This window comes from Fodinibius sp. GM21, from assembly GCF_058386955.1.
Genome location: NZ_JBYEIQ010000006.1, coordinates 115,343 through 156,468, shown reverse-complemented (window position 1 = coordinate 156,468; position 41,126 = coordinate 115,343). Strand labels below are relative to the sequence as shown.

General features: G+C 42.6%; 38 protein-coding genes (1 of these 38 cut by a window edge). 14 read left to right on the top strand and 24 right to left on the bottom strand.

Annotation, left to right across the window (positions count from 1 at the left end):
• Positions 1 to 76: 76 nt before the first annotated feature.
• The gene (locus ACT3IB_RS14540) at positions 77 to 937 is read right to left on the bottom strand and encodes a DUF2806 domain-containing protein (RefSeq protein WP_491539754.1); all 861 of its coding nucleotides are present in this window, start codon (positions 935 to 937) and stop codon (positions 77 to 79) included.
• Positions 938 to 1,438: 501 nt separating this feature from the next.
• A complete protein-coding gene (locus tag ACT3IB_RS14535) occupies positions 1,439 to 1,828 on the bottom strand; it encodes a hypothetical protein (protein ID WP_491539753.1) in 390 nt (129 codons plus the stop codon).
• Between the two features lie 336 nt (positions 1,829 to 2,164).
• On the opposite strand from ACT3IB_RS14535, the gene ACT3IB_RS14530 reads away from it, so the two are divergent.
• Both ACT3IB_RS14530 and ACT3IB_RS14525 read left to right on the top strand, forming a co-directional pair.
• Complete coding sequence (locus ACT3IB_RS14530) at positions 2,165 to 2,860, top strand: alpha/beta hydrolase (protein ID WP_491539752.1); 696 nt, start codon at positions 2,165 to 2,167, stop codon at positions 2,858 to 2,860.
• 101 nt (positions 2,861 to 2,961) lie between these two features.
• Positions 2,962 to 3,639 (top strand): response regulator transcription factor, encoded by a 678-nt coding sequence (locus tag ACT3IB_RS14525; RefSeq protein WP_491539751.1) that lies wholly within the window; start codon positions 2,962 to 2,964, stop codon positions 3,637 to 3,639.
• An 88-nt stretch (positions 3,640 to 3,727) separates the two neighbouring features.
• On the opposite strand, the gene ACT3IB_RS14520 is transcribed toward ACT3IB_RS14525, so the two are convergent.
• Entirely contained in the window at positions 3,728 to 4,171 is a 444-nt protein-coding gene (locus ACT3IB_RS14520; RefSeq protein ID WP_491539750.1) for a CBS domain-containing protein, read from the bottom strand.
• Between the two features lie 103 nt (positions 4,172 to 4,274).
• Here ACT3IB_RS14520 and ACT3IB_RS14515 point away from each other — a divergent pair, with 103 nt between their 5' ends.
• A complete protein-coding gene (locus tag ACT3IB_RS14515; RefSeq protein ID WP_491539749.1) occupies positions 4,275 to 4,952 on the top strand; it encodes a TrmH family RNA methyltransferase in 678 nt (225 codons plus the stop codon).
• Positions 4,953 to 5,037: 85 nt separating this feature from the next.
• On the opposite strand, the gene ACT3IB_RS14510 is transcribed toward ACT3IB_RS14515, so the two are convergent.
• From ACT3IB_RS14510 to ACT3IB_RS14490, 5 genes are all read right to left on the bottom strand, one after another.
• Positions 5,038 to 6,012, bottom strand: a complete 975-nt coding sequence (locus tag ACT3IB_RS14510; RefSeq protein ID WP_491539748.1) for a peptidoglycan DD-metalloendopeptidase family protein — start codon at positions 6,010 to 6,012, stop codon at positions 5,038 to 5,040.
• 115 nt (positions 6,013 to 6,127) lie between these two features.
• The gene (gene hprK, locus ACT3IB_RS14505) at positions 6,128 to 7,156 is read right to left on the bottom strand and encodes an HPr(Ser) kinase/phosphatase (protein WP_491539747.1); all 1,029 of its coding nucleotides are present in this window, start codon (positions 7,154 to 7,156) and stop codon (positions 6,128 to 6,130) included.
• A 5-nt stretch (positions 7,157 to 7,161) separates the two neighbouring features.
• A complete protein-coding gene (gene hpf / locus ACT3IB_RS14500) occupies positions 7,162 to 7,461 on the bottom strand; it encodes a ribosome hibernation-promoting factor, HPF/YfiA family (RefSeq protein ID WP_491539746.1) in 300 nt (99 codons plus the stop codon).
• A gap of 23 nt (positions 7,462 to 7,484) precedes the next feature.
• The gene (gene xerC / locus ACT3IB_RS14495) at positions 7,485 to 8,402 is read right to left on the bottom strand and encodes a tyrosine recombinase XerC (protein ID WP_491539745.1); all 918 of its coding nucleotides are present in this window, start codon (positions 8,400 to 8,402) and stop codon (positions 7,485 to 7,487) included.
• A 74-nt stretch (positions 8,403 to 8,476) separates the two neighbouring features.
• Positions 8,477 to 9,643, bottom strand: coding sequence for a glycosyltransferase family 2 protein (locus tag ACT3IB_RS14490; RefSeq protein WP_491539744.1), 1,167 nt, complete (start codon positions 9,641 to 9,643; stop codon positions 8,477 to 8,479).
• A 76-nt stretch (positions 9,644 to 9,719) separates the two neighbouring features.
• On the opposite strand from ACT3IB_RS14490, the gene ACT3IB_RS14485 reads away from it, so the two are divergent.
• A complete protein-coding gene (locus ACT3IB_RS14485) occupies positions 9,720 to 10,799 on the top strand; it encodes a hypothetical protein (RefSeq protein ID WP_491539743.1) in 1,080 nt (359 codons plus the stop codon).
• Between the two features lie 124 nt (positions 10,800 to 10,923).
• On the opposite strand, the gene ACT3IB_RS14480 is transcribed toward ACT3IB_RS14485, so the two are convergent.
• A complete protein-coding gene (locus tag ACT3IB_RS14480; protein WP_491539742.1) occupies positions 10,924 to 11,586 on the bottom strand; it encodes a lysophospholipid acyltransferase family protein in 663 nt (220 codons plus the stop codon).
• A gap of 82 nt (positions 11,587 to 11,668) precedes the next feature.
• Here ACT3IB_RS14480 and ACT3IB_RS14475 point away from each other — a divergent pair, with 82 nt between their 5' ends.
• Positions 11,669 to 12,295, top strand: a complete 627-nt coding sequence (locus ACT3IB_RS14475) for an O-methyltransferase (RefSeq protein WP_491539741.1) — start codon at positions 11,669 to 11,671, stop codon at positions 12,293 to 12,295.
• 56 nt (positions 12,296 to 12,351) lie between these two features.
• Here ACT3IB_RS14475 and ACT3IB_RS14470 read toward each other — a convergent pair whose 3' ends face one another.
• The gene (locus ACT3IB_RS14470) at positions 12,352 to 12,789 is read right to left on the bottom strand and encodes an FKBP-type peptidyl-prolyl cis-trans isomerase (protein ID WP_491539740.1); all 438 of its coding nucleotides are present in this window, start codon (positions 12,787 to 12,789) and stop codon (positions 12,352 to 12,354) included.
• A 77-nt stretch (positions 12,790 to 12,866) separates the two neighbouring features.
• Positions 12,867 to 13,046 carry a DUF2914 domain-containing protein gene (locus ACT3IB_RS14465; RefSeq protein ID WP_491539739.1) on the bottom strand — a complete coding sequence of 60 codons (180 nt, stop codon included), beginning with the start codon at positions 13,044 to 13,046 and terminating at the stop codon, positions 12,867 to 12,869.
• A 606-nt stretch (positions 13,047 to 13,652) separates the two neighbouring features.
• Between ACT3IB_RS14465 and ACT3IB_RS14460 the strand changes: the two genes are divergently transcribed.
• On the top strand, positions 13,653 to 14,060 hold the full coding sequence (locus ACT3IB_RS14460) for a CoA-binding protein (protein ID WP_491539738.1): 408 nt from the start codon (positions 13,653 to 13,655) through the stop codon (positions 14,058 to 14,060).
• Here ACT3IB_RS14460 and ACT3IB_RS14455 read toward each other — a convergent pair.
• The gene (locus tag ACT3IB_RS14455; protein WP_491539737.1) at positions 14,057 to 14,770 is read right to left on the bottom strand and encodes a DUF5673 domain-containing protein; all 714 of its coding nucleotides are present in this window, start codon (positions 14,768 to 14,770) and stop codon (positions 14,057 to 14,059) included. The two genes, ACT3IB_RS14460 and ACT3IB_RS14455, sit on opposite strands and share 4 nt — an antisense overlap.
• Positions 14,771 to 14,852: 82 nt before the next feature.
• On the opposite strand from ACT3IB_RS14455, the gene ACT3IB_RS14450 reads away from it, so the two are divergent.
• Complete coding sequence (locus ACT3IB_RS14450) at positions 14,853 to 15,194, top strand: gamma-butyrobetaine hydroxylase-like domain-containing protein (protein ID WP_491539736.1); 342 nt, start codon at positions 14,853 to 14,855, stop codon at positions 15,192 to 15,194.
• Positions 15,195 to 15,216: 22 nt separating this feature from the next.
• On the opposite strand, the gene ACT3IB_RS14445 is transcribed toward ACT3IB_RS14450, so the two are convergent.
• From ACT3IB_RS14445 to ACT3IB_RS14430, 4 genes are all read right to left on the bottom strand, one after another.
• Positions 15,217 to 17,535, bottom strand: a complete 2,319-nt coding sequence (locus tag ACT3IB_RS14445; RefSeq protein WP_491539735.1) for a M20/M25/M40 family metallo-hydrolase — start codon at positions 17,533 to 17,535, stop codon at positions 15,217 to 15,219.
• Positions 17,532 to 18,638, bottom strand: coding sequence for an aromatic ring-hydroxylating oxygenase subunit alpha (locus ACT3IB_RS14440; RefSeq protein ID WP_491539734.1), 1,107 nt, complete (start codon positions 18,636 to 18,638; stop codon positions 17,532 to 17,534). Before ACT3IB_RS14440 ends, ACT3IB_RS14445 begins: the two co-directional genes overlap by 4 nt.
• 2 nt (positions 18,639 to 18,640) lie before the next feature.
• Positions 18,641 to 19,345, bottom strand: coding sequence for an SDR family oxidoreductase (locus ACT3IB_RS14435; RefSeq protein WP_491539733.1), 705 nt, complete (start codon positions 19,343 to 19,345; stop codon positions 18,641 to 18,643).
• A 112-nt stretch (positions 19,346 to 19,457) separates the two neighbouring features.
• Positions 19,458 to 20,879 carry a pyridoxal phosphate-dependent decarboxylase family protein gene (locus tag ACT3IB_RS14430; protein WP_491539732.1) on the bottom strand — a complete coding sequence of 474 codons (1,422 nt, stop codon included), beginning with the start codon at positions 20,877 to 20,879 and terminating at the stop codon, positions 19,458 to 19,460.
• Positions 20,880 to 20,953: 74 nt separating this feature from the next.
• Here ACT3IB_RS14430 and nfi point away from each other — a divergent pair, with 74 nt between their 5' ends.
• Positions 20,954 to 21,655, top strand: coding sequence for a deoxyribonuclease V (gene nfi, locus ACT3IB_RS14425; protein WP_491539731.1), 702 nt, complete (start codon positions 20,954 to 20,956; stop codon positions 21,653 to 21,655).
• A gap of 10 nt (positions 21,656 to 21,665) precedes the next feature.
• Here nfi and ACT3IB_RS14420 read toward each other — a convergent pair whose 3' ends face one another.
• The gene (locus ACT3IB_RS14420) at positions 21,666 to 23,084 is read right to left on the bottom strand and encodes a phytoene desaturase family protein (protein WP_491539730.1); all 1,419 of its coding nucleotides are present in this window, start codon (positions 23,082 to 23,084) and stop codon (positions 21,666 to 21,668) included.
• Positions 23,085 to 23,339: 255 nt separating this feature from the next.
• On the opposite strand from ACT3IB_RS14420, the gene mgtE reads away from it, so the two are divergent.
• Genes mgtE through ACT3IB_RS14405 form a run of 3 tightly spaced genes read left to right on the top strand, consistent with a single transcriptional unit; the run spans position 23,340 to position 26,059 of the window.
• Positions 23,340 to 24,722 (top strand): magnesium transporter, encoded by a 1,383-nt coding sequence (mgtE, locus tag ACT3IB_RS14415; protein ID WP_491539729.1) that lies wholly within the window; start codon positions 23,340 to 23,342, stop codon positions 24,720 to 24,722.
• 18 nt (positions 24,723 to 24,740) lie between these two features.
• Complete coding sequence (locus ACT3IB_RS14410; RefSeq protein WP_491539728.1) at positions 24,741 to 25,589, top strand: thymidylate synthase; 849 nt, start codon at positions 24,741 to 24,743, stop codon at positions 25,587 to 25,589.
• The gene (locus ACT3IB_RS14405; RefSeq protein WP_491539727.1) at positions 25,586 to 26,059 is read left to right on the top strand and encodes a dihydrofolate reductase; all 474 of its coding nucleotides are present in this window, start codon (positions 25,586 to 25,588) and stop codon (positions 26,057 to 26,059) included. Before ACT3IB_RS14410 ends, ACT3IB_RS14405 begins: the two co-directional genes overlap by 4 nt.
• Before the next feature lie 86 nt (positions 26,060 to 26,145).
• Here ACT3IB_RS14405 and ACT3IB_RS14400 read toward each other — a convergent pair whose 3' ends face one another.
• Together ACT3IB_RS14400 and ACT3IB_RS14395 are read right to left on the bottom strand one after the other, a co-directional pair.
• Entirely contained in the window at positions 26,146 to 27,402 is a 1,257-nt protein-coding gene (locus ACT3IB_RS14400; RefSeq protein WP_491539726.1) for an HD domain-containing protein, read from the bottom strand.
• Positions 27,403 to 27,453: 51 nt separating this feature from the next.
• Positions 27,454 to 27,900 carry an acyl-CoA thioesterase gene (locus ACT3IB_RS14395; protein WP_491539725.1) on the bottom strand — a complete coding sequence of 149 codons (447 nt, stop codon included), beginning with the start codon at positions 27,898 to 27,900 and terminating at the stop codon, positions 27,454 to 27,456.
• Positions 27,901 to 28,164: 264 nt separating this feature from the next.
• Here ACT3IB_RS14395 and ACT3IB_RS14390 point away from each other — a divergent pair, with 264 nt between their 5' ends.
• Complete coding sequence (locus ACT3IB_RS14390) at positions 28,165 to 29,247, top strand: M42 family metallopeptidase (protein ID WP_491539724.1); 1,083 nt, start codon at positions 28,165 to 28,167, stop codon at positions 29,245 to 29,247.
• 98 nt (positions 29,248 to 29,345) lie between these two features.
• Entirely contained in the window at positions 29,346 to 31,319 is a 1,974-nt protein-coding gene (locus ACT3IB_RS14385) for a M1 family metallopeptidase (protein ID WP_491539723.1), read from the top strand.
• 66 nt (positions 31,320 to 31,385) lie between these two features.
• On the opposite strand, the gene ACT3IB_RS14380 is transcribed toward ACT3IB_RS14385, so the two are convergent.
• From ACT3IB_RS14380 to ACT3IB_RS14360, 5 genes are all read right to left on the bottom strand, one after another.
• Positions 31,386 to 33,329 carry a redoxin domain-containing protein gene (locus ACT3IB_RS14380; protein WP_491539722.1) on the bottom strand — a complete coding sequence of 648 codons (1,944 nt, stop codon included), beginning with the start codon at positions 33,327 to 33,329 and terminating at the stop codon, positions 31,386 to 31,388.
• 278 nt (positions 33,330 to 33,607) lie between these two features.
• A complete protein-coding gene (locus ACT3IB_RS14375) occupies positions 33,608 to 34,540 on the bottom strand; it encodes an L-threonylcarbamoyladenylate synthase (RefSeq protein ID WP_491539721.1) in 933 nt (310 codons plus the stop codon).
• Positions 34,533 to 37,886, bottom strand: coding sequence for a transcription-repair coupling factor (mfd, locus tag ACT3IB_RS14370; RefSeq protein WP_491539720.1), 3,354 nt, complete (start codon positions 37,884 to 37,886; stop codon positions 34,533 to 34,535). The genes ACT3IB_RS14375 and mfd overlap by 8 nt, the downstream gene beginning before the upstream one ends.
• Before the next feature lie 127 nt (positions 37,887 to 38,013).
• Positions 38,014 to 39,006 (bottom strand): vWA domain-containing protein, encoded by a 993-nt coding sequence (locus tag ACT3IB_RS14365; protein WP_491539719.1) that lies wholly within the window; start codon positions 39,004 to 39,006, stop codon positions 38,014 to 38,016.
• Positions 39,003 to 40,025, bottom strand: coding sequence for a DUF2062 domain-containing protein (locus ACT3IB_RS14360; protein WP_491539718.1), 1,023 nt, complete (start codon positions 40,023 to 40,025; stop codon positions 39,003 to 39,005). Before ACT3IB_RS14360 ends, ACT3IB_RS14365 begins: the two co-directional genes overlap by 4 nt.
• Before the next feature lie 169 nt (positions 40,026 to 40,194).
• Here ACT3IB_RS14360 and ACT3IB_RS14355 point away from each other — a divergent pair, with 169 nt between their 5' ends.
• Positions 40,195 to 41,126, top strand: partial view of a M23 family metallopeptidase gene (locus tag ACT3IB_RS14355; protein ID WP_491539717.1) — the 5' portion only. 382 nt of this gene lie beyond the right edge of the window; 932 of the gene's 1,314 nt are visible here — the first part of the coding sequence; the start codon lies at positions 40,195 to 40,197; its stop codon lies off the right edge, out of view.

Sequence of the window (41,126 nt, the reverse complement as noted above, 5' to 3'; positions counted from 1 at the left end):
GGCGGGGATCCAGTGGCGGATATACCGCCAATGTACGTCATTTTTGGGTAGGAGTAATCTAAAGGCGGGTTAGGCGTTAAAAGTCTGCAGCTTTTGAAGAAATATTTAAACCATCTTTTTTCCATTCTTCAAAAACATATTCAAGAAACCCTTCTACCGGATTTGGTTTACAAATTGGAGCAAGTTCTTCGCCTACTTTAGTAAGTAGAACCTTACCTAAACTCAGCTTATTCTCAGATTCATCAGGAAATTCTATATATACTGGATTATCATAATATTTAATCATTATTCTTTTATCGTACCCAGATCTGAAATATCCCATTGATTCGAAAGAAACTAACCCAATATCATTCAAATGTAGAAGATTGCTGAAAGTAATACCTTTATTTTTATAAATCTCGTCTTGTTCATTTAAAATTATGGGAGTTAGGCCACCTATATTCCAGTTAAAACAACATAACTTTTCGAAAAGTAATGCATCTTGCTTGTCGAGAGACGATAAAAAGTTTACTGTTCGTTTTGAATAGTTGTTCGGATTATTAGCTTCACCGGCTAGTACTTTAGCCCATAATTCCTGCATTTCATCATCTGAAATCAATCTACACTTATCGAAAAAGTTTACTATCCAATCATTTTCAATTTTAGATGGATCTGAGTCTTCATCCAAATTTGGTATCGCCTTAGAAGATATATTCTCAATATTTGCTTGTTTTTGGGCTTCTTCAGCTATAAATCTTTGAACAGCTCTTTGTTCTAATTCTGATATCTCTAAATCTGCTTTTGCTTTTATTTTCTTAGCTTCGGCTTCAGCCTCGGCAACTCTTTTAATTTGATGGGGGCGAAAATATCCACCAACAGCTTCAGATATTTTCTCTATCAAAACAGTTGCTGGTTTTGAAATATCGCCCAAATCAATAAGTGAATTTCCATCTCCCATAATGTTGAATTGTTTTTAACGCCTAACGATTGGCGCATAACCTGCGCCGAGATTATTGACGATTTATAAATGACAAAATTTGAACCGTAAAAGCAAAACCGGAAACAATGGGCGAGCGGCGTCCGCGTTAATGCGCGGGTTAGTTTGGGGCGAAAAGTGTGGAGCCAGCAATAGGTTTGATAAAAAAGAAGGAAGAAACACAGCGGACGCAAAATGATTTAGCCCCGACCGGCCAGGACAGAATGTGAAACGGGATTTTCGGAAAGGGAAACCACGATGAGGCAGATTGAATTGTGGAAAAGGCAACCAAGAAGCGGCTGAAAAATGGCTATTTTTACAGCCGAAACAGTCTTTTGACAAACCGTGAAGGCCGGCGGGCAAACTAACGACATGGCGCATAAGCGGCGCACGGATTTTCGTTGAAATAGCAACTAACGAAAGAAGAGACATAAAACCAAGAGGGGCAACCAATAGGCGAGGTGCGTCCCCTTAATGCGCGGGTTAGGTGGCTGGCTCGAAATAAGTTTTAACTTCTTCATTTCTGAAATAAAACCATACTGAAGGATATAACATGAGTCGTACTGCAATACTGAGTATGCTAATAAGACTGAGTGATTTATTTGTTTCTTCTAAGAAAAAAGTGCTTGTAATATCTGCGAGAGCTCCCGCGAATAAAAGTATTGAAACAACAATTACTGTTTCCTTAACTCTTGGCCATTGTTTTATCACTCCAATTCCTGTATAGATAAAAAGAGGAATTGCGACTATCCCAATAACCAGATAAGAAGGAACAGTAATAGTGTAATACAAAATCCCAATTGCAGACAGGATGAAAAAAGCGCTTAAAAAATAAACTCCTAAGGGAGTACCATTTTGATCAGTAAAATTCATAGCATTGATTATTTGTTAAAGCCACCTAACCTAAGCTTATACATATGAATTTATCAATATAGCGGGTACACATAATATTGCAAATGCTCCAATAAAGAATTCCAAGGTGGTTATTCAACGTATTATGTGTATACGTTTTTCCCATCCCCATACACATAACATGTACACATAATATATTTTATCTGTAAAGTATTGTGTGCGATTCGTTTGTGTTATATTGAATTTCAGGTGTCGATATGAGGATAGGAGTTGTCCACATGTTGATTGGGTAGATAAGCTGTGATCAAATTTGTACACTTCCCAATTGTTAATCACTTACAGAATTCACTACAGAAAATGAGCAATATTCTAAAAATAGGACAAACTACGTTTAATATTCAGGTTCCGTACAAGCTGATCGAAACTGGGGAACCGTCCCAAGAAAAGCCGTTGATTGTTTATCTGCATGGATTCAATCAGAATATGGAGCAGTTCGAAAAGCTGGTTAAGCCGATGCTTGGTTTGAAGGCTTATCACTTATTTGTGCAGGGGCCGTATCCCATTTATGATCGAAGCCGAAAAAAGAAAGTTAAGGACTGGGGACGTTCCTGGTATCTGTACGACGGGGAACAGGAGCAATTTATAAAATCGCTGAAATCGGCTTCTGATTTTTTGGAACAGTTGATTGACGACATATCACAGCATGTGTCAACAAGTCGAATGGCTGTGTTGGGATATTCGATGGGCGGATACCTGGCGGGATATTTTGCGCTGTCACGACCAAAGCTTGTGGATGAGTTGATAGTGATTGGGGCACGTATTAAAACTGAGGTGTTTAAAGAACGAGAGAGCAGTTATGAAGGTATGAATGTACTGGCAGTGCATGGGTCGGCGGATCAAAGTGTGAAAAGTGAGCCCCAGCAGAAAAGTTGTAAACAGTTATCCGAATGGGGGGCAGATGTGACTTTCAAAGAGATAGACTGTTCACATAAATTGGATAATTTCTATCTGCAAGAAACCCAAAAATGGCTTAAATCCTTAGACTATAAATAAATATAGAATTTGAGATATAAACTTAGCATGTTTACAATCAGTTGGTTATAATCCATCAAGATTAACGTGTTTGAAATAGGGAAACGGAGATATTTACTATCATGAATGTACTTGTCATTGAAGATGATCCTTCGGTACGTACGCTGGTAAAGGCGGTATTAGAAAAAAATGAATATAACGTTGATATTGCCGAAACAGCGGAAAGTGGCGAAGAACATGCCGTCGAGAACTCGTACGATATTATTATTCTTGATCTTGGACTCCCTGACGGCGATGGCTTTGACTTAGCCAAGGATGTGCGGGATCAGGAGATCACAACACCTATTTTAGTGCTTTCTGCCGAGCAGGAAACAGATGTTAAAATTAAATGTCTGCGTGCCGGCGTTGATGATTATTTGACCAAGCCGTTTAACACCGAAGAGCTGCTGGCTCGAATTGAGGCGATAAGCCGGCGCAGTGGAGAAGTAAATGGTGATCGAACGCTCGAATGCGGAGAGCTTAAGGTGGATATGCTGGAGCGCGAGTTTTGGGTGAACGATACCAAGGTGGATTTGACCAATAATGAGTATAATCTTCTGGTATATTTGCTAAAGCGGAAAAACAATATTGTTACGCAGGAAGAGATTGCCGAAAATGTCTGGGATATCCATTTCGATACACAGACCAACTATATCAATGTGTACATCAGTTATCTGCGGAAGAAAATTCGCAACCACTCCGATGAGGAGTATATCGATACGGTTCGTAAGAAAGGATTTATTATCCGCTGCGAAGATTAACAGCTTTTAGATATTCAATTACCTAAAAACCCTTGCAAGAACATATTCCTTGCAAGGGTTTTTTATGTAAGAGCTAATTTCACGGATGTTATCCCGGGTATCTCGCTTCACCCTGTATGTATTGACGCATATTTTTGATTTCAAACTTTTGCTTTGAGATGATAGACTTAACCAAATCCCCAATGGAAACGACCCCCGTAACGGTATCATCACTCATCACAGGCAGGTGGCGTATTTTTTTGTCCGTCATGATCGACATGCAGGCCTCCACGGATTCTTCGGGTGTTACGCAGAAAACATCCTCCGTCATAATTTCGTGAACGTTCGTACTTTTTGAAGAACGTCCCTTTAAAATGACTTTGCTTCGGTAATCGCGCTCGCTTATAATCCCTTTCAACTGTTGATCTTCCAATACGATAAGCGCTCCAATATCGTGCTTATCCATCTTGCTAATAGCCTGATAAACAGTTTCATTGGGAGCGATAGAATAGACTTTGGTTCCCTTGTTTTTTAAGATATCCCGCACAAGCATAAGACCTCCATTTTTTATGTAAGAAAAAAGAACAACTCAAAAGTATTATAACATTTCTGAGGATTAAAAACAGACCCCCCTTATTTTATTTATGGATAACACTTTGAAATCAAAATTAATAAAGTATTTACGGCAATTTGCAACCGAGGATCGCTGGCAGCGCATTAATGAGGTTCTTGACAAACGTACTCGCTATATATCGGTTATTCTTGAGGACATTTATCAGCCGCATAATGCCAGTGCGGTACTGCGCAGCTGCGATTGTTTTGGGATTCAGGATGTGCATATTATTGAAAACAAAAATGAGTTTGACCCCAACCAGGGAGTCACCATAGGAGCTGATCAATGGATCTCGTTGCAGTCCTATAATCAGCCGGGTAAAAATAATACGGAGCATTGTTACCGGCAGTTAAAAGAGAGCGGGTACCAGATCATTGCCACTACACCGCACGAAAATGATGTCACCATTGATGAAGTTTCGCTTGATCAAAAAACCGCGCTGGTTTTTGGGGCTGAGCTTACCGGTCTGTCGGATTATGCTCTGGACCATGCCGACGGCTATGCCAAAATACCTATGGTCGGGTTTAGTGAAAGCTTTAACATTTCGGTTAGTGCGGCACTCTGCCTGTATGAGCTGAGTACCCGGTTGAGAAAAAGCAGGGACGATTGGGCTTTGGCAAAATCCGAAAAACTGGAGTTACAGTTTGATTGGCTTAAAAAATCTGTAAGAGCTCCCGAAAAATTGATTCAGCGATACATGGAAGAACAGAAACAGTCATAGGTTTAGTTGCAAATGCATCCAAATCAAAAAGGCTGCCTTATAAGCAGCCTTTTGTAACTAATATCTTCTTTGCTTGATGTTATTCTTAATCCATAGACCGGTGATTATTCTCAACAATCTCCTTATACATCATATATTCTTCGGGAGTAGTATCGGCGAATAAGAAGTTAAGCGGATCAACGGGATTGCTGCTTCGTCGTACTTCGTAATGCAGGTGGGGACCTTCAACCATGCCCGATTGACCGGTAAAGCCGATCAGATCACCGCGTTTAACCTTGGTGCCGGGCTTTATACCCTTGGCAAAAGAGGAGAGGTGAGCGTAATAACTTTCATAGCCGTACTCATGGTCGATGATTAGCAGTCGACCGTAAGTGCCTTTTAGGCCCGCATACTTAACTACTCCATCGCCCGTGGCAAAAATTTCGCTGCCTACATTCGCTCTGAAATCAAGCCCCTCATGCTGACGTTCATAACCCAACACCGGGTGATAGCGCATTCCGAATCCACTGAGGATAATACCTTCAGTTGGTTTGATAGCGGGAATATGTTTCATTTTTTCCCGGTTACTGTTGTAGTAACTTTTAATTTCGTTAAAGCTTACCTGCTGAATATTGATGCTTCGTTCAAGGCTTTCAAGATTTTCAGCGGTCCATTTCAGAATTTCGGCAGTCTCTTGGCTGTAAACATCAAATTCGGAATACACATCAGCACCACCGGCACCGGCCTGACGCTCATCATAAGGTATTTTGTCCATTCCCAATACCGATCGATACATTTCATTATCAGCTTTGGCCAGCTGATCTACCTCTTGGTCCAAATCTTTAATTTTGGTCTTTGTTTGCTCAAGCTGATCGATAAGCTCCTGGTTTTCAGCTTTCAGGGCAATTTCTGCCGGAGTGCCAACAGAAAATGAGAGGATAGAAATACCAATGCCCGAAAGTACAACACCGCACAATATCCAGATACAAGCCGTATAGACAATACGTTCTAAACTGTTGTATTCGACGGGCACGAACTCGCAGCTCTGCTCGTCGTAGTAGTAATAGTTTTTTAAAGCCATAGATGAAATGTTATATCATACTGATCTATAAGCAAGAGAGACTAAAAAGCCGTTTGTTACAAACGATCTAAAAGTAGTGATACCTGATAAAATATCAAAAGGGGAATACACGCCGTTACTCGATATCCCCCTCAAAATATTCGATGGCTCTGCGTGGCATGGCATCGGGGTCTGTCTTGTTGGCAATATGTGATTTTACCTTGTCCTGAAATGCTTCTGCAGCATCATAGCCATAATGACGCAGAAGGTAATTCATGGCGATTACTTCGGCAATAACCGTGATATTTTTACCGGGGGTGATAGGCAGGTTAATAAGTGGGATATCAACTCCGAGGATGGAGGTGGTGTCGCGATTTAAACCTGTGCGTTCAATGTCTTTGGATTCATCCCAGAGCGACAGTTCGAGCACTACCTCAAGTCGTTTTTGATAACGAATAGCTCGAACTCCGAACATGGACATGATATCGATGATACCCAGACCGCGTATCTCCATAAAATGCTTGTTCATTTCGGTGGCCGAGGTCATCAATACATTGTTCTTCTTGGTAAGAATCACCACATCATCGGCGACCAGGCGATGACCTCGTTCAACCAGATCAAGGGCGACCTCGCTTTTACCGATGCCTGATTTTCCGGCAATCAGTATCCCAATGCCGTAAACATCAACCATAGAACCGTGAACCATGGTTTGCAGGGCAAATTGGTCTTCCAGGAAATCACGGGTCAAATGCATAAAGTGCGTGGTTTCCAGGGAAGTGCCATATACAGGAATGTCAGCCTCTTCGGCAATCTCAAACAGGTAGTCGGGCAAAACATTGTCATGAGTCAAGATTAGAACAGGAATATCAAACTGAGTAAGATTTTTAAAGGCTTCAACCTGTTCTTCCTTGGACAAATTTTTTAAATAGTTTGTCTCGGTATTACCGATAATTTGTATTCGCTGATGGGTGAAAAGTTTCACAAATCCGGCCAACGCCAGCCCGGGACGGTGTAAATCCGCCTCGGTAACATGGCGCTGATCGGCCTTACTTTCGGCAACAAAGTTTTGCAGATCTATTTGAACGCGTTCCTGGAGGCGTTCAATAAGATAAGATACAGCGATCTTTTCTTTTTTAGGTATGGATTCGTGGTCACCGAAAGGCATAGTAATTACCGCTTGTGTAGGGTTTTCTGTTTATACTTTTTGAGCTGACGAGTTACGTTTTCGATAACCATATTGATGGCCTGTTCATACGAGGAGGCCTGCTCTTTTGCATTAATTAATTTTTGGGGAACCTTGACATTCAGTTCAGCCTGTTGCGGATTTTCATCATCGGGGACAGGCTGCAGAACGATATCACAGGTTAAAATTCGATCATAAAACTGGTCTAATTTCTGTACCGCATCTTCGGCATAGTCATGGAGTTCTGTGCTTGCATCAAAATGTCTTGCGGTGAACGTAGTTTTCATAAAAATTACCTCCTAAATTAGCTTTAGTTTTTTGCTCGTGGATGAGCGGTTTCATAAACGTTTTTCAGTCGTTCAACTGAAGTATGTGTATAAACTTGTGTTGCGGCCAAATTAGCGTGGCCTAATAATTCCTTTATAACTCTGATATCGGCACCCTGATCAAGCAGGTGCGTGGCAAAACTGTGTCGCAATACGTGCGGACTTTTTTGTGTCACTTCGCTGGCACGCTGCAGATAGTCTTTTACAATGCGCTGTACCGCACGAGGGTATAGGCGTTGACCGCTCGCTGCGATAAACACAGCCTCCCGGGCATCCGCATCGGTTCGTTCTCCGTAGAGCTGTGACTTTGTTTCAAGATGTTTTTTTAATGCGTTACCGGCTTGTTTGCCAAAGGGTACAATACGTTGCTTGGCGCCCTTACCCAATACTTTAATTTGGTTGAGACTAAAATTAACGTCTTCTTCGTTGAGGTTTACCAACTCACTCAAGCGAATCCCCGTTCCATATAGTAATTCTAAAATGGCTCTGTTCTGCGATGATGTCGGGGTGTTCCCTTCGGCCAAATCCATCATTCTGTTTAAATCTTCAGCGTTGGCCGTCTTAGGCAACGGTTTATCTTTTTTGGGTACAATAAGCAAATGCGCCGGATTTTGTTCAACAATGCCTCGCTTAAAGCAGTACTTGTAAAAAGAACGAACGGCAGCCACTTTTCTTGCAATGGTACTTTTGGCCAGACCGCGCTCAGAGAGGTGTCCTAACCATAAACGAATCGTAAGTCGTTCGATTTTAGTAATGTCGACACTGTCTTCGGGTACATCAAAGTAGGTGGCGCAATATTCAAGAAATTGGGACAGGTCATTTTTATATGAAGTGATGGTGTGCTCCGAGGCATTTCGCTCGACCTTCAAATAGCGTAGATATTTGTCAATGGATTTCTTCATCTACTCGCAATATGGATACTTTGGAGGTAAAAATAAACAGCTATTACCTGAGATTGAAGAGTCTGATCAGAGAATCAGATATTACGATCTTTCCACTGTGCCGACTCTCCATTGAAGTAATCGGAGAGCACTTGAATTCCAAGCATCTGATACCAGCCAACTCCCAGTGGATGCAGTAAGCCGTATCGGAATTTCCATCCAAACCATCTGTCAACCGTAAAGCGTTGCAGATACATTAGAAAAATAGCAGCAAGAGCCAGGATAATAAGCTTTGTCGATCCCCATAAAAGTAAGAATGGCAAGCTTAGAATAGGAATAACAAAAGTGATAATATGCAGTAGCCCCATCCCTACAAACAAAATGGAATTATGATCAAAGCCGGCAAAAAAGTTTTTACGGAATCCCTGCCACAGTTCTTCTTTCGAATCATACATGCGACAACTTATGGCATTCTTCCCGTGATACATCTTCATGCGAAATCCGCGCCGCTTAATGTTTTTTGCCAATTCCACATCCTCGACAACTTCCATTTTTACGGATTGGTGACCGCCGATAGCCTCATACGCTTTCTTCTTAAAGGCCATAAATTGTCCGTTCGCTGCTGCAAAAAGCGGTCCCATTTTGTGTCTGAAAAACCCGGGAAGCCATTTTGGTGGTTGATAGACATAGCGGGTGGGCAGTAGGGTGAGCAAAGCAAAGTAGACGAGCGGTATTACGGTCTTCTCCCAAAATGTGCCGAACTTTTGCTGTGGCCACAAGGAAATAAAATCGACGACGTCACTGCCCATTGTGCGAACAACTTTGGACGTTGCCTCGGCCTCCAGCCAGGTATCGGCATCAATAAAAATGAGGATATCGCCAAGTGCCTGCTCCGAAAGTTGGTGACAGGCCCACGATTTGCCCAGCCAGTCGTCCGGCTTTGGCCGGCCGCTTATTACCGTTAACAATTCAGGATATTGCTGAGTTAGCGAACCTAAAATTTCAGAAGTTCCGTCGGTAGATCCATCATCAAGAACCAGGACATGGTGATTGGGAAATTGCTGGTCGATGGCGGAACGAACGCACCGCTCAATAGAGTTTGCCTCATTGCGGGCGGGAATACAGATGGTTACCCTCGGGGCCTGCTCGTCGAAATAGTTGCGTGGGGTCGGAGGTAAAGGCGAAAAATCCTGTTTGTTAAGAAACAAAATACCGCCCGTAATTAGCAGGTATCCCAACGCTATGTAGAGTAAAATCATCATCACTAAAAGGTAGCAGTGTCAGCCCTAAGATCAAACAGCTTGCAGCTGAGCATTTAAACTATTTAATTGGCAGTTCATGAAAATATTATCTGATTTTTCGAAAGACATACGTCAGCCCCGACACACATCCGGTGGCTACCAATGGTGGTATTTCGATGGGATTTCTTCGGATGATCGATTTAGTTTTGTAGTAATTCTTTATGAGGGCAATCCTTTTTCCACTCGCTATAATGGGGCCCTTTTGAAGCGTAAAAACCCTTCTCCCGTCGAATACCCGGCAATCAGCATCTCCATATACGATCAAGAAAACCCAATCTACTATAGTTTTACAGAATTTGACAAAGAGGAGTGCTACTTCGACGAAGAAAAGCCACACGTTAAAATCGGTGACCATAAAATGAAGGGGGAGTTTAAGGATGGGCAGTTGCAGTATGAGTTACAGCTTGACGAAGAACTCCCCAATGGAGATCAACTGAACGGGAGCATAACGTTCAAGAGTGAGGTCAATAGTCAACTTTTTACTGACCCTGATAAAACCTCCATGGGACACACCTGGAACTTGGTGCAGCCGGGGGCAGATATTTCTGCAGAATTGTATCTCGACATTAAAGGGAAGGAGAGGTCGGTCAAATTTAAGGGACAGGGGTATCATGATCAGAATACTGGAAATGAGCCCATGAGAAATGAGTTTGACGACTGGTACTGGGGGCGTTTCCATTTTGATTATGCTACACTGGTATACTATGTGATGAATAGAAAGAATGAGCAACAGCACCGGGCTTGGTTGATCAACAATCAGAATACAGAAGTATTGAAAACCTTTGAAGAGGTTCAGCTAGCTGACGAGGGACTCACGTTATTTGGATTAAAAACGGCTCGAAAATTAGGATTTCGTTCCGGTGACGTCGAAATCCGCGTGCAGCAGTCGCAGTTGCTCGACAACGGACCGTTTTATCAGCGCTATATAAGTGACGCTTTTTTGAGGATTCCTGACCAGCAGGTAGTTGAGTCAACAAAAGGGATTACCGAGTTTATTCGTCCCGATCGCATTTACAGTAAACTATTTTGGCCGTTTGTCAATATGCGTATTTGGTTTAAGCCGGAGGGATCGCACTGGGTCCAGCGTTCAAAGCGACTTTATCGGTGGACGTGGTGATTAGTTTATTCCAGATCCCCGGAGTCTTCAAAAACACTTGGGGACTAAGTAAAAGCACTGTTAAAAAAGATAATGAGTCATGCTGAACTTGTTTCAGTATCTAAACTCGTAGAGCTATTTATAACTACAAAAAATGCTCAAACTCACTATCGTCAAAGCCTGCTGTTTGACGTAATTCATTAAGCATTTGATCAAGCACTTCTTCAAAGTGAGTTGTTTTCTCATCTTTTGTCAAATTATAATCCAAACGAACCGGATCTCCTACATACAGATGCAGCTCCGGCTTGCTACGGCGAATCGTATGCATATAAATCCCGATGGGGACAAAATCGACATTATCCAGCTTGTCGTGCAGCCAGGCCAGTCCGCGCTCAAAGTCCATGGAGCTGCCGGCTGGCGTAATGGTACCTTCAGGATAAATGAAGAGGCTGGCATGGGGACGATTAAATGATTCTACGGCATAACGTAGTGAAGTAACAGCGCTTCGCGGATCATCTCTGTTAATAGAAAAAGCACCTATTTTTCGGAAAAGGGAATAGGTTCTCATCTGTTTATCTTCCATAATGGCGCGGGCCTGCTGACGAAATCGGTATTCGTTGAGCATCAGCGGAATTAACCCATCCCACCAAGAGTGATGGTTAAGGAAATAGACGGTTTTACACTCTGAACAGGGCTCGTATTCTTGTTTAAGCCATACCGTTTTGAATCTCCATTTGAATAGGAGTTTGGTATAGAGCCGAAACATTTTGATAAAAACCGGTGATTCCTTTGCGGGAATAAAATCCACAGCGAAAATATTTGTTGAGTGTTAATGACCTGAATATCTTTAGCCTGCTATAGAGTTTCCAGTATTAAAAAAAGTATTTGCTATGGACCAACAGGCGATTGAAAGATATGCTGAAAATCACACCACGGACCATTCAGAACTGATAAAAGAATTGATACGTGTTTCGGATAAGAATCTTGAGCATATTGATATGCTTAGCGGGAGGCTAGTTGGGCGATTGCTGAGTTTACTAATAAAAATATCCGGTGCCAAGCGGGTCCTTGAGGTCGGGACCTTTGCAGGATATTCAGCGTTGACTATGGCCGAAGCATTACCTGAAGATGGAGAACTGTTTACCTGTGAATACAACCGGCGCTATGAGAATATCGCCCGCAGTTTTTTTGAAAAGAGTGAAGTGGGATCCCAAGTGACGCTACTGATGGGCAAAGCTCTGGAAACCATTCCAACTATTTCCGGCAGCTTTGATTTTGTGTTTCTGGATGCAGATAAGCTAAACTATCCCAGGTATTATGAATTGATTTTACCACGACTTGAACAGGGAGGGATCATGGTGGTCGACAATGTATTCTGGAGTGGAGAGGTATTAGATTCCGAATCTGAAAAAGGTCGTGCTATTGACGAGCTGAATACTATGATCCGGGACGATGATTCCGTGGAACAGGTGATGCTTCCGGTGCGCGATGGAGTTACCGTTTTGCGTAAAAAATAAAAGCCCGAATCCGAATAAACGGATTCAGGCTCTAAATTTAGCAGAGCTTTCTAAAATCAGTCAACGATTTCAATAAGCTCAATGTCAAATGTTAAGTCTTTACCAGCCAGTGGATGGTTGGCATCGAGCTTAACTAAATCGTCTTCAACAGCGGTAATCTGAACGGGAATAGCCTGTCCATTTTCTTGCTGTTGCATCTGCAGCTGCATACCAACCTCCGGTTCGATATTGTCGGGGAGATCAGATTTTGCTACTTCCAGCTCCAGGTCTTCTCGTCGCTGACCATAAGCGTCACCGGATTCAATTTCTACGGTGGTTTCGTCGCCTTCTTTCATGCCGACGACCGCTTTTTCAAAACCGGGAATCAACTTTCCTTCTCCCAGTGTAAACTCCAAAGGTTCGCGATCTTCAGAACTGTCAAATACAGTTCCTTCTTCTGTTAATGTTCCTGTGTAGTGCACTTTTACGGTGTCACCGTCTTTAACTTTAGACAAAATACTTTCGGTTTGTTTCTAATTGTCGTGAATGTCTTTGAATATAAGGGTTTTTAGCGAGAATTGAGACCCTATTATTATCGAAACCTTAGGGTTGTTAACCGCGATTTATCAAAGCTGGAATCGGGTATAATGGTAAAATCTAACTTACCCAAAACCAGTCCTTCTTTTGTTGTTACATTTACTCCCCACTTTCCGGGCCGGTACATTTTCTTTAAATGTATATCCCTGAATCTGCCTCTGTGGCCTCCTATCACCTCTTAGCTGATATTGTCCGAAGTGCGCCATTCTTCCAGGGATCGAATATAATGTTGCCATTGATGTTGGACTGACTTCGATAAATCGGTTGGGGGAAAATGGAAGGATAAACAAAAACGGTATCACCGGGAGCATAGTCAAAGGTTTTGTCATAGGTCTCCCAAACGTTAAAAAGGGCAGATTGTTCGTAGGATACCGTAAAATATTATCCTGCTTCTCTACATTGTGTGCCTTAATCTAGTTTTGCAGAAATAGGGGAACAGGCCGAATTAAGTTGAAATAATAGAAGACATTAATAGTCGCATAAATATCTACAATAATTAACATGATTTTTAAAGTGAGATATCGCTGCGTGTTGAGGGACTTTAAATGTAAATGAATTTGATAAAAGTCAGTAACAGCAGAAGACTGATTAATCCTGATAGAGTTAACAGCAAGGTATTCATGACACCAAAAATATTTGGCTGCAGAAATCACTGACTGCAACTGATTTTTTATGAAAATTGAGGACAAAATATGGTATAATGATTTTATGAGGCATGAGCTGAAAATTGAATATAGCGTACTATTTGACATAACCATTACGAACGAAAGGAGATAACGCGATGAAGGATCTACTTGAGAGTTTGAAATCTGTGGCAATAATAGGCTGTTCAGCAAACAAGTACCGAACCAGTTATCATATTGCTAATTATTTGAAGGAAAATGGAATCCGTATCTTCCCGATCAATCCCAATTATGATGAAGTATTGGGGGTTAAATGTCTTGCTAGCCTTGATGAAATTCCCGAAAACATAACTATTGATGTGGTGGATATTTTCAGGGATTCCGAATATACGGCCGATATGGTTCGTCAGATTATTGAGTGGGCACAAAAAACAGGACAAAAGCCGGTAATATGGACTCAACTGAACGTTTCTTCTGATGAAGCGAAGGCTTTGGCTGAAGATGCCGGATTTACGTACATAGAAAATGAATGCATGATGGTACAGCACGAAAGAGTTACGGCTTAGAATTCCTCTTCGGCTTGCTCCATCATTTCCTTTCGATCCTGATGATACTTCTTCAGTTTTTTTGCAAGCAGTCGTTCAATTTGAAGTTCATCTTCCGGGGGAATATAGGTGGTAAAATCGGTAAGCTTATTGTCAGTAGTATAGTACTCGATGAGCAATACACTTTCTGATTCCCACCGGTAGGCAACAACTTGTTTCCAGCTCACGCACTGATCTAAAATGAGGATACCCTTGTCTCTGAATTCCGGGACTATTTTAACAGTGAGTCCCCAGAAGCCGAATCCCAGAAGCGACAATCCCGAGGTGATCCCAATGCCGGAATAGGGTCCCAGCTGCAACAAACCGGTGCGGTAGATGCCGAAAATGATGATCAGTATCGCGATAATATTGGGAGCAGCGTCGGTCCAAAAAGATCGATACACATATTCGGTTTTACTAACTGCTTGTTTCAGGGAAATCATTTTAAAGCCAAAGCCGGAAAAGAAACCGCCGGCCAGACAGTATAAAAACATGGTAAAATGAGCGGCAAGATCTTGGGATATAAGGTCGAACCATTGACCTGCGGAGATGAGGGTAAGAAGTATCATTGCGGCGACAAAGCCATTTAAGACTCTGCGCTGATTTAGATGCTGCAGGCGAAGTATGCGGCGATATCCCATCCAAAACGAAAGCAAAAATGCTACTGCCAACAAGCTGACTATGAGATACATGGAGCGTTTATTATCAATTAAAACTGTTGGAATCCATGGCGCGAACGCCTTACCTTTCGATCTAATATAATAAAAGATGACTATGCAAAGCGATATTTTACCTACTGGAATTGAAGTTTCTAACAGCGATCAGATTTTGGAAATTGATTGGTCCGATGGCCATCATTCGGAGTATTCCTTGTTTGGTCTTCGTAAAAACTGTCCCTGTGTAATGTGCCGCGGCGGACATGGAAATATGAATACCTTTGACCGATCGCTTTTTTTTGTTGAGCCGACACAGCGTTTTGAGATCGAGGATATCAAGCAAATTGGCAATCATGCCATAAAGATATTCTGGAACGATGGCCATAACAATGGCATGTATCAGTGGGAGACCCTGCGGGATATGTGTCCCTGTAAAAAATGTTATCCCGAACAGGAGTAAATAGCGATTATCTGGCTATTACTCACTTCTTCGGAAGCAGGTCTTCAAGATTTAGCTTCGTTTGCCAAATGGTGGCATCAGAGCTTAATACCGAGTAGGGGACCGGAATCATATGGTCCGGGCGGGCTTGAAAATTCTCGATCAACTTGGTGGGCAGACCAGGATCAACAAATGTGAAGTCCAATGAAGGAGCACGCTCTGAATCGTGATAGCTTACATTTATTTCAAAGGCATTGGAAAAATCGTTGAAATAATATAAGTACCGACCCATATCTTGATTATCAAAAATTGGTTTACCTTCAATACCCACTTCAGTGACTGTTGACGATGGGTTCCAGTTCATCTTCATGACAATTCCTCTCCCCGCATTCATTTTCAAGGTAATATGCCGTTGAGAATCAGAACTGCTGTCACTCAAAATCTCAAACTTTGGTCGAGGGATTCCCTGCGAACTTGCTTTTTGATATAACATATTACTCCGAAATGGTAGCGAAATATCGGTTGGTGTACCTTTGCTGTAATCATCCGATAAAAACTGCCCTGTCCAGGAATCAGGAGCTGGATCACGGCTGACCCAATAAGCTGTATTGGAATCTATATTCTGAACAAAGTTAATACTGTTTTGCTTTTTGTGATTTTGGTCGAAATCGGAAGTTATAGAAGCAGCAAGCAAGCAGATCAGAGATAAAGCCAGCATTCCGCCACTCCATTTGTATTGATTTTTATTAATTATAGACCATACCAGGGGCCAGCTTAATCCAGAAAGTAATTGGAGTACAACCATGCTTACCGCCAGCATTTCGGTAGTAAGCATGATTTGTACCAGCCTGATATACGGCGAAATGATAAAAAGTCCCCAAAAGAACGCTATAGCCAAAACAGCAGTGTATTTCCAGGAATATGTAGTACGATCAAGTTCGTCTCCTAAGGTTATCCATCCTGCTAGGCCCATCAGTGCCGGCCAGGTAAAGATATAGGCGGCTGTGGGCAGATACCAGGCCGTTACGAGCGAAAGGATGATCCATATGGTAAATGGACCACTGATTAATTGTTGGAGGGATAATTTGTTTTGGAACCAGCTGTATATACCGATAAAAAGTCCAACATTTAACAGCGTAAAGCCCCAAAAGTACGAGGCATGGTTGTACACTTCGTCCTGAATAATCCACTGATATTGTGGGTGAAGCGCCTTGAGGCCTTGCCAGCCAAAATAAGTGATTAGTGCTCCAATAGAAATAGTTATCACGAATAGTAATAGGCTGCCAAGATATCTTCCGATGGTAATCTGCTTCGTACGGAATAGATAAATCAGCAATGCAATAAATAGCAGGGCGGTAACGAAGGCTAAAGGAAATGACCAGCCCGACGGATAGTATAGCAGTCCGCCGGTAACATTATTAAAATAAACAAATTCGGTCTCGCTTTGTTGATCGAAACTTATATTCCCAAAATGCCTGACATTGCCCAGAAGGTTGCTACCGTGATGCTGTACCGAGGACAGCGATAGGTTCTCAGGGGTATCCAGCATGGTATGGTAATGCAGAAAATCTTCAGTAAAGGCGAAGTTGAGCCCGTTAAGTCCCGCCCGTTTTGTTACTGACATATCGGTATCGTTTGGCAACAGTTTATACACGGTGTACATCAGCGAATTAGCTACAGGGTAGGGAGTAGCACGGGCAAAATGGGGAATAAGGTGGCCGTTATTTTCGCTGGTTTCAAACATTAGGGAGGGACCGCTGGATCCACGTGATTCAAAATTGAGTACAAGGTCGATTTCTCCCAACTCTTCAAATTCCTCCACAAAAAGTTCAGCACCTAACAGGCCGCGCTCCTCACCGTCTGTAAAAAGAACCCACACGTTGTTTTGCAAGGGTTTTTCTTGTGATTTGATAGCTCGGAGTGATTCCAGAATAGTTGCTACCCCTGAGGCATCATCACCGGCACCAAGGGTGTTGGGTTTTGAATCATAATGGGCCATCAGCAGAATAGTGCGCTGAGGATTAGTGCCTTCCATTTTAGCAATAATATTATTTGTGTTGCCCACCAGTCCACGATCAAAACTGGAGCCAATGCCGATACCTGATTGCACTGTTGGTTCTAATCCCAGTTTCCGAAGCTCATCCATAATATAGCTTCGGGCACTGTCATTGGCGAAGGTACCGAGCGGACGAGGAGTCTGCGCCAGAGCTTCTATGTGCTCAAAAGCGCGTTCAGCAGAAAACTCGGTTGAAGGAGTAGATTCAGGTTGGGGCGCGGGCGGCTGAATAATATAAGAGCTGAGCCATACTGCAAAAATGGTAACAGTGAATAACGTTACCTGATGAAATTTAGTTGATTTCATGTTTGGTCACTATAGTTATCTAAGTAGTTGGCAAATTCTCTTTTAAGGATCGTCTGGAAGTGATAAACGCCTTTTTCCCGCTCTACTGAAAATCGCCCCTTGTCATAAGCATCCGATTGCAAGCCCTTTTGGACCAGCTCACAAATTTCAATGTCTTCATCCTGAATCTTATCACTATATTCGATATCGTCACGAATCATATTTTCGTCATCGGGATTTGCATAGTAATATTTAAAAATGACTTCGGTTCGAGTAGGAGATACCGGGCGAATAATATTTGTCTGCAAGCGGCCCGGTAAGATATTCAGCATGATATTTGGGAAAATGAAGTAGTAATAGGCCTTTCCATCACTGGCTTTATAAATATTATCCCCGTTTTGAAATGGACTGTGTTGCAGGGAATACCATTCATTGGTATCCGTCTTATACTCTCCATAGTCGAGCAGTTTTGCCAATTCGGGATGCACGATAGGGATATGATATCCCTCTAAATAATTATCAACATAGACTTTCCAATTGCAGTCTATTTGGTAAGACTGCTTTTCTACAAATTGAAACTCTGACAGATCAATGGGGGCAATAGTCTCGGATATTCCCTCAAGAACTTCGGAAAGGGCAGGGCCTTCATCGTTGAGCGAAACAAACCGAAAACCCTCCCAGCAACCGTGATTTACCGGTTCAAGCCCAAAGTCTTTTTTGTTGAAGAGTTCCACTTTTTTAAAGTGAGGGACACCCCGTAACGACCCATCAAGCAGGTAAGTCCATCCATGGTACTGGCACTGTAAAACAGAAGTAGTGCCTTTTTTTACGGCTACCGGTCCGCCGCGATGTTTGCATACATTGTAAAAAGCGTTGATGGTTTGCTCATCCGCACGAACCAGCATGAGCGGATTTCCCGCCACTTCCAGCATGTAGCTGTCACCTGTTTCAGGTAGTTCATTTTTGTGACAGGCCAGCTGCCAGAATTTGGAAAACAGAACCTCTTTTTCAAATGCAAAGATGGCATCCGAATAATACCAGTCCGAAGGAATGGTTTCGGCCTTTGCAATTGGATGCTGTTTTAGATCCGCTGAATGAATGTCTGGAAAGTGACGGAATTCCATGTTTATTGGGGATTGGTAGCCCAGACGCTGGTCTCGGTAATAAAACCGCGATCATGGAGTGACAACATATTACAGATCGCTTTGGCAATGTCACCGGCAACAAGTTTGGTGGGATTGAAATCGCGTCCCCCGCGTCCTGCCTTGTCAAAGAATTCGGTCTGTACCTCACTTGGATTGATCTGCATTACGCGAATATTATGGGGACGCAGTTCTGCTCTCCAACATTCAGTCATGCCACTTAAGGCAAATTTGCTGGCGCAGTAAGCCGTACCACCTTCAAAACCGCGTTTGCCGGCCGACGAAGAAACGTTAATGATATTTCCGTAATCCTGATCAATAAAATGCTTGGCACATTCTCGACCCACCATCATGGCACCTACCGTATTTACCTGCAAAACGCTTTTTAGCGCTTTTTCAGAAAGGTCCCTGAGCTTGGAAAACTGTCCGTATCCCGCGTTATTGACCAACACATTAAAACCGTCAAGTTCCTCAATTGTTTGTTCTACCAGCCCAATAACCTGATCCTCTTCTCGCACATCACACTGCACGGGAATAGCCCCAATTTCCTCTGCCGTGGCTTCGAGTTTATCCTTGCCCCGGGCGGCAATAACAGCTTTACCACCGACTTCAATGATTGCCTTTGCGGTTGCTTTGCCAATACCTGAGCTTCCGCCCGTTACCAATGCTTTGATATCAGATAATTCCATTTTGCACTTATTTTTTGGATTAAAACCTTAATTATGTAGGTATAATATTTACAGCAAATGATCGATATACAAATCTTACTTGCATGAGCTGTTTTATAGAATGTAAAATTTCTTAAGATATTAAGCTGTTGGCTGTTTTTTTGATAAGCTTCCAAGCCGCATCTACATGACGTTGTTTAAGATTGGTATTCCCCAGTACGATGCGGATCGTATATTTTCCATCCAGCTTGGTGTGAGTTAAAAATATTTTACCGCTTTCCTGTATTTGATTCAGAAGCTGCTCGTTAAGTTCATTGAGCTTTTTCTCGTCATCAATATAGTTAGGATGAAATCGAAAGCAGATGGTATTCAGTGGTACGGGAGCAAGTAACTCAAAATGATCATGTGTTTCTATCTCTTGTTTCAGCTGTTGACCGAACTGTATATGCTCGTGAATTTTTTCTTGTAGTCCTTCGATACCATAACTGCGCATTACAAACCACAGTTTGAGCGCTCGGAATCGTCGTCCCAGCGGAATGCCCCAGTCCCGATAGTTTTTGACCCGCTCATCTTCAGGCGTTTTTAGATACTCCGGCATGATTTCAAATGTACGCACCAGCAGTGCCTCATCCTGAACATAAAAAGCTGAGCAGTCAAAGTTTGTAAACATCCACTTGTGAGGGTTGAAAACAAACGAATCGGCATGCTCAATACCTTCATTCATCCACCGAAGTTCAGGTAATAACAGGGCGGTGCCGGCGTAGGCGGCATCTACATGCAGAAAGATTTCATACTTAGAGCAGATTTGACCAATCTCTTTAAGCGGGTCAATAGCAGTAGAACCGGTGGTGCCTATGGTCGCCATCACGGCCGCAGGCTTACATCCTTTTTCAAGATCTTTTCGTATGGCTTCTTCAAGTGCTTCCGGATCCATGGCATATGCTTCATCAACCGGTATCTTCCGAATATTTTGTCGCCCGAATCCGGCAATTTTCACATCTTTTTCAATTGATGAATGCGTCTCTGATGAGCAATAGATGGTATATGTTTCATTGCTTGGAAATCCCGACTCGTTGACCTCGAAGCCGGTAATTTGTTCGCGGGCCATCAGTAGGGCGCAAAGGGTGGAAGTAGAAGCTGTGCTTTGGATGACTCCCGTAAACGGTTCGGGCAATCCAATAGCTTTGCGCAGCCATTCCATCACTTGTTCTTCAAGTTCAGTAGCTGCGGGAGAGGTCAGCCAGCTCATGCATTGGGCGCCAAGAGTGGCGGTTAGCATTTCTGCCAGCACAGAGGGATAGCTCTTGTTGGCCGGAAAGTATCCCATAAAGTTGGGACTTTCCCAGTGTGTAATCCCGGGGATAATGGTATGTTTAAAATCATCGAACATAGCTTCGAATGATTCTCCCTGAGTAGGTGCTTCATCCGGAAGCTGTTTTAAAATATCACCGGGCTGTATATCTGGCTTTACAGGATAGTCTTCGACCTCTTCAAAATAATCGGCCATCCAGTCGACGAGCTGGTGGGCGTGCTCACGGAATTTCTTATTGTCCATTGTATTGATTAGTTGATCTGCCAATATTTACTTTTGTGATAGATAACAAATTATTTCGAAAAGTTTGATTCCCGATGAATCCAAATAAACTGGATTACTATAAATCGATAGATCCTCAAAGAGCGAAAGAACTCCAACTGGAGTTGCGGAATAAGATATCGTTGCAACCGCTGTCTGAATCCCCAACATATATTGCCGGTGCGGATATTTCTTTTGATCGAGGATCGGATCTGCTGCATGCAGCAATAATTGTATTAGAGTTGGATACGTTAATGCCAGTAGGACGATCATTGACTTCGGAAAAGACCTCATTCCCGTATATCCCCGGGTTGTTGGCATTTCGGGAAATGCCCGTACTTATGAAAGCATGGAACCAGTTAAATCAAAAACCGAATATACTTCTGTTAGATGGACACGGAATTGCGCATCCCCGACGAATGGGCATCGCTACTCATTTTGGAATTGAGGTTGATTATCCGACGATCGGTTGCGCCAAAAATATCTTAACCGGGACGCATGGTGAATTGGGAATCCAAAAAGGGAACAAAACTGATATTGTAGATGGTAGTGAAAAAATTGGAATTGCCTTGCGGAGCCGAAAAAACGTGAATCCGGTTTACGTATCGCCGGGACATAAGTGTTCTTTTGGCGATGCTTATGAAATCCTGATGCAATCACTGACGAAATATAAATTACCAAAGACTAGTCGGTTGGCACATCAGTGGGCAAATAAGCTGCGGAAAGGAGAGGTTGAAACGGGATATAGAGAAGTCTAAGAGAGTCCAGCTAAAAAGAATTTCGAAGTACCGATTCCGCCGCATGATAGCCACACATGCCATGTACGCCGCCTCCGGGTGGAGTGGAAGATGAAGCGATATACATATGGGTTTTTGGGATATGATAGGGATCAAAAAGGCCCGTTGGACGCGTAAAAAGCTGTGTGATGTCTGCACGTCCGCCATTGATGTCGCCGCCAATATAATTCGGATTATACGCCTGCATATTCTGCGCATGCATGGTATGGGTCTCCATAATGCAATCCCGAAATCCGGGGGCAAAGCGCTCAATCTGACGAATAATGGGCTCAGTCATATCTTTTGTTGATCCATTGGGAACGTGGCAATATGCCCAGCCGGTGTGCTTATTTCCGGGGGCTCGACTGTTATCACCCAAGCTTTGTTGTGCGACTAATACATAGGGTTTTTCAGGATGTTGTCCATTCGCTGATTGTTTTTCAGATGTCGCAATTTCTTCAAATGTGCCGCCGACGTGAACGGTTCCTGCCTTTTGGCATAGCTCGTCTTTCCACGGTATGGGATCACTGAGCGCTAAATCAATTTTAAAAACCCCTTGTCCATACTCATAGCGCTGCAGTTTTTTGGCGTATGATGATGGAATCTTTTCACCGCCGATATCGATAATTTGCCGAGGGGTATTGTTAAATAATATTGTTTGTGATGGGGGAAGGTCACCAATAGAAGTTATTTCTGTGCCTGTTTCAATTGTACCGCCCAATGATTTAAAATGTGATGCCATCGCTTTCGTGATGGCATGGGATCCGCCTTTGGGGTAGGGCCACCCAACGGTATGAGCGGCTATGCCCAGCACCAAACCAATAGCTGCAGTGGCGGTTGCATCGAAAGGCATAATACCGTGTGCTGCCAGACCGGCAAAGAGGGCACGCGTTTGGGCGGACTTGTATCTATTGGTAAAACTCTTTGCTGATTGAAGGGCTTGTATTCCAAATCGGGCCATCAAAAAGGGATGATTGGGCAGCAGCGAAAACGGGGCCAGGATATCTGTTAAAAGGTCATCCCATTTTTCAAGAAAAGGTGAAACACTGTGAGCGTAATTGCTCTTATCTTCTTCGTTTATATATGATACTGTTTTATCAAATGACCGAAACAAGGCTCCGGCGGGTTGGTCATCCAACGGATGGGCTACGGGCACTTCAGGCTGTATCCATTCGAGACCATACTTTTCGAGCGGCAGGTTTTTTAAAAAAGGAGAGGCTTTGGCCAATGGATGGATGGCCGAACAGATATCATGATGAAAGCCGGGTTTTGTTAACGCCAGCGTTCGGGTTCCACCGCCGATAGTGTCTTCCTTTTCAAATATTTTAACCGATAGCCCTTCCTGGGCTAAGCGGATACCTGCGGCTAAGCCGTTGGGACCGGATCCAATAATAATTGCGTCGTATTTCATGTATGTTGAATACTATTGATCAATAAAAGCAGAAAAATTATAGAATCTTATGATAAACTGAATATTGATGGATAGAAAAACTAATAAATATGAATGTAAGATATCTAAAACCAATTTTGTGATATTCTGTAAGCAATTCTTACATTCTGAACGGAATCAATGAGAGCGTTAATTCCAAACTGGGAATCATTTTTTTTGGATATTATTTGATTGTTATCAGCGCCACCAAAGTAAAGTTTACAACTTGATTTATTTATGATCGTTCACCTGCTGAAACCGGAATTTGAAGAGCTTATTAAAGATAAGGATTGGGTAGCTCTCAAGGATATCTTGAATGATGTGCCTGCCGTTGACGTGGCGGAACTTTTGGAAGAGCTGGATGCAGAGATTGCTATTGTCATATTTCGTTTGCTCAAAAAACAGAAAGCGGCCGATGTGTTTACCTACCTGAGTTCGGGCAAAGGGGTTGAGCTGCTCAATATGTTTACTGCGCAGCAGCTTAGTGAGGTGATGTCCAACTTGGAGCCGGATGAGAGAGTATCACTGATGGAAGAGTTGCCAGGCCATCTCACCCAACGAGTGATGAACTCTATGAGTGCAGAAGACCGAAAGCAGTCGCAAAAGCTGCTTGGGTTCCCAGACGAGAGCGTAGGTCGACTGATGACGCCGCGCTATGTGAAGGTCAAGAAAGACTGGTCGGTTCAGCATGCCATGGAGCATATCAGAAAATTTGGGCATAGCGTTGAAACAGTGAATGTGATTTATGTGGTGGATGCCAATGAACACCTGATTGATGATCTGCGGTTGAATCAGCTAATTTTAGCTGATCCGGAAGCGCCAATTTCGTCGCTCATGGATGAAAGTTTTGAAGCACTGAGTGCTTTCGATGATCAGGAGGATGCGGTAAAAATGCTCAGTAAGTATGATCGTGTGGCTATGCCGGTAGTCGATTCTGACGGTATCTTGGTAGGCATTGTAACCATTGATGACGTTATTGATGTTGCGGAGGAGGAAACAACCGAAGATATGCAGCTGATGGCCGGTATGAGTGCATTGGATGATTATTATTCCGAGACCACCATTTTTCAAATGGTGAAGAAGCGCGTGGGCTGGCTGATTATGTTGTTTATGGGTCAAATGCTCACCGTTACGGCAATGGCTAATTATGAGGAAGCACTGGCCGCAGCAGCGATGCTCTCCTTTTTTATTCCGATGATTATTTCCAGCGGTGGAAACTCGGGATCACAGGCCGCAACGCTTATTATTCGTGCCATATCAACGGATGATATTAAGTTAAATGACTGGTGGATGGTGCTTAAAAGAGAGTTGCTGTCAGGATTTTTATTGGGTAGTTTTTTAGGAGTTTTAGGGTCTGTTGTTATAGCTACATGGATGATAATGCGAGGAAATGCATTTTCACTTGAGCTTGTTTTACAGGCATTAACGGTTGGTACCAGCTTAGTAGGAGTGGTGGTGTTTGGTAATTTAAGCGGGTCGATGCTGCCTTTTGTGATGTCTCACTTTGGATTGGATCCGGCCGTTACGTCGGCTCCTTTTGTTGCTACCTTAGTTGACGTGACGGGTATCATTATCTACTTTTCAGTCGCATTGTTATTGTTACAGGGCGTCTTATTATAATTTAAAAATGATGGGTATATGAAAGCATATTTAGATCTTGTTCGCAGTGTTCTGGAGAATGGTGTTAAAAAAGAAAATCGTACGGGTACCGATACGATCTCTAATTTTTCGGAGTTTTATAAGGTTGATCTTTCCGAAGGATTTCCGCTGCTTACAACTAAAAAAGTATATTTTCGATCGGTAATTCTTGAATTGCTCTGGTATTTGCGCGGAGAAGATCATATTCGCTGGCTGCGGGATGAGAACGATTGTCATATTTGGGACGATTGGGCTGATGAAGACGGTCATGTGGGACCCATTTATCCGGTACTGTGGCGACGCTTTCCCTATCACGAGGAAGAAGAAATACATTTTGAGGGCGATGCATCACACATCTGCAAAACGGTATTGATTAAAAAAGAATTTGATCAGGTTCAGCGAGCTATTAAGATGCTTAAAGAAAATCCAAACAGCCGTAGAATTGTGGTTAGCGCCTGGCATCCGGGTCTGCTCGATCAAATGGCGCTGCCGCCCTGTCACTTAATGTATATTTTTAATGTTACTGACGGTAAGCTCAATTGTCATCTCACGCAACGCTCCGGTGATATCGCACTTGGCATACCATTTAATTTGGCTTGTTACTCAGCGCTTACGATGGCCATTGCCAACGAAGTGGGCTTGGAGTACGGAACTTTTGCTCATACTATTGTAGATGCACATATCTATGAAAATCATGTAGATGGGTTGAAAGAGCAGCTGACTCGTGAACCTCGTCCACTGCCTACCCTTGAAATTGCCGATAAGCCGGTGGATGATCTTGAGTTCGACGATTTTGAACTGAAGGATTACCACCCTCATGATTCCATCAAATTTGAGGTCGCGGTATGACACTGGCTGCCATTGTAGCCCATGATCCCAATCTGGTAATAGGAAAAGACGGTGATCTACCGTGGCACTATTCCGAGGATCTTAAATATTTTAAGCGGACAACGATGGGGCATCCCTTAATCATGGGACGAGTGGTCTTTGAGGAGCTGGGAGAAAATCCTTTGCCCGGACGTGAAAATATTGTCCTGAGCCGATCTCGCAATTACGATCACGTCCCAACTTTTTCTTCATTTGGGGATGCATTGGATCATGTTCGGGATGAGGAGATTGTTTTTTTGATAGGAGGGGGAGAAATTTATCGGCAGTTTTTAGATCAGTGTGATAAACTTTTTGTCACCGAAATCCATAAGAATTATGAAGGGGATACCTACTTTCCCGAGTACCGCGATGAAATTGGGACTACTTGGAAAGAAATCAAAAGAGACGATAGGGAAGAGCTTACCTTTGTTGTTTATGAACGGATGGAGTAAAAAGCTGAATGTTGAAAGTTATAGTCAACACATGCAACCTGTAACCTTCAACTCTGCAAGCTGTCACTGCTCATTGACATCTGTTATCATATCTCAATATCTTTTAGATGTACTACATAAGGTTTTACCACCGGCTCAGTAAGCGCAATGATATTTTTGGTGTCAGCGGCCTTTGAAAATTCAACGGCGTTGTCTTTTTCTTCTAAAATCCAGATCCCTTCTTTTTCATATTGATAGGCCTCACTGTAGCTTTCATCAAAGGCAAAGTAATAGTTTGCAATATCTTTATCGTGGGGAAGTCCTCTTTTTTTAAGAACCTTTTGGGTTTTGGTTAGTACCTCCTTTTTTACTGATTTCGAAGGTGTTTGCTCAAGAAAAGTAGTGCGAAACAGTTTGCGCGACTGAAACCGCTTGCAGAGATTTGATAATACCGGATCGGAGGAATACTGCCAATATTTGATACTCTGGAATACATCATTATCGTCAAGCTGCAGGTATTTTTGCAGAACTTCGCCTTTGATTCCCTTTTTGGCACTGGGGCGATTTTCGAGAAAGTATTGGATGGCAGGAGAAGCATGATATAATTTCTTTCCTTCTCTAATTAATTTACGCACACGATCAAAGATATGACGCAGTAATTTATCAGCGCTAAGTACCGTTTTATGCAAATATACCTGCATATACATCAGCCGGCGCGCAAGAATATAGTTTTCAATGGCGTAGATTCCTTTCTTTTCGATTACGATATTTCCCTTGTGCACACGCATCGTTTTCAGGATTCGTTCAATCCCAACAGATCCCTCATACACATTGGTAAAAGCGCTATCACGCTTGAGGTAGTCCAATCGATCAATATCTAATTGTGATGAAATTAGCTGATTTAAAAAGGGCTTTTTGGGATACTGATCTGTAAAAATTTTAATGGCAAGATCCAATATGCCATCCATTTCTCTGTTCAGATGACGCATTACCGCCAGCGTCATTTTTTCGTGATGGAAATCCTTGATTAGGTCAAACTCCAGGGTGTGCGAAAGGGGGCCGTGACCCACATCGTGCAATAAAACGGCAATGAGCGTGGCTTCATACTCAGCCGGACTAATGGTGGTATCCTTTTCACGAAGGTTATTAAGCGTGCGTTGAGCCAACTCCATGGCACCCAAAGCATGTGAAAATCGGGAATGTTCGGCGGCCGGAAAGACCAAATATCCCAACCCCATTTGCTTAATGCGTCGCAGTCGCTGCACGTACGGGTGGTCAACAAGTTCCAAAACCGGACCTTTGGGAACAGTGATAAATCCGTGAATGGGATCGTTGAATATTTTGTATTGTGTGCTTTTATCCATGGATTGGTTATTTAGAATCTATAATGAGCACCAAAGTAAACAGTTGTACGGTTATTCAAAAAGTGAATCAGGGAGCATATAGTTATCAGCATTTGGGATCTCCGGGATTCGTGCCGGACGTTGCTTTGAGAGGTCAAACCAAACGCCATGGGCCTCGGCTATCGAAGCCAGCTTTTGTTCGTCACCGGTATAGATAGCCTGGAAGCTGGTAATACTGGAGTTGCCGAGCGATTTTATGCCTGATCCAATCAAAATGTTGTTCGGATACTCAACTGGACGAATAAATTCAATTTCTATGCTGGCTAATACAAAGCTGAATCCGTTTTTCAATTCACTGGCCAGCTTATTGACTTCTTGGATGAATTCAATTCGGGCCTCTTCGTAATAGGTGCTAAAAATTGCATTGTTGACGTGGTTTAATGGATCTAAATCCCGGAACCGAATGGGCAGAGTAGTCCAATGAGGAAACAGATTTTCATCGTATTGCGGTCGAATCATAAATGGTAATTTTTGTAATTAGTTTAACTGCAAAAAGATAGGTCCAAATTAATCATCTTAGTGTTTAATATCCTACTGACATTTAAAATGAGTTTAGCGGTAGAGTTATGAATCCTTATATTCGGAATTGCGTGAATGATTCTATTCACTTTGAAATAAAAATATTGTGTCACCCTGAATTTATTTCAGGATCTATTACAATCTACAATTATTTTTAGATTTTGGAACGAGTTCAGAATGAAATGTAAATTAAATTTTTAGAGAATGATGTTTGATGAGACAGAAAAAGAATTTTTAGAAGAATTGCTGATTACCCCCAGTCCCACGGGTTTTGAATCAGCGGGACAGCAAGTTTGGACTGAATATGTAGACGATTTTGCAGACAGTGTGGAATCCGATGCTTATGGATCGGCCTATGCTAAGCTGAATACCAGTTATGATGTGGCTACCGTTATGTTGGAGGCCCACTGCGATGAGATCGGGATGATTGTACAGCATATCACCGATGACGGTTATATTTTCATCAATAAGCTGGGCGGCAGCGATTCCACCATTGCTCGCGCCAAACGGGTCAATATTCATGCCCGTAACGGTATCGTATCTGGAGTAACCGGTAATACAGCCATACACCTGCAGGACAAAAAAAATGGAGGAGGCGAGCAGCCCAAGTGGAAAGATATTTATGTGGATATTGGCGTATCCAGCAGGGAAGAAGCATTAAAACTGGTGCAGGTGGGGGATCCCATAACCTATGCGGATGAATATGATTATTTATCTGATGAAATCATATCAGGTAGAGCGCTGGATAACCGCATCGGCGGATTTATGATTGCTCAGGTTCTGAAAAGGCTAAATGAACGCCGCAGTGACATGAAAGTAAATGTGGTGGCGCTGAATTCCGTACAGGAAGAAGTGGGCGGTTATGGCGCGCGTATGATGAGTTATCGCATTGATCCTGATGCGGCACTGGTTACTGATGTTACGCATGCCACCGATACGCCGGGCATTGATCATAAAGAACACGGCTTGGTGAAGTTGGGCAAAGGACCTTCTATACAGCACGGCGGGGCTAATCATCCCAAAATTGTAGAGTTTGTCGAAGATGTTGCCGGAAACAATGAAATTGACCTACAACATGAAGCCACCAGCGTTCGAACAGGTACCGATACCGACAGTATTTTTTATCAAAAAACCGGTATTCCAAGCGCGTTGATTTCACTGCCACTTCGATACATGCATTCCCCGGTTGAAACAGCTTCGTTCCAGGATATAGAATCGCTTATTGAATTGATGACAGAGGCTGTGCTGAGTATGGCTCCCGATCAAACATTTCATGTTTTAAAATAAGTTAAAATCTGGGTGTATACTGTATTTAATGATTTACACAGATTACATTCTTGCCTGCTAATGAATAACAATGAAAATCAACATATGATAGATTAACTATGAGAATTTCTTCACTCTTTACGGTGATTTTGGTCTCTTTGATGTCATTTACGGTATCTGCTCAAGATTATCCCGAAACAGTTCAGCAAGCGTTTTTGCCTTATGAAACAGGAGAAAGCACTCAATATCGAAGCGCAAGCGGTGAGCCGGGCGAAGTCTATTGGCAAAATGCTGCCGATTATAATATCGATGCCCAGCTTTATCCCGATGAGCACAAAATAGAAACCTCAATTACTATCGATTATACTAATAACAGTCCGCAGAATTTAGATTTTGTATGGTTACAGCTCGACCAGGACCTGTTTGAGGAGGATTCATGGGGTGCTAAATTAACACCACCCGGCGGTGGACGTTTTGGTAATGAGGGTTTTGATGGAGGTATAAAAATTCAGAGGATACGAATAACACATGATGGAGAAACATATGAGCCTGAGTCTCATACTGTTGATACCAATATGAAGTTGAACCTCAAAGAAGTTCTTAAAGCGGAGGGAGGAAAGCTACAGATCAGCATTGATTATAGTTTTAAAACTCCTGAGGATGGTTCTGATCGACTGGGACGTCTGGAGACCAAAAATGGAGTGATCTACGAGGTAGCCCAGTGGTATCCGCGGATGGCAGTTTATGATGATTTGAAGGGATGGAATATAATGCCATACCTGGGAGCCGGTGAGTTTTATATGGAATATGGTACCTTCAATTATTCTATTACTGCTCCGGCAGAATATGTGGTGGTAGCTTCCGGTGAGTTGTTAAATCCCGGAGATGTACTAACAAAAGTACAGCAAAAACGAATGGAACAGGCTCGAAATAGTGATGAGCGAGTGTATATCATCAAAAAAGATGAGGTGGGCACAGAGGAATCCCGTCCGAATGGCAAAGAACGATTGACATGGAACTATAAAATGGAAAATACGCGGGATGTCGCCTGGGCAGCATCAAAAGCATTTGTATGGGACGCGGCGCGTATAAATTTACCAGATGGTGATCAATCGATGGCGATGTCCGTATATCCCAAAGAAGTTTCCGGGGACTCTGCCTGGGGACGTTCTACCGAATATGTAAAAGGATCTATCGAGTTTTATTCGGAATACCTGTCAAAATATCCATATGCAAACGCGATCAACGTGGCCGGAAGAGTGGGCGGAATGGAATATCCCGGCATTGTATTTTGCAGTTGGCAAGCAAAGGGGGCAAGCTTGTGGGGTGTTACGGATCACGAGTTTGGCCACGAGTGGTTTCCTATGATTGTAGGTTCCAATGAGCGCGAACACGCCTGGATGGATGAAGGGTTTAATACCTTTATCAACAGTTTGAGTACAGCTAATTTTAATGATGGAGAATATCACGATTCCCGCAATGCCCGTTTTCTTAACAATTGGTTTACAAGTAATAAACACGAGCCCATTATGACGGCTCCCGATCAAATACAAGAGGGGAATTTTGGTCGTGTATCATACTACAAGCCGGCTCTTGGCTTGCACATTCTTCGGGAATCGATTATCGGAAAAGAACTTTTTGATGAGGCGATTAACACCTACGTCGATCGCTGGGCGTATAAACATCCTGCACCTGATGATTTTTTCAATACGATCGAAGAAGTCACGGGACGAGAATTGGATTGGTTCTGGCGCGGCTGGTTTGAAAAAACGTGGACAATGGATCAGGCCGTGGATAAGGTGGCATATACCAAAGAAGATCCTACTAACGGAGCATTTATTCGCATTAAAAATAAGGGTGAGCTGGTGATGCCGGTAAAGATGGAAATCACTCAGGAAAACGGTAAAACCGAAACAGTAGAATTTCCCGCCCAAACCTGGCATCGGGGAAATGAGTGGCTTTTCAAATACAATTCAACTTCTGCGCTTGAGAAGATAGTGATCGATCCCAATAAAGAGTTTCCGGATGTAAACCCTGGAAATAATGTCTGGAAAGCGGATTCGGTTGAAGCTTCATCATCAAATAAGAATTAGTGGCGAAGAAAAATTAAAATAGAAAAGGCCTGCAATTAAGCAGGCCTTTTGATATAAGTGTCATTATTATTTTTTGGCCGACACCTGATCAGTAGATTGCTTTTTATCCAGAAGCATTTCAATGTTAAGTCTTACCTTCTTTTCCATGATAGGTCCTTCAAAACCCATCTTTTTAAATTTAATATTCCCATCTTTACCCAAAATATAGGTTGTGGGAAGCCCCCGAACGCCAAAAGCTTTCGAAGCTTTTGAGTTCATATCATAGTACACAGGAAATGTGTAGTCCTGATCCTTCTTCCATTTTAGGATATCTTCGATTGAGTCGGTGCGCCCGTCATTAACAATCATAAATTTCACATTGGAATTTTCCTGATACTCTTCGTACATATTTTGGAAATGAGGAAAAGCATCAAGGCAAGGCCCGCACCAAGTTGCCCAAAAGTCAATGATTACTATTTTGTCATCCAGGGTACTTGTGTCGATTTTATTGCCATCGAGATCTGTAATATGATTCAGGGAGGGGGCTTCTTTATTAAGGCGTTCGTTTGCATACTTTTTTCTCATTTTTTTCTTCCAGGCTTCGTCAATTTTTTGGGTTTTCTTGTTGAATCCCTTTTCAGACCCGTTGTATGCAATATAGGACTCTCTTAATTTTTCTTGGAACTCTTTGTTGGTCGGCTCATCCATCAGTATATCCCAATAGATATCAAAGGCTTTCTTCGGGCGATCCGTCTGCATATATAACTGAGCAATATTCTTTTTAGAGGATCTGGTATCTGACAATTCGATAGCTTTTTGAAGTGTCTTTTCAGCTTTATCAAATCGATCCATTTTCATTTGGATCAATCCCATTGTGGCCATTACTCTACTTTTATCTTTTTTTCGTTCTTTGGTTGCTACCGAATCTTTGACATGTTCTTCGACAAATTCATCTTTGCTGATAAACCGAACAGATCCAACAGCTTCTTTGGGTACAGCCGCCAAAGCTTTTTCTGCATAAGAAAGTGCCAGTTCCAGACTGTCGCCCTGTTCAGCAAATCCATTGGCAATATTGTTTAATTGGTTTGCTTTCCAAGGCCAGTTTCTAGGTTCGATCTTTTTAGCATATTCGATCATCTTCTCTGTGTTTCCTTCTTCCTTATAGTAATCAAATAGCTGTTCACAGGTGTTGGTTCGGGTTACTTCAGATTCCGTATGTTTTAGGATTTTTAACAGGGCGTCTAACTTTTCGGGTGAATGCTGCATATCCCGAACCTTTCCACGGAGATCCCTGATAGCCATTCGGCCGGTGGGATATTCCTCAATGACTTTTTTCCTGATTGAATCAGCTTTCGCATTATTTTTCATAATGTGATAAGCTCGAACCAATTTGCCAAGGGATTCTTCTGAGTCCGAATTTTGCTTAAAATTTTCTTCTATGATCTGATACGCTTCTTTTTGCAACTGTTCTTTTTTGGATGGTTCAAGTCCTATTCGCGCATTCAGCAATCGCAATTCGGTAAATTTATCATCCGGATTAGCCTCTAGTTGCTTCTTGAGCAACGCAAGCCTCACCGAATCAGCTTTCTTGGGATTCCGATATCTTTTGCGGAGACTGAATTCCTTTTGCCGAAAAGCTCCGTCAACTGGGGTACCATTTTTATTGTATACGTACGTTTCATAAAGGTGATCGTTGATACCTTTATCAGTTTTGTTGTCGGATTTAAAATAAAAGGAAGCAAATTCCGCATAGTCAGGTATGCTCCATGATACAACCCAACGGTCACCTTGCTGTTTCATATCCAGCTTGTCTGGCAGTTCATAAAAATTCGAGTGACCGAAAACCAGTTTTAAATCATTCGGATTAGAAATGTCAGCCCTCTCAGCAGAAGGATTATAGTGAACTTCGATGGTATCTCCAGCTGTGGGCTTTTCCGGTGTTATAGTAAACGGGCTTTGTTGAGCCACAGCTGTGATTACCGGGAGAAACATCATCAACACTGTACCGATAAGTTTTTGTGAGTAGTTCATAGCATGTACTTTGTTTTTTAATAAATACGAGTAGATCACTTTATAATACTAATTCTATAACCTATTGTTACACAGACAGTTCTAGCTGCAATTTTTATCCAAATAATATTTTATCCTATTAGTACTAATAAGTTAGTATTAAATACTATAAACTATCATATACATAATCAACCAGGAGTCATTTACTGTAATGTGACTATTGGAGAGGAGGCAGTTGTGTTACCATTTCTAAAAAGAAGCAACTATATGAAAATGCTTATTTTCAATAAAAAACGGTATCAGCCAATTGCTTTGGAAATACGATTTTGCAAGGCTTGGACAATTGATTTTTGAAGCTGTTCATTTGAGAAAGGTTCGACAAAAACAAAATCTAATTGCTGATGATCAGCTTGACGAAATCGATCGTATAATTCATGAGCCATTTTATTAAAATTTTTATCGTAATGAATAACACGATTGCTTTTTCGAGGAGCAGGTCGGCTGTGAAGTAAATACAGTGCTTCATCAACAAAAGTCGTATCTCCGCTGCTTATCCACTGCACTCTCGCTTCCGGGGTATAGTGCGAATACTTGGTGCCAGGGCTTTTAGCCGCCTTATCTTTTGAAGAACCGCTATCCTGAATAACCTCTTTGTTTATGATTTCTGTAATTTCAGCTGCACTTATGGCACCGGGACGATAGATGGTATAGGGCTCAGAAGAGATATCTAATACCGTAGATTCAAGTCCTATCGCGGTTTCTCCGGCATCTACAACAGGAAAATCGTTTCCAAAATCTTCTTTCACATGTTCTGCTTTGGTAGGACTGGGTTTACCCGATGAATTGGCACTGGGGGCTACAACAGGTCCGACTCTTGCTATCAGTTGTTGTGAAAGTGGATGTTTGGGCCAGCGCAGGGCGACAGTATCTAACCCTGCGGTAATGAGATCCAGCACTTCAGGCTTCTTTTTGAAGATGAGCGTGAGCGGACCCGGCCAGAATGCATCCATTAGTTTTCGCGCATCATCTGAAATTTCTGAAGCAAAGTCTTCTACCTGCTTCTTAGCAGAAATATGAACAATAAGTGGGTTATCAGAGGGACGTCCCTTGATTTTAAAAACTTTTTGTATGGCATCCGGATTTTGGGCATCAGCGCCAAGACCATAAACCGTTTCCGTGGGAAAAGCGACTACTTCTCCTGATTTAAGAAGATCAACAAACCGATCAAGCAAGGCTAACCTCTCGTCTTTTATCAGTTGATGGAGCCAATTCTTTCAAAAACTCTACGGCTGCTTCTAAATCAGGTATATCTTGAATAGCAAAGCGCACGCGGTCTTCTTTTTGAATGACCTGATATCTGCCTTCTGCTTGTTTTTGCATTTTCTTGAGAACGTGTTGGAATCGATCTCCATAAAATTCCTCGCCCAGATCAGAATCATGCTTTGGGCATTCCATCCACATACGATTTGAGCGAATACGCACTTTCGTCATAAAAAGCTGTGAAGCATATAGCTTGACAACTGAAGCAGTAATTAGATTTTGAGTAGCTTCGGGAACGGGACCAAAGCGGTCTTTAACTTCCTCTTTCCATTCCTTGATAGTTTCCAGCTTCTCAGCTCCGGCCAGTTTTCGATACAGATTCAGCCGTTCTACATTATCAGATACATAATCATTTTCGAGCAGGGCAGGGAGGTCAAATTCGACCTGTGTTTCCGGCAGTTCAATCTCGGCTTCTACATCGCTAAAGACATCACTGAATTCTTCTTCTTTGAGTTCTTTAACGGCATCATTAAGGATTTTCTGATAGAGGTCAAAGCCCAGATCATTAATAAAACCACTTTGTTCCGCTCCTAAAATATCACCGGCACCGCGAATATCAAGATCGCGCATAGCGATATTAAATCCGGATCCCAGATCAGAAAACTCTTCCAGGGCCAGCAGTCGTTTGCGTGCATCGTCAGTAAGTGACTTAATATCCTTTGTAATGAGATAACAAAACGCTTTTCGGTGTGATCGTCCCACGCGTCCCCGCAGCTGATGAAGTTCGGCCAGCCCAAACATATCTGCACGGTTGATAATCATGGTATTGGCGTTTGATATATCGATGCCGTTTTCGACTATATTGGTAGAAACCAGCACATCAAACTTATGATCATAAAAATCTTCAATGATGTTTTCCAGCTGTTTTGAACTCATTTGTCCGTGGGCATACCGAACGCGAACGTTAGGCATAATCTCACGCACCATATTAGCAACAGACTCAATCGTCTTTACCCGGTTATGGATAAAGAATACCTGTCCGCCTCGAGATACTTCTTGGGAGATAGCGTCCTGTATGAGCTCTTTGTCAAAGCTGTGAATCTCTGTTTCTACCGGCTGACGGTTAGGCGGTGGGGTATTGATGATGCTTAGATCACGGGCTCCCATCAGGGAGAATTGCAACGTCCGTGGAATGGGGGTTGCTGTGAGAGTGAGAACATCGACGGTCGCGCGGTACTCTTTTAGTTTTTCTTTGGTTTTAACACCGAAACGTTGTTCTTCATCCACAACTAACAGTCCCAGATCGTCGAACTCCACATCTTTTGACGTTAGGCGGTGTGTTCCGACTACAATATCAACTTTGCCTTCTTTAAGTTTCTTGAGCGTTTGTTTTTGCTCTTTTCTGGTTCGAAAGCGAGAGAGCACTTCTACCGTAACGGGAAAATCTTTCATTCGTTCGGCAAACGTCTTGTAGTGCTGATCGGCTAAGATTGTAGTTGGCACAAGTACGGCTACTTGCTTATGGTCCATCACGGCTTTAAAAGCAGCTCGGACGGCCACTTCTGTTTTTCCGAATCCAACATCGCCGCAAACCAATCGGTCCATGGGCGTGTTGGATTCCATATCCGACTTAACAGCTTCAATAGCATCGCGCTGGTCAGGTGTTTCCTCAAATTCAAAACGGGCTTCCATCTCCGTTTGCCAGGATGTATCTGCAGAAAAATCAAAAGCATCTTTCGACTTTCGCTTGGCATACAGCTCAATAAGATCGCGGGCTATATCCTTAACCTTTTCCTTGGTTTGCGCTTTTTTACGAGCCCAACGTCCCGATCCCAGCTTGCTGATCCGGGGCTGTGTGCCTTCTTTGCCCGAATACTTTTGGATTTTGTGCAGGCTGGTGACATTGACGTAAAGCAGGGAGTTTTCCTTATATCGTAATACCACCGATTCCTGTTCTATCCCGCGCACCTTGATCTTTTTAAATCCGGCAAATTTACCGATTCCATAATCCACATGCACGACATAATCTCCAATGTTGAGATCGCGCAACTCTTTAATGGAAATATTACTGGTATGTCGCTTTCGGCGGACTTTGGGACGATGATACCGATCAAAAATCTGGTGGTCGGTGTATACTGCCAATCCCTGTTCGTTGAGCGTAAAACCCTCGTGAATTGACTCTACAGACAGATGATAACGCAGCTCTTTGGAGGGATCGCCAAGTAATTCTTCGAAGCGATCGCGCTGCCCTTCATTATCGCAGAGTATATAGGTATCAAAACTTTTTTTACTTAACTGAGTAATATTTTCGCGCAGCAGCTTGATGCTACCGTTAAAATCAGGTTGTGGACTGGCATCTAAGCGATATGACCATGCCGGATCGCTGTTTTCAGAGAAGCCGCCCAGCTGAATGCGAGCATGATTTTGATACGATTTCTGAAGATCATCCAAATTCACATAGAGTTCTTCAGGCGGTAGAATGTCTTCCGCGGTTTCGAGCTCTTCGAACTTTTTAGAGGCTTGCTGGTATCGTTCTTCGATATCTGATTCAATAAGCGAGCGATTCAGTAATACAAATACGGTATCTTCATCAAAATAGGATAGCACGCCTTGTTTTTGCCCTTTGCTCAAACTGGATGCATCGGGCACAAATCGAGCGGTATCCAAAAATGATACAGAACGCTGAGAATCCGGATCAAATTCCCGGATGGAGTCCACTTCATCCCCAAAAAATTCTAGTCGGATGGGATATTCCCCGGAATAGGGATAGACATCCAGAATACCTCCGCGATGAGCAAATTCACCCGGCTGATTTACAAATTTTACAGGCTCATATTCTTGGTCGACCAGCTCTTCTTTAAGGTGATCGATTTCAACGGAATCCCCATTTTTAATCGTTAGGGATGCTTCTGTGAAAACTTCCGGAGCAACAATCTTTTCAAATATTGCAGCTGCAGAAGTGACCAATACTGCTTTTGGATGTGTATTTATTTTTTCAAGTACTTCAGAACGTTGCACTATAACCGAGCTGTCAGTAATCTGCTGATCGTCATAGGGTTTATGGCCCGTTTCCGGAAAAAAGCTGGCCTGTTGAACGTTGAGTGCTTCTAGGTCTCCCTGCATGAACTGGGCTGATTCGGGATCGCCGTGAATCACTACAACTTTGTCATACTTTTGCGCGAGCTTGGCAACCAAAAAAGAGGGGGTGGACCCTACAAAATGGTTGAGCTGTATAGTGTTGTGTTTTTTGATGTGGGAGTGAAGGTCACTCCAGGGAATTTGGGCTGAAAAGGTTTTTAATACAGACTGTAACGCCATGAAATTATTTATTGGGAAAAATTCTACTGCTCAGAAAATGAATAACAAAATAACCATAAATTAGGTTCTATGGGAATAAGAACACGACTTATGATATGCTGTTATAATGAGATACCTGCTCTGCTGACTACTCAGTCGCTTTTCGAAAGATAAACTGTTCGGAGATAATACTAAAAATCAGCAGCAGTATGCCCGGGATCAAAAATCGTGGGTATAAATCCTGTACATCGGTATAAATAACTTCTTCTATCTCCGTTTTTTCGAGTTTATCAATCTGATTGTAAATATCCTCCAATTTCTCGGTATTTGTGGCCCTGAAATATGAACCATTGGTCATATTGGCAATTTGGGTAAGCATCTCTTCATCAATGTTGACCTCCACATTTTGGTAGCGATCACCAAAAATTGGATCTTTGACAGGATAGGGAGCTGTCCCACGCGTGCCGGCGCCGATAGTATAAATTTTGATATCGTAGGAAACGGCAAGGTCAGCTGCAGTAACGGGATCAATTTCTCCAGCATTATTTTGACCATCGGTAAGCAGGATGATAACCTTGCTTTCGGCTTTACTTTCTTTGAGGCGGTTCACAGCGGTCGCGATTCCCATTCCGATAGCTGTACCATCTTCAACGACACCCATCTCAACGTCCTCAAGGAGTCGTTTAAGTAGATCGTAATCGAGCGTAGGAGGTACCATCGTAAAGCTTTGACGAGCAAAAAGTACCAGGCCGATGCGATCCGAAATACGTTTATTAATAAAATCTTCGGCGACGCCCTTGGCTGCTTCCAACCGATTCGGCTTGAGATCTTCGGCTTTCATTGAGGTAGAGATATCCAACGTAAGGACAATATCAATACCTTCGGCATTGCGCTCTACCGTGGTATTTTTATACTGGGGACGTGCAAGAGCAATTACAATTAGAGTAAAAGCTAAAACCTGGAATATCGGAGCGGCCCAGATACCGTATGAGCGCCAGTTGCCACTGAGGTTTTTAAGTCCCGAAGTGTTGGAAAATAAGAGGCTGGGATTTTTTTTGCTTCGGTGCTTCCAAACCTGATATCCAATGATGGGAATTAGCAGAAGCAGCAGCCATAATAAATGAGGATTCGCCCAACTCATGCGTTCACCTTTTCACTGTTTTCATGTTCTCCATAAAATTCTTCGCGCTGGGCTTCCATTTTAGCTTGATGTTTGCGCCGGAGATGATCGATACGAGGACCATCAATTTGTTGGGCCCGATCCAAGAAGTTATAGGCTTTTTGGAGTGCCCGTTCGGCCTGTTTAGGGGTAGGGTTAAATTTGGCAAATTTCACCATATCTGCTTCCTGGAGCACAGCACGGGTATCATCGATAAGGTCTTGGTCGATGGAACCATGTCTAAGCATATTTAAAAGTTCGCCACTGGTCGATTCCAAAGCGGGAAGGTTATAAAGTGATTCGTAATATTGTCGTATGGCATCTCCTAGATCACTGTAAAAAACTTTGTAATCTTCTTGCGTAGATAGTTCAGCGTTTTCGAGTTTTTTGATCGATTTTCTAAATTCCTTTAACGGATTTTGAAATGGAGTTGGAGTAAAAGCCGGACGTTCTTTGTCATCTTGTTGCTGCTCCTGCCATTGCAGATAATATTTATAGCCGTAATAGGCAGCGATGGCTAAGATCAGGAATCCCAACAGGTAGGGCCACCAAGCCCGTGCAAATTCAAAAATAGGTTTGAGCGGACGAAGAGATTCCTCACTACCGGCCAAAATACTGCTGAAGCCAATGGGGACAGGATTTGTATATAACGTTGTTGTATCCTGTTCGCTAATTAATTGAACGGGTAATTTGGGAATAAGTGTATCTACGGTGCCAAAAAACTGGAGCTCGTAATAAACGCTGTCTTTATATTCAGATAGCTTGAACTGCTTTCGGGAACGAATCTCAAAAGTACCACTAAGATGGGAGCTGTCCGGAAAAGCGATTTCATCGTATTCCTGGTTTTTAACAAGTGTAATAGAAAAATCGAAGGTATCTCCAACTTGGAGAGAATCGACAGTAGAAAATTCTTTTAGATTTTGTGTCTGCCCACTAAGAGGGGTAATAGTAAGGAGGAGGCAGATGATGGAAAATCCGTTTACAAATCTTTTTATTTCCACTGAGATAGTACGATGGTTAAGGTTATTTATATCGGGATATGCGCAACATAATCCCAATTAGCAGGCACCAAAAATAGAAAAATAGTGCCATTCGGAAAAACTGGATGCCTAAAAATTGAATGAAAGATTAACTGTGCATAGATGCTCGTAAAATGATAACTTAATAAGAATGATTTCTAACAAATTTAGAGTGATGCGAACGAGCTTTTTATTAGGTTTACTGCTAATATTTTTAATGTGGGGGTGCATCTCTGAAACGGAGAATAATGCTCCTGAACAGCAGATAGAGCCAATATCAGCAACTGTAGATAGCACGGTTACTACTCCGACACTTGATAAATTTGGGATCCCTATAGATAGTGTTGAAGTTCGGGATTATACAGTTAAACGCAACGAAAGCTTATATCTTATACTCGATAAATTTGATTTTAGCCCGCAGGAAATTTATTCCATAACGCAAGAGGCGAATAACATTATTGATTTTAATCAAATTAAGCCCGGTCAAAAATACCGCGCGTATGTATCTGCTGACAGCACGAAAGATGTTTCACATATTTTATTGCAGAACAGCCCATTGGAATATGTGGTGTTGGACTGGAAGCAGGATTCCCTGCAAATTTATAAGGCTTCTCGTCCGCTTTCCAGCAAAACTGTAGCAGCCTCTGGCAAAATAGAGAACTCATTATATCAAACCATTAGTTCACAGGGGGGGAGCCAGTTATTGGCCAACAGGATGGCGAATATTTTTGCCTGGCAGATCAACTTTTTTGGATTACGTCCGGGTGATTCGTTCGAAGTACTTTATGACAAACAGTTTATTGATGACAATTACTACGGCATTGGTGATATAAAAGCGGCTGAATTTACCCACCGAGGGGAATCTTATCGTGCATATAAGTTTCGCCATGGAGGTGTGGAAGGCTATTTTGATGAAAACGGAGAAAGTGTGCAGAAAGCACTGTTACAAGCACCGTTCAAGTTTAGTCAGCGGGTAAGTTCAAACTTTTCACGAAGCCGTTATCATCCCATATTAAAAAAGCGCGTTCCGCATTACGGTGTAGATTATGCAGCGCCGCCGGGAACTCCGGTATTAGCGGTGGG

Bases quoted from the DNA above. Each gene is read 5' to 3' on its own strand.
- ACT3IB_RS14540 (WP_491539754.1), bottom strand. From the start codon at position 937: ATGGGAGATGGAAATTCACTTATTGATTTGGGCGATATTTCAAAACCA.
- ACT3IB_RS14535 (WP_491539753.1), bottom strand. From the start codon at position 1,828: ATGAATTTTACTGATCAAAATGGTACTCCCTTAGGAGTTTATTTTTTA.
- ACT3IB_RS14530 (WP_491539752.1), top strand. From the start codon at position 2,165: ATGAGCAATATTCTAAAAATAGGACAAACTACGTTTAATATTCAGGTT.
- ACT3IB_RS14525 (WP_491539751.1), top strand. From the start codon at position 2,962: ATGAATGTACTTGTCATTGAAGATGATCCTTCGGTACGTACGCTGGTA.
- ACT3IB_RS14520 (WP_491539750.1), bottom strand. From the start codon at position 4,171: ATGCTTGTGCGGGATATCTTAAAAAACAAGGGAACCAAAGTCTATTCT.
- ACT3IB_RS14510 (WP_491539748.1), bottom strand. From the start codon at position 6,012: ATGGCTTTAAAAAACTATTACTACTACGACGAGCAGAGCTGCGAGTTC.
- hprK (WP_491539747.1), bottom strand. From the start codon at position 7,156: ATGCCTTTCGGTGACCACGAATCCATACCTAAAAAAGAAAAGATCGCT.
- hpf (WP_491539746.1), bottom strand. From the start codon at position 7,461: ATGAAAACTACGTTCACCGCAAGACATTTTGATGCAAGCACAGAACTC.
- xerC (WP_491539745.1), bottom strand. From the start codon at position 8,402: ATGAAGAAATCCATTGACAAATATCTACGCTATTTGAAGGTCGAGCGA.
- ACT3IB_RS14490 (WP_491539744.1), bottom strand. From the start codon at position 9,643: ATGATGATTTTACTCTACATAGCGTTGGGATACCTGCTAATTACGGGC.
- ACT3IB_RS14485 (WP_491539743.1), top strand. From the start codon at position 9,720: ATGAAAATATTATCTGATTTTTCGAAAGACATACGTCAGCCCCGACAC.
- ACT3IB_RS14475 (WP_491539741.1), top strand. From the start codon at position 11,669: ATGGACCAACAGGCGATTGAAAGATATGCTGAAAATCACACCACGGAC.
- ACT3IB_RS14460 (WP_491539738.1), top strand. From the start codon at position 13,653: ATGAAGGATCTACTTGAGAGTTTGAAATCTGTGGCAATAATAGGCTGT.
- ACT3IB_RS14455 (WP_491539737.1), bottom strand. From the start codon at position 14,770: ATGTATCTCATAGTCAGCTTGTTGGCAGTAGCATTTTTGCTTTCGTTT.
- ACT3IB_RS14450 (WP_491539736.1), top strand. From the start codon at position 14,853: ATGCAAAGCGATATTTTACCTACTGGAATTGAAGTTTCTAACAGCGAT.
- ACT3IB_RS14445 (WP_491539735.1), bottom strand. From the start codon at position 17,535: ATGAAATCAACTAAATTTCATCAGGTAACGTTATTCACTGTTACCATT.
- ACT3IB_RS14440 (WP_491539734.1), bottom strand. From the start codon at position 18,638: ATGGAATTCCGTCACTTTCCAGACATTCATTCAGCGGATCTAAAACAG.
- ACT3IB_RS14435 (WP_491539733.1), bottom strand. From the start codon at position 19,345: ATGGAATTATCTGATATCAAAGCATTGGTAACGGGCGGAAGCTCAGGT.
- ACT3IB_RS14430 (WP_491539732.1), bottom strand. From the start codon at position 20,879: ATGGACAATAAGAAATTCCGTGAGCACGCCCACCAGCTCGTCGACTGG.
- nfi (WP_491539731.1), top strand. From the start codon at position 20,954: ATGAATCCAAATAAACTGGATTACTATAAATCGATAGATCCTCAAAGA.
- ACT3IB_RS14420 (WP_491539730.1), bottom strand. From the start codon at position 23,084: ATGAAATACGACGCAATTATTATTGGATCCGGTCCCAACGGCTTAGCC.
- mgtE (WP_491539729.1), top strand. From the start codon at position 23,340: ATGATCGTTCACCTGCTGAAACCGGAATTTGAAGAGCTTATTAAAGAT.
- ACT3IB_RS14410 (WP_491539728.1), top strand. From the start codon at position 24,741: ATGAAAGCATATTTAGATCTTGTTCGCAGTGTTCTGGAGAATGGTGTT.
- ACT3IB_RS14405 (WP_491539727.1), top strand. From the start codon at position 25,586: ATGACACTGGCTGCCATTGTAGCCCATGATCCCAATCTGGTAATAGGA.
- ACT3IB_RS14400 (WP_491539726.1), bottom strand. From the start codon at position 27,402: ATGGATAAAAGCACACAATACAAAATATTCAACGATCCCATTCACGGA.
- ACT3IB_RS14395 (WP_491539725.1), bottom strand. From the start codon at position 27,900: ATGATTCGACCGCAATACGATGAAAATCTGTTTCCTCATTGGACTACT.
- ACT3IB_RS14390 (WP_491539724.1), top strand. From the start codon at position 28,165: ATGATGTTTGATGAGACAGAAAAAGAATTTTTAGAAGAATTGCTGATT.
- ACT3IB_RS14385 (WP_491539723.1), top strand. From the start codon at position 29,346: ATGAGAATTTCTTCACTCTTTACGGTGATTTTGGTCTCTTTGATGTCA.
- ACT3IB_RS14380 (WP_491539722.1), bottom strand. From the start codon at position 33,329: ATGAACTACTCACAAAAACTTATCGGTACAGTGTTGATGATGTTTCTC.
- mfd (WP_491539720.1), bottom strand. From the start codon at position 37,886: ATGGCGTTACAGTCTGTATTAAAAACCTTTTCAGCCCAAATTCCCTGG.
- ACT3IB_RS14365 (WP_491539719.1), bottom strand. From the start codon at position 39,006: ATGAGTTGGGCGAATCCTCATTTATTATGGCTGCTGCTTCTGCTAATT.